Annotated in this window: 58 protein-coding genes (2 of these 58 running past the window's edge); 24 read left to right on the top strand and 34 right to left on the bottom strand. The window is 64.8% G+C overall.

The features are described from left to right. The 4 genes from trpB to AC2TZ7_RS13525 form a co-directional block, all read left to right on the top strand. A protein-coding gene (gene trpB, locus AC2TZ7_RS13540) for a tryptophan synthase subunit beta (RefSeq protein WP_489864628.1) crosses the window boundary here: on the top strand, positions 1–1,159 show its 3' portion. The gene continues 74 nt to the left of window position 1, outside the view; only the last 1,159 of its 1,233 coding nucleotides appear in the window; the start codon falls outside the window, past its left edge; the stop codon is at positions 1,157–1,159. A 140-nt stretch (positions 1,160–1,299) separates the two neighbouring features. Next, complete coding sequence (locus AC2TZ7_RS13535; protein WP_489864627.1) at positions 1,300–1,836, top strand: hypothetical protein; 537 nt, start codon at positions 1,300–1,302, stop codon at positions 1,834–1,836. 82 nt (positions 1,837–1,918) lie between these two features. Further along, positions 1,919–2,452 carry a PepSY domain-containing protein gene (locus tag AC2TZ7_RS13530; RefSeq protein WP_489864626.1) on the top strand — a complete coding sequence of 178 codons (534 nt, stop codon included), beginning with the start codon at positions 1,919–1,921 and terminating at the stop codon, positions 2,450–2,452. Between the two features lie 30 nt (positions 2,453–2,482). Continuing rightward, positions 2,483–3,040: a helix-turn-helix transcriptional regulator gene (locus tag AC2TZ7_RS13525; RefSeq protein WP_489864625.1), complete on the top strand. Its 558-nt coding sequence runs from the start codon at positions 2,483–2,485 to the stop codon at positions 3,038–3,040. A gap of 4 nt (positions 3,041–3,044) precedes the next feature. Here AC2TZ7_RS13525 and AC2TZ7_RS13520 read toward each other — a convergent pair whose 3' ends face one another. Beyond that, positions 3,045–3,938, bottom strand: coding sequence for a LysR family transcriptional regulator (locus AC2TZ7_RS13520; protein WP_489864624.1), 894 nt, complete (start codon positions 3,936–3,938; stop codon positions 3,045–3,047). Positions 3,939–4,065: 127 nt separating this feature from the next. Here AC2TZ7_RS13520 and AC2TZ7_RS13515 point away from each other — a divergent pair, with 127 nt between their 5' ends. Continuing rightward, the gene (locus AC2TZ7_RS13515; protein WP_489864623.1) at positions 4,066–4,470 is read left to right on the top strand and encodes a DoxX family protein; all 405 of its coding nucleotides are present in this window, start codon (positions 4,066–4,068) and stop codon (positions 4,468–4,470) included. Between the two features lie 12 nt (positions 4,471–4,482). Further along, positions 4,483–5,286, top strand: coding sequence for a VOC family protein (locus AC2TZ7_RS13510; protein ID WP_489864622.1), 804 nt, complete (start codon positions 4,483–4,485; stop codon positions 5,284–5,286). Between the two features lie 243 nt (positions 5,287–5,529). Here AC2TZ7_RS13510 and AC2TZ7_RS13505 read toward each other — a convergent pair whose 3' ends face one another. From AC2TZ7_RS13505 to AC2TZ7_RS13495, 3 genes are all read right to left on the bottom strand, one after another. Beyond that, complete coding sequence (locus tag AC2TZ7_RS13505; RefSeq protein ID WP_489864621.1) at positions 5,530–6,594, bottom strand: 5-(carboxyamino)imidazole ribonucleotide synthase; 1,065 nt, start codon at positions 6,592–6,594, stop codon at positions 5,530–5,532. Further along, complete coding sequence (gene purE, locus AC2TZ7_RS13500) at positions 6,587–7,072, bottom strand: 5-(carboxyamino)imidazole ribonucleotide mutase (protein WP_078520818.1); 486 nt, start codon at positions 7,070–7,072, stop codon at positions 6,587–6,589. The genes AC2TZ7_RS13505 and purE overlap by 8 nt, the downstream gene beginning before the upstream one ends. Before the next feature lie 101 nt (positions 7,073–7,173). Then, positions 7,174–7,392 carry a YdcH family protein gene (locus tag AC2TZ7_RS13495; RefSeq protein WP_078520817.1) on the bottom strand — a complete coding sequence of 73 codons (219 nt, stop codon included), beginning with the start codon at positions 7,390–7,392 and terminating at the stop codon, positions 7,174–7,176. A gap of 232 nt (positions 7,393–7,624) precedes the next feature. Here AC2TZ7_RS13495 and AC2TZ7_RS13490 point away from each other — a divergent pair, with 232 nt between their 5' ends. Beyond that, complete coding sequence (locus tag AC2TZ7_RS13490) at positions 7,625–8,035, top strand: Hsp20 family protein (protein WP_078540722.1); 411 nt, start codon at positions 7,625–7,627, stop codon at positions 8,033–8,035. Positions 8,036–8,058: 23 nt separating this feature from the next. Beyond that, complete coding sequence (locus AC2TZ7_RS13485; protein ID WP_078520815.1) at positions 8,059–8,286, top strand: DUF1150 family protein; 228 nt, start codon at positions 8,059–8,061, stop codon at positions 8,284–8,286. Between the two features lie 33 nt (positions 8,287–8,319). Here AC2TZ7_RS13485 and AC2TZ7_RS13480 read toward each other — a convergent pair whose 3' ends face one another. The 6 genes from AC2TZ7_RS13480 to AC2TZ7_RS13455 form a co-directional block, all read right to left on the bottom strand. Then, a complete protein-coding gene (locus tag AC2TZ7_RS13480) occupies positions 8,320–8,757 on the bottom strand; it encodes a paraquat-inducible protein A (protein ID WP_098411097.1) in 438 nt (145 codons plus the stop codon). Positions 8,758–8,819: 62 nt separating this feature from the next. Continuing rightward, positions 8,820–9,566, bottom strand: a complete 747-nt coding sequence (locus AC2TZ7_RS13475) for an ABC transporter ATP-binding protein (protein ID WP_489864620.1) — start codon at positions 9,564–9,566, stop codon at positions 8,820–8,822. Next, on the bottom strand, positions 9,563–10,354 hold the full coding sequence (locus AC2TZ7_RS13470; RefSeq protein WP_078520812.1) for an MlaE family ABC transporter permease: 792 nt from the start codon (positions 10,352–10,354) through the stop codon (positions 9,563–9,565). Before AC2TZ7_RS13470 ends, AC2TZ7_RS13475 begins: the two co-directional genes overlap by 4 nt. Next, positions 10,351–11,400, bottom strand: a complete 1,050-nt coding sequence (alr, locus tag AC2TZ7_RS13465) for an alanine racemase (protein ID WP_489864619.1) — start codon at positions 11,398–11,400, stop codon at positions 10,351–10,353. The genes AC2TZ7_RS13470 and alr overlap by 4 nt, the downstream gene beginning before the upstream one ends. A gap of 69 nt (positions 11,401–11,469) precedes the next feature. Then, positions 11,470–12,198 carry a hypothetical protein gene (locus AC2TZ7_RS13460; RefSeq protein WP_489864618.1) on the bottom strand — a complete coding sequence of 243 codons (729 nt, stop codon included), beginning with the start codon at positions 12,196–12,198 and terminating at the stop codon, positions 11,470–11,472. Positions 12,199–12,218: 20 nt separating this feature from the next. Further along, complete coding sequence (locus tag AC2TZ7_RS13455) at positions 12,219–12,974, bottom strand: RNA methyltransferase (RefSeq protein ID WP_489864617.1); 756 nt, start codon at positions 12,972–12,974, stop codon at positions 12,219–12,221. A gap of 100 nt (positions 12,975–13,074) precedes the next feature. Here AC2TZ7_RS13455 and AC2TZ7_RS13450 point away from each other — a divergent pair, with 100 nt between their 5' ends. Further along, positions 13,075–13,692, top strand: a complete 618-nt coding sequence (locus tag AC2TZ7_RS13450; RefSeq protein WP_134332659.1) for a thiamine phosphate synthase — start codon at positions 13,075–13,077, stop codon at positions 13,690–13,692. Continuing rightward, positions 13,692–14,366, top strand: coding sequence for a nucleoside/nucleotide kinase family protein (locus AC2TZ7_RS13445; protein ID WP_489864616.1), 675 nt, complete (start codon positions 13,692–13,694; stop codon positions 14,364–14,366). Before AC2TZ7_RS13450 ends, AC2TZ7_RS13445 begins: the two co-directional genes overlap by 1 nt. A 10-nt stretch (positions 14,367–14,376) precedes the next feature. Here the strand turns inward: AC2TZ7_RS13445 and AC2TZ7_RS13440 are convergent, their stop codons facing one another. From AC2TZ7_RS13440 to AC2TZ7_RS13385, 12 genes are all read right to left on the bottom strand, one after another. After that, positions 14,377–15,750, bottom strand: a complete 1,374-nt coding sequence (locus tag AC2TZ7_RS13440) for a cytochrome P450 (RefSeq protein WP_489864615.1) — start codon at positions 15,748–15,750, stop codon at positions 14,377–14,379. After that, positions 15,747–17,024, bottom strand: coding sequence for a hypothetical protein (locus AC2TZ7_RS13435; RefSeq protein WP_489864614.1), 1,278 nt, complete (start codon positions 17,022–17,024; stop codon positions 15,747–15,749). Before AC2TZ7_RS13435 ends, AC2TZ7_RS13440 begins: the two co-directional genes overlap by 4 nt. Before the next feature lie 56 nt (positions 17,025–17,080). After that, positions 17,081–17,773: a M48 family metallopeptidase gene (locus tag AC2TZ7_RS13430; protein ID WP_489866818.1), complete on the bottom strand. Its 693-nt coding sequence runs from the start codon at positions 17,771–17,773 to the stop codon at positions 17,081–17,083. Positions 17,774–17,807: 34 nt separating this feature from the next. Continuing rightward, positions 17,808–18,428: a DedA family protein gene (locus AC2TZ7_RS13425; RefSeq protein ID WP_489864613.1), complete on the bottom strand. Its 621-nt coding sequence runs from the start codon at positions 18,426–18,428 to the stop codon at positions 17,808–17,810. Next, positions 18,425–18,799, bottom strand: coding sequence for a hypothetical protein (locus AC2TZ7_RS13420; protein WP_489864612.1), 375 nt, complete (start codon positions 18,797–18,799; stop codon positions 18,425–18,427). The genes AC2TZ7_RS13425 and AC2TZ7_RS13420 overlap by 4 nt, the downstream gene beginning before the upstream one ends. After that, positions 18,796–19,977 (bottom strand): vWA domain-containing protein, encoded by a 1,182-nt coding sequence (locus AC2TZ7_RS13415; protein ID WP_489864611.1) that lies wholly within the window; start codon positions 19,975–19,977, stop codon positions 18,796–18,798. Before AC2TZ7_RS13415 ends, AC2TZ7_RS13420 begins: the two co-directional genes overlap by 4 nt. Positions 19,978–20,004: 27 nt before the next feature. Beyond that, on the bottom strand, positions 20,005–20,172 hold the full coding sequence (locus AC2TZ7_RS13410; RefSeq protein ID WP_489864610.1) for a hypothetical protein: 168 nt from the start codon (positions 20,170–20,172) through the stop codon (positions 20,005–20,007). 52 nt (positions 20,173–20,224) lie between these two features. Further along, entirely contained in the window at positions 20,225–21,715 is a 1,491-nt protein-coding gene (locus tag AC2TZ7_RS13405; RefSeq protein ID WP_489864609.1) for a DUF2927 domain-containing protein, read from the bottom strand. A gap of 374 nt (positions 21,716–22,089) precedes the next feature. Further along, positions 22,090–23,076: a methyltetrahydrofolate cobalamin methyltransferase gene (locus tag AC2TZ7_RS13400; RefSeq protein ID WP_098411086.1), complete on the bottom strand. Its 987-nt coding sequence runs from the start codon at positions 23,074–23,076 to the stop codon at positions 22,090–22,092. Continuing rightward, entirely contained in the window at positions 23,073–23,966 is an 894-nt protein-coding gene (locus AC2TZ7_RS13395) for a methylenetetrahydrofolate reductase (RefSeq protein WP_489864608.1), read from the bottom strand. The genes AC2TZ7_RS13400 and AC2TZ7_RS13395 overlap by 4 nt, the downstream gene beginning before the upstream one ends. A gap of 14 nt (positions 23,967–23,980) precedes the next feature. Beyond that, entirely contained in the window at positions 23,981–24,292 is a 312-nt protein-coding gene (locus AC2TZ7_RS13390) for a virulence factor (protein WP_489864607.1), read from the bottom strand. A gap of 234 nt (positions 24,293–24,526) precedes the next feature. After that, entirely contained in the window at positions 24,527–25,441 is a 915-nt protein-coding gene (locus AC2TZ7_RS13385) for a LysR family transcriptional regulator (protein WP_489864606.1), read from the bottom strand. Positions 25,442–25,814: 373 nt separating this feature from the next. On the opposite strand from AC2TZ7_RS13385, the gene AC2TZ7_RS13380 reads away from it, so the two are divergent. From AC2TZ7_RS13380 to AC2TZ7_RS13360, 5 genes are all read left to right on the top strand, one after another. Beyond that, on the top strand, positions 25,815–27,032 hold the full coding sequence (locus AC2TZ7_RS13380; RefSeq protein WP_098411083.1) for an ABC transporter substrate-binding protein: 1,218 nt from the start codon (positions 25,815–25,817) through the stop codon (positions 27,030–27,032). A gap of 72 nt (positions 27,033–27,104) precedes the next feature. Continuing rightward, complete coding sequence (locus AC2TZ7_RS13375; RefSeq protein ID WP_098411082.1) at positions 27,105–27,878, top strand: ABC transporter ATP-binding protein; 774 nt, start codon at positions 27,105–27,107, stop codon at positions 27,876–27,878. An 11-nt stretch (positions 27,879–27,889) separates the two neighbouring features. Next, complete coding sequence (locus AC2TZ7_RS13370; protein ID WP_218000515.1) at positions 27,890–28,597, top strand: ABC transporter ATP-binding protein; 708 nt, start codon at positions 27,890–27,892, stop codon at positions 28,595–28,597. A 63-nt stretch (positions 28,598–28,660) separates the two neighbouring features. After that, the gene (locus AC2TZ7_RS13365) at positions 28,661–29,557 is read left to right on the top strand and encodes a branched-chain amino acid ABC transporter permease (protein WP_232621600.1); all 897 of its coding nucleotides are present in this window, start codon (positions 28,661–28,663) and stop codon (positions 29,555–29,557) included. 10 nt (positions 29,558–29,567) lie between these two features. After that, positions 29,568–30,563, top strand: a complete 996-nt coding sequence (locus tag AC2TZ7_RS13360) for a branched-chain amino acid ABC transporter permease (RefSeq protein WP_489864605.1) — start codon at positions 29,568–29,570, stop codon at positions 30,561–30,563. A gap of 142 nt (positions 30,564–30,705) precedes the next feature. Here the strand turns inward: AC2TZ7_RS13360 and AC2TZ7_RS13355 are convergent, their stop codons facing one another. Together AC2TZ7_RS13355 and hpt are read right to left on the bottom strand one after the other, a co-directional pair. Then, on the bottom strand, positions 30,706–30,888 hold the full coding sequence (locus AC2TZ7_RS13355; RefSeq protein ID WP_078540785.1) for a hypothetical protein: 183 nt from the start codon (positions 30,886–30,888) through the stop codon (positions 30,706–30,708). Continuing rightward, positions 30,885–31,433, bottom strand: a complete 549-nt coding sequence (gene hpt / locus AC2TZ7_RS13350; RefSeq protein WP_489864604.1) for a hypoxanthine phosphoribosyltransferase — start codon at positions 31,431–31,433, stop codon at positions 30,885–30,887. The genes AC2TZ7_RS13355 and hpt overlap by 4 nt, the downstream gene beginning before the upstream one ends. A gap of 84 nt (positions 31,434–31,517) precedes the next feature. Here hpt and AC2TZ7_RS13345 point away from each other — a divergent pair, with 84 nt between their 5' ends. Beyond that, positions 31,518–31,976: a type II toxin-antitoxin system RatA family toxin gene (locus AC2TZ7_RS13345; RefSeq protein ID WP_078520790.1), complete on the top strand. Its 459-nt coding sequence runs from the start codon at positions 31,518–31,520 to the stop codon at positions 31,974–31,976. Between the two features lie 77 nt (positions 31,977–32,053). Here AC2TZ7_RS13345 and AC2TZ7_RS13340 read toward each other — a convergent pair whose 3' ends face one another. From AC2TZ7_RS13340 to AC2TZ7_RS13325, 4 genes are all read right to left on the bottom strand, one after another. Beyond that, entirely contained in the window at positions 32,054–33,232 is a 1,179-nt protein-coding gene (locus AC2TZ7_RS13340) for an ammonium transporter (RefSeq protein WP_489866817.1), read from the bottom strand. Between the two features lie 179 nt (positions 33,233–33,411). Further along, on the bottom strand, positions 33,412–33,885 hold the full coding sequence (locus tag AC2TZ7_RS13335; protein ID WP_489864603.1) for a CinA family protein: 474 nt from the start codon (positions 33,883–33,885) through the stop codon (positions 33,412–33,414). Next, positions 33,882–34,391: a phosphatidylglycerophosphatase A family protein gene (locus AC2TZ7_RS13330; protein WP_489864602.1), complete on the bottom strand. Its 510-nt coding sequence runs from the start codon at positions 34,389–34,391 to the stop codon at positions 33,882–33,884. The genes AC2TZ7_RS13335 and AC2TZ7_RS13330 overlap by 4 nt, the downstream gene beginning before the upstream one ends. Positions 34,392–34,395: 4 nt before the next feature. After that, the gene (locus AC2TZ7_RS13325) at positions 34,396–35,523 is read right to left on the bottom strand and encodes a bifunctional 2-C-methyl-D-erythritol 4-phosphate cytidylyltransferase/2-C-methyl-D-erythritol 2,4-cyclodiphosphate synthase (protein ID WP_489864601.1); all 1,128 of its coding nucleotides are present in this window, start codon (positions 35,521–35,523) and stop codon (positions 34,396–34,398) included. A gap of 276 nt (positions 35,524–35,799) precedes the next feature. Here AC2TZ7_RS13325 and dusB point away from each other — a divergent pair, with 276 nt between their 5' ends. The 5 genes from dusB to ntrX all read left to right on the top strand — a co-directional run bounded on the left by dusB (position 35,800) and on the right by ntrX (position 42,910). Beyond that, positions 35,800–36,720, top strand: a complete 921-nt coding sequence (dusB, locus tag AC2TZ7_RS13320) for a tRNA dihydrouridine synthase DusB (protein ID WP_489866816.1) — start codon at positions 35,800–35,802, stop codon at positions 36,718–36,720. Next, complete coding sequence (locus AC2TZ7_RS13315) at positions 36,717–37,784, top strand: two-component system sensor histidine kinase NtrB (protein WP_098411076.1); 1,068 nt, start codon at positions 36,717–36,719, stop codon at positions 37,782–37,784. Before dusB ends, AC2TZ7_RS13315 begins: the two co-directional genes overlap by 4 nt. Before the next feature lie 3 nt (positions 37,785–37,787). Further along, positions 37,788–39,158: a response regulator gene (locus tag AC2TZ7_RS13310; protein WP_078550200.1), complete on the top strand. Its 1,371-nt coding sequence runs from the start codon at positions 37,788–37,790 to the stop codon at positions 39,156–39,158. 72 nt (positions 39,159–39,230) lie between these two features. Next, positions 39,231–41,513: a sensor histidine kinase NtrY-like gene (locus AC2TZ7_RS13305; protein ID WP_489864600.1), complete on the top strand. Its 2,283-nt coding sequence runs from the start codon at positions 39,231–39,233 to the stop codon at positions 41,511–41,513. Beyond that, positions 41,510–42,910: a nitrogen assimilation response regulator NtrX gene (gene ntrX / locus AC2TZ7_RS13300; protein WP_489864599.1), complete on the top strand. Its 1,401-nt coding sequence runs from the start codon at positions 41,510–41,512 to the stop codon at positions 42,908–42,910. Before AC2TZ7_RS13305 ends, ntrX begins: the two co-directional genes overlap by 4 nt. 102 nt (positions 42,911–43,012) lie before the next feature. On the opposite strand, the gene AC2TZ7_RS13295 is transcribed toward ntrX, so the two are convergent. The 6 genes from AC2TZ7_RS13295 to AC2TZ7_RS13270 form a co-directional block, all read right to left on the bottom strand. After that, positions 43,013–44,341 (bottom strand): branched-chain amino acid ABC transporter permease, encoded by a 1,329-nt coding sequence (locus tag AC2TZ7_RS13295; protein WP_489864598.1) that lies wholly within the window; start codon positions 44,339–44,341, stop codon positions 43,013–43,015. Further along, positions 44,338–45,345, bottom strand: coding sequence for a branched-chain amino acid ABC transporter permease (locus tag AC2TZ7_RS13290; RefSeq protein WP_489864597.1), 1,008 nt, complete (start codon positions 45,343–45,345; stop codon positions 44,338–44,340). Before AC2TZ7_RS13290 ends, AC2TZ7_RS13295 begins: the two co-directional genes overlap by 4 nt. 3 nt (positions 45,346–45,348) lie before the next feature. Further along, positions 45,349–46,053, bottom strand: a complete 705-nt coding sequence (locus AC2TZ7_RS13285; RefSeq protein ID WP_078540796.1) for an ABC transporter ATP-binding protein — start codon at positions 46,051–46,053, stop codon at positions 45,349–45,351. Next, complete coding sequence (locus tag AC2TZ7_RS13280) at positions 46,050–46,910, bottom strand: ABC transporter ATP-binding protein (protein ID WP_078540797.1); 861 nt, start codon at positions 46,908–46,910, stop codon at positions 46,050–46,052. The genes AC2TZ7_RS13285 and AC2TZ7_RS13280 overlap by 4 nt, the downstream gene beginning before the upstream one ends. 104 nt (positions 46,911–47,014) lie before the next feature. Then, entirely contained in the window at positions 47,015–48,199 is a 1,185-nt protein-coding gene (locus AC2TZ7_RS13275) for an ABC transporter substrate-binding protein (RefSeq protein WP_098411072.1), read from the bottom strand. A gap of 191 nt (positions 48,200–48,390) precedes the next feature. Continuing rightward, entirely contained in the window at positions 48,391–49,419 is a 1,029-nt protein-coding gene (locus AC2TZ7_RS13270; RefSeq protein WP_489866815.1) for a GlxA family transcriptional regulator, read from the bottom strand. Positions 49,420–49,641: 222 nt separating this feature from the next. Here AC2TZ7_RS13270 and AC2TZ7_RS13265 point away from each other — a divergent pair, with 222 nt between their 5' ends. The 3 genes from AC2TZ7_RS13265 to AC2TZ7_RS13255 form a co-directional block, all read left to right on the top strand. Beyond that, positions 49,642–51,012, top strand: coding sequence for a class II 3-deoxy-7-phosphoheptulonate synthase (locus tag AC2TZ7_RS13265; protein WP_489864596.1), 1,371 nt, complete (start codon positions 49,642–49,644; stop codon positions 51,010–51,012). 428 nt (positions 51,013–51,440) lie between these two features. After that, positions 51,441–53,483 (top strand): acyltransferase family protein, encoded by a 2,043-nt coding sequence (locus AC2TZ7_RS13260; protein WP_489864595.1) that lies wholly within the window; start codon positions 51,441–51,443, stop codon positions 53,481–53,483. Positions 53,484–53,513: 30 nt separating this feature from the next. Continuing rightward, positions 53,514–53,572 carry the beginning of a GMC oxidoreductase gene (locus AC2TZ7_RS13255; RefSeq protein ID WP_489864594.1) on the top strand. Its footprint extends 1,600 nt past the window's final position, so only the first 59 of its 1,659 coding nucleotides appear in the window; the start codon lies at positions 53,514–53,516; its stop codon lies beyond the right edge, outside the window.

Below are 53,572 nucleotides of genomic sequence, written 5' to 3'. Positions count from 1 at the left end.
CTTCGTGTCCGAGACGCTGATGCCGCTGATCCTCGCGCTCGAAGAGGAATACGAGAAGGCCAAGACCGATCCCGATTTCTGGGCGGAGATGGACGATCTGTGGAAGCACTATGTCGGCCGTCCGTCGCCTCTGTATTTCGCGCCCCGCATCACCGAAGAGCTGGGCGGCGCGAAAATCTATCTCAAGCGCGACGAGCTGAACCACACCGGCGCGCATAAGATCAACAACGTGCTGGGGCAGATCCTGCTGGCGCGGCGCATGGGCAAGACCCGGATCATCGCCGAGACCGGCGCGGGCCAGCATGGCGTGGCCACCGCGACCGTCTGTGCGAAATTCGGCCTCAAATGCGTGGTCTATATGGGCGCCACGGATGTCGAGCGTCAGGCGCCGAACGTCTTCCGGATGCGCCTTCTGGGCGCCGAGGTCGTGCCGGTTAAATCGGGTCGTGGCACGTTGAAAGATGCGATGAACGATGCGCTGCGCGACTGGGTGACCAATGTGCGCGACACGTTCTACTGCATCGGCACGGTCGCCGGTCCGCATCCCTATCCGGCGATGGTCCGCGACTTCCAGTCGGTGATCGGCAAGGAAGTGCGCTGGCAGCTTGAGGAACAGGAAGGCGAGGGCCGTCTGCCCGACACCGTGATCGCGGCGATCGGCGGGGGCTCGAACGCGATGGGCCTGTTCTATCCGTTCCTCGACGACAAATCGGTGCGCATCATCGGCGTCGAAGCCGGCGGTCATGGCGTCGACGAGAAGATGGAGCATTGCGCCTCGCTCACCGGCGGGCGTCCGGGCGTGCTGCATGGCAACCGCACCTATCTGCTGCAGGACGAGGACGGGCAGATCCTCGAAGGGCATTCGATCTCGGCCGGGCTCGACTATCCGGGCATCGGTCCCGAGCATAGCTGGCTGCACGACACCGGCCGCGCGGAATATGTGAACATCACCGACAAGGAGGCGCTGGAGGCGTTTCAGTTCTCCTGCCGTCTCGAAGGGATCATCCCCGCGCTGGAGCCCAGCCACGCGCTGGCTCATGTGATGAAGATCGCACCCGACCTGCCGAAAGATCATATCATCGTGATGAACATGTGCGGGCGCGGTGATAAAGACATTTTTGCTGTGGCGAAGCATCTCGGCTTCGACATGGACGCATAAACTCAGGTTTACGACATACAACCTGAGGTTTATTGGGCCTCCATAACCCAATTGGCAATGGACCGGCGGGCGCTGTCCGCCGACCCTTTGCTCCGACGTCGCAGCCCGCGGCGGACAATTGTTCCGGAGGAGATAAATAGATGAAAATGAAACCCACCCTCGCCGTGTTCGCGGCTCTCGCGGTCTCGGCCCATATGGCCCAGGCGGAAGTGTCGACCCAAGGCATCGCGGACAATCTTCAGGCCAACGGCTTCACCAATATCGAGATCAAGGTCGGCCCGACCCAGGTGAAGGCCGAGGGTTACAATCCCGACGGCACCAAGATCGAAGTCATCTACGATCGCACCACCGGCAAGATCCAGAAGCAGGAAACCTCCCGGACGCGCGCGGGCGAAGACATGACGCAGGGCGTGAGCGTCCGCGAGCAGTCGGAAGATTTCATGAGCGCTGGCGAAGACGACCATATGGACGATCAAGGCGACGACCATTCGGGCAGCGACGATCACAGCATGGATGACAGCAGCGACGACGATCACACCACGTCTGATTCCGATCACAGCTCGGACGACAGCGGCTCGGACGACAGTGGCTCGCATGACAGCGGTTCCGACGATGGCGGCTCGCATGATAGCGGTTCGCATGATAGCGGCGGCTCGGACGGCGGCGACGACGACTGATCCGAACGGACTTGCCCGGTGCCTTGTGCGCCGGGCATAATCCTCTGAAAAGCCGCGTTCGCGCGCGGGGGGAGTTTTGCCGATGAGACTGCGCAGAGATCTGGCGATAGCCGCGCTGATCGGCGCGCTGAGCGTGCCCGTTGCGCCCGGGCTTGCCCGTGCCGAGACCGCGAGCGAAGCGGTCACCCGGCAACTCAAATCCTACGGCTATCAGAACATCGATGTGCACCGCACCCTGCTGGGCCGCGTGCGCATCACCGGCACCCGCAAGGGCGTCGAGCGCGAAATCGTCATCGATCCGCGCAGCGGCGAGATCCTGCGCGACCTGTCGCGCTCCAGCCGCAGGCCGATCCTGAGCGACACCCCGCTGAGCGGCAGCGCCTCGGGGACCTCTACCGAGACGTCCACCTCCGACCGCACCACGACGACATCCGATGACGACTCCTCCGACCACGACTCCTCCGACGACGCCTCGGACGATAGCAGCAGCGCGTCGAGCGGCGATGACGGCGGAAGCGATGACAGCAGCGACAGCGGCAGCAGCGACAGCAGTGATAGCAGCGACAGCGGCGATAGCGGTGGCAGCGACGATGGCGGGGACAGCGGCGATGATTGACGCCTTGCGCTGGCGGCCGGGAGGGGCGCAATGAACTCGCGTCTGCGCCGGGCGGTGTTTGTGGGGGCAATCTTGCTTTTCCAGGCGGTCTGCGCGCTTTTCTTCATCTCCGATATCCTGCTGTCTGTCTTCGGCCTCTATCCCGCGCCGATCAGCTGGCAGAACCGTGAAATCCTCGAACTCGGGGCGGCGCTCGGCCTCGTTCTGGGGCTCGCGCTCGGGGCCTTGGCCCTGGCAAGCGCGCTGCGCGAGGGCGCATGGGCGAAGGCGCGTTTGCGCCGGGCGACCTCGGCCTTCGAGGATCTGCTGGAAGAGCGTTTCTCCGACTGGGGCCTCACCGGGGCTGAGCGCGAGGTCGCGCTTTTTGCGATCAAGGGGCTGAGCACGGCGGAGATCGCGGCGCTCCGCGAGACCTCCGAGGGCACCGCCAAGGCACAAAGCGCCGCGATCTACCGCAAGGCGGGGGTGAACGGGCGCGGCGCGCTTTTGAGCCTTTTCGTCGAGGACATGATGGACCAGCGCGCTGAGGTGGCGCAGCGCGAAGACACGGCGACGAAGCGCGGCGTGACGGCGGTGGCCAAGGGCTGAGCGCTCAGGCCCGGAGCGAGCGCGTATCCTCATAGGCGAAATCGATCAGCGCGCGCAGCTTGCGCGGCAGGCGCGGCCCGTCGAGATAGACCGCATGAAGCGGGATGCGCAGCAGCGTCTCGGGCGGGAAAAGCGAAACCAGCCGCCCCGCCGCGATCTCCGGCTCCAGCACGAATTCCGGCCCATAGGTGATGCCATGCCCCGCCAGCGCCAATTCGCAGGCGGCGCGTCCGCTATTGACGCGGATCTGCGCCGGAACGGGCAGGGCGGCGATCTCTCCGCCCTCGCGATAGCGCCAATGCTGGATCGCGCTGTGATTGGTGTCGTGGATGCAGCGGTGGTCGGTCAGATCGGCGATCTGGGCCGGGCGGCCCGCGCGTTCGAGATAGGCGGGCGCGGCGACGACGCGCATCCCGATCTCGCCCAGCTTGCGCGCCCGCAGCGCCTGATCGCGCAGCTGTCCGATCCGGAAGGCGAGGTCGATCCCCTCGGCAGCCAGATCGGTCGCCGCATCCGAGAGCGTCAGGTCGATCACCAGATCGGGGTGGGGGGCGGCGAAGCGCGCGAGCATCTCCGCCAGATAGACCTCGCCGAAAGTGACCGGCGCGGAAATCCGCAACACGCCCGAAAACCCGCGCGATTGCTCTGACACCGCGCCCAGAAGATCGTCGAGCCCGTCGAGTACGCTTGGCGCCTCGGCCAGCAGACGCTCGCCCGCGGGCGTCAGCCCGATCCGCCGCGTCGTGCGTTGCAGAAGGCGCGTGCCAAGGCGGTCCTCCAGCTCGGCCACGTATTTCGAAGCGAGCCGATTGGAGATGCCCAGCTGCTCTGCGCCCGCGGTGAAAGAGCCCGCGCGGGCGGTGGCGACGAAGGCGCGGAGTTGTTCGGTGATATCCATCGCTATTCAGAACAAAACGGTAAAAGTCATTCCTGATAATATCCATTTTATTCGCGAACGGAATGGCTAATTTCCTCGCTGTAACGCGAACACACCGCACAGAGCTTGCGGTTACAGGAGACAGACCATGATCGACACCAAACTCGCCCCTTACGGCATCTTCGTTTTGCGCCTTCTGACCGGCGCTCTGTTCCTCGTCCACGGGCTGACGAAGCTGTTCGTCTTTACCCCGGCCGGCACGATGGGCTTCTTTGAATCGCTGGGCCTGCCCGGCTGGCTCGGCATCGTGACGATGGCGGCGGAAATCCTCGGCGGTATCGCCTTGATTACCGGCATCTATGCGCGGATCGTATCCTTCGGGCTCGGGTTCATCCTGCTCGGCGCGGCCTTCACGGCGCATTGGGGCAACGGCTTCAGCTTCTCGAACCAGGGCGGCGGCTGGGAATATCCGGTGATGTGGGCCGTCGTGCAATTCGCGCTCGCGGCTCTGGGTGACGGCCTCTATGCGCTCCGCCCGACCAAGCTGAAATGACAGGAGGAGACGATGGCGACCAGTGATGCAAATGTCGAAATCGGCCATGTGACCCTCGTGGTTCATGACCTCCCGGCGGTGGGCGCGTTCTACGAGAGCGTGCTCGGGCTGGAGCGGATCGCGGGCGACGCAACCGAGGCGCGCTACGGCGTCGATGGCAAGGTGCTCGTGATCCTCAAGGCCGACGCATCGGCGCGCAAATCGAGCCGGTCGGAGGCGGGGCTCTTTCACACCGCCTTCCTGCTGCCCGAGCGGGCCGATCTGGGCGCGTGGCTGACCCACGCCGCGGAGACCGGCATCCGGCTCGACGGGGCGTCCGATCACCTCGTGAGCGAGGCGGTCTACCTGCACGACCCCGAGGGCAACGGCATCGAGATCTACCGTGACCGTGCCCGCGAAGACTGGCCGCGCAAGGACGGGATGATCGCGATGGTGACCGATCCGATCGATCTGCGCGACGTGATGGCAGAGGCCCGTGGCCCGTGGCGCGGTGCGCCGAAAGGCACGGTGATCGGCCACGTTCACCTGCAGGTCGGCGCGCTCGATCCGGCGGAGCCGTTCTATGCCGAGACGCTCGGTGCGGATGTGATGGCCCGCTATCCGGGGGCGAATTTCCACGGCTGGGGCGGTTATCACCACCACCTCGCGACCAATATCTGGAACAGCCGCGGCGCCAAGGAACGTCACCAGCCCGCGACCGGTCTGGTCGAGGTGGGGCTGAAGGCGGACGCCGAACCTATCGCCGCTTTCCGTGAGGCGTATGGCGACAGCGTGGCCGACCCGTGGGGCACGCGCTTCACATGGTCCGCGAAGTGATCGAGAGCTGACGAGGTGCCGGGTGGGCTGAAGTGAATTTCGCCCGGTACGCGGCGAAGCCGCAGGGCGTGCGCCTGCCCGTTCCGGCGGGCTGGCGCATCGTCACCCGCGCGTAACGCTCCCGCTTCGGAGGGGTTTGGCTGGCATTAAGCGCTGCCGCTCGAAGCGTCCGAGCGCCACCCCACGGGCAGGCGTGCGACGACGGCAAAAGAAAAAGGCGCCCGCGATGGGCGCCTTTTTCACTTACAGGATGTGGTTCACATGGCCCATCTTGCGGCCCGGCTTCACCTCGGCCTTGCCGTAGAGATGCACCTGATACCGCGCGAGCTTCGCCAGCCCCGGCACCCGGTCCATATCGTCGCCGATCAGGTTCTCCATCTCGACATCGCAATGGCGCGAGCCGTCGCCCAGCGGCCAGCCGGTCACGGCGCGGATATGCTGCTCGAACTGATCGACCGCGCTGCCCGCCTGGGTCCAGTGGCCCGAATTATGCACGCGCGGGGCGATCTCGTTCACGATCAGCGCGTCGCGGGTGACGAAGAGCTCCACCCCCATCACGCCGACATAATCGAGCTTGTTCAGGATCTTGGCCGCCAGAAGAACCGCATCGGTGCGCTGGTTGTCGGTGATCGCAGCGGGCACCAGCGTGGTGCGCAGGATGCCGCCCTCATGCTTGTTCTGGCCCGGATCGTAGCAGGAGATCGCGCCATCCTCGGCGCGCGCGCCGATCACGGAAATCTCCTTGAAGAACTCCACGAAGCCTTCGAGGATCGCGGGCGCACCCTTCATATCCTCCAGCGCGGCGGCGGCCTCTTCGGGCGCGTTGATCACCACCTGACCCTTGCCGTCATAGCCGAAACGACGGGTTTTCAGGATCGCGGGGCAGCCGATCTCGGCGATTGCCTCCTGCAGATCCTCGATATCGTCCACGGCGGCGAAAGGCGCGGTGGCAAGGCCCAGATCGTTGAGGAAGGCTTTCTCGACGAGACGGTCCTGACTGACCGCGAGCGCCTTGCGGTTCGGGCGGATCGGCTTGAGGCTTTCCAAGAGATCGAGCGCCGAGGTCGGCACGTTCTCGAACTCATAGGTGATGACGTCCACGGCCTCGGCGAAGGCGCGCAGCGCGGCCTCGTCCTCATAGGGCGCGGTGGTCACCGCATGGGCCACGTCGCCCGCGGGTGGGTTCGCGCCCGGCTCGAAGATATGGGTCTTGTAGCCCAGACGCGAGGCCGCGACCGAGAGCATCCGGCCCAGCTGACCGCCGCCGAGGATGCCGATCACCGATCCATAGGGCAGGGGCTCACTCATCTTCCGGCTCCTCCTTGATCGAGGCCGAGAGCTTCTCGCGCCAGTCGTCGAGCCGCTTCGCCAGATCCGCATCCGACACGGCCAAGATACCCGCCGCCATCAGACCGGCATTGGCGGCCCCAGCCGCGCCGATCGCCATGGTCGCGACCGGGAAGCCTTTCGGCATCTGCACGATGGAATAAAGGCTGTCGACGCCCGAGAGCGCCCGGGTCTGCACCGGCACGCCGATCACCGGCACGCGGGTTTTTGACGCCATCATGCCCGGCAGGTGCGCTGCACCGCCAGCGCCTGCGATGATGACGTGCAGCCCACGCTCCACAGCCGTCTTGCCATAGGACCAGAGCCTGTCGGGAGTGCGATGGGCCGAGACGATCTTCGCCTCGTATTCCACACCGAGTTCGTCGAGAATTTCCGCCGCCTCTTTCATCGTGGACCAGTCGGACTGGCTGCCCATGATGATTCCCACTTTCACGCTCATGACGCCCCCTTTTCAGATGGAGCGCGCACTATAGGAATCTGTGCCGTCGCGGCAAGCCCCGGAGGCGCGCAGGCGCCAATCCGATTGGTCGGAGGTCGGGTTCAGGCGATGATGTCGGGGGTAAGCTGGTCTTCGATCCGCGCGATCTCGTCTTTCAGGGCCAGCTTTTGCTTTTTCAGCCGCACAAGGCGCAGCTGATCGGAATGCACCGCCTGCGTGAGCGCCAGGATCGCCTCGTCAAGATCGCGGTGTTCGCGGCGCAGCACTTCCAGTTTCACCCGCAGCACTTCTTCATGATCCATCTCGAGATGGGCGTTCATATCCGTATCGTCCGGTTCTGGTTGCGCGAAATATCTTCTACCCGACTCGGCTAGGGCCGTCAGGTGGGAGGGTCAATATAACAGGTTTCGAACGGGTTAGGAGAAAATTTGCCGTCAGCGTAAATGGTCGGCGGGGTCTTGCAGGGGGCTTCCACGCCGCCCATATTTGAGTAGTGGGCTGCCGAAGATCGGGGCCCGAACTTGCAACGTCGCTTCATCAAGGGCTTGCCGAATGACGAAACTGAGTTTTGGCGCACATCCCTACCTGCTGGGCTTCGACCAGCTGGAACGGTTGGTGGAACGCACCGCCAAGGGATCGGATGCCTATCCGCCGTATAACATCGAACAACGTGGCGAGGATGCGTTCCGCATCACGCTCGCAGTGGCAGGCTTCCGCGAGGAAGACCTCGCGATCACGCTCGAAGACCGGGCACTCGTGATCCGCGGCCGTCAGAGCGAAGAGGACAGCGAACGCCTGTTCCTACATCGCGGGATCGCCGCACGGGCCTTTCAGCGCAGCTTCGTGCTCGCAGAAGGGGTCGAGGTCGCAGCCGCCACGATCGAGAACGGTCTTCTGCATGTCGATCTGAACCGGGCCCCGCCCGAGACGATCGTGCAGACCATCCCGATCGAGCGGAAATGAACAGGCAGGAAAGGAAACGCGCAATGAATACGGAATATGATTTCGGCGACAATGCCGAGCATCCCATCGTCTATGTCCGCGAAGTCGCGGTCGTTGATCTGCCCGAGGAAATCCGGGCCGAGCTGGACGATGTCGATCACCTCTATGCGGTGCATGACAGCGATGGCGAGAGGCTCGCGCTGGTGAAGGACCGCAAGCTGGCCTTCTCGCTCGCCCGGCAGAACGATCTGGACCCGGTCTCGGTCCATTGATCGGCTGAAAGGACGCGAAAGGCGCCCGGGGGATCACCCTCGCGGCGCCTTTTTCATTTCCAGATGGGAGATCGCGAAAGAGGCCGCGACGCATCCGGTGAACAGGTAAAGCCCCCAGGCGGTTTCGAGGCGCCCGACGCCCACGCCTTTCGCCACCACGATATAGATCGCGATCAAGAAAATATCGGCCATCGCGAGTTTGCCGAGGATATTGAGCGCGGGTGTCAGTTTCGGCGAAGCGAGATCGAACTGAATCAGCGCGATCCCGATTACCTTCAGATAGGGGGCAAACAGGGCAAGGAAGCTGACGAGCAGGGCGAGGAACACATCCGTCCGCCACAGCGTCTGCAATCCGCTGAGCACCGAGATTTCTTCTAGCCCGAAGAAGGGCAGAAGCCCCGCGCGCAAAAGCGGCGCGGCCCAGGCGAGGGGGAAGAGCAGCAAGAGCGCCAGATTGGCGAATTTCAGCATGGGGCCTCGCGCGACGGATATCCCTCCGGTCTAGCCGAAAGCCCCTGCAAAGTCGCCAATTTTCAGCGCAGCGTTTCGATCGGCCCTTCGGCGCGTCCGTGGATGAACTGTTGGACGTAAGGGTCGGAAGTTGCGTCCATTTCCGCGATCGGGCCTTCCCAGCGAATTTTGCCCGCGTGAAGCATCGCGACCCGGTCGGCAATCGCCCGGACCGAGGTCATGTCATGGGTGATCGTCATCGCGGTCGCGCCCATCTCGGTGACGATTTCGCGGATCAGCTCGTTGATGACACCCGCCATGATCGGGTCGAGCCCGGTCGTGGGTTCGTCGAAGAAGATGATCTCGGGTTCTGCGGCGATGGCGCGGGCAAGCCCCACGCGCTTCTGCATCCCGCCCGACAGTTCCGCCGGGAACAGGTCCGCCACATCGGGCGATAGCCCCACGCGGCGCAGCTTCTCCACCGCGATCTCGCGCGCCTCCGCCTTGGGCCGCTTCAGCGCGCCGCGCAGCAGCCGGAAGGCCACGTTCTCCCAGACAGAGAAACTGTCGAACAGCGCGCCGCCCTGAAACAGCATCCCGAAGCGGGCGAGAAACGCATCGCGCTCTCCCTCATGCACATCGACCCCGTCGAGTGTGATCTTGCCGCCATCGGGCTCGATCAGCCCGAGGATGCATTTCAGAAGCACCGATTTACCGGTGCCCGAGCCGCCGATGATGACGGTGGATTGGCCCGTCGGCACCACCAGATCGACGCCGCGCAGGACGTGTTTCGATCCGAAACTGCGGGTTATGGCGTCGAGGGTGATCATGCCGAGAAGAAGGCCTCCGTCAGCACGTAATTTGCCGCGAGGATCGCGACCGAGGCGGCGACCACTGCCGATTTCGTGGCCCGGCCCACGCCCTGCGCGCCGCGGCCCGAATTCATCCCGTGATAGCAGCCCATCGTGGCCACGATGAAGCCGAAGGCCGCGCCTTTCACGAGGCCCGATCCCACGTCCCAGAATTCAAGGAAGTCCCATGTGTTCTTGAGGTAGGTGGCCGAGTTGAAGCCGAGGCGGTTCACGCCGACCATCCAGCCGCCCATGATCCCGATCACGTCGCCCACGCCGACGAGCATCGGCACGCAAAGCGTCGCGGCAAGCACGCGCGGCACGGTGAGATATTTCATCGGATTGGTCGAGAGCGTGGTGAGCGCGTCGATCTGCTCGGTCACTTTCATCGTGCCGATCTCGGCGGCGATACTCGACGCGACGCGCGCCGCCACCATCAAGCCGCCCAGGACCGGGCCCAGCTCGCGCACCATGCCGATCGCGGTGATCGAGGGCACGACCTGTTCGGCCGAGAAGCGCGCGCCGCCCGCGTAGATCTGCAGCGCCAGCGCGGCGCCGGTGAACAGCGCGGTCATTCCCACGACCGGCAGCGACAGCCAGCCGATATTGAGGCATGCAAGCCAGAATTCCCGCAGGTAGAAGGGCGGGCGGAGCAGGTGGCTCAGCGTCTCGCCCACAAAGAGCGACAGACGCCCCGTCGCCGCCATCAGCGCGAGCGTGGCCCGCCCCAGCGCGGCCAGCGGTCGGCTGAGCGCCGCTGCATTCATGCGGTGGGCTCCGCGTAATTCCGGGCATAGCGGGGACCGAGCGAGGTCAGGATTTCATAGCCGATCGTGCCCGCCAGATCGGCCAGCGTATCGACGCCCTGATGCGGCCCGAGCAGATCGAGCGTGTCGGGCACCGTATCGAGATCGGTCACATCGACCGTCAGCAGGTCCATCGAGACGCGGCCCCGCAGCGGACATGGCGTGTCGCCTGCGTAAAGATGGGTGATGTTCGACAGCACGCGGTGGATCCCGTCGGCATAGCCCGCCGAGAGCGTCGCGATCTTGGTCTCGCGCTCTGCGGTCCAGGTGTTGCCGTAACCCACGGTTTCGCCGCGCTGGACCATGCGGGTCTGGATCACCGGCAGCGACAGGGTCGCCACGTGGCGCGCGTCGTCAAAGGGGCGTCCGCCATAGAGGCCAATGCCGGGCCGCGTCACGTCGAAATGATAGTCCGGGCCCAACAGGATGCCGCCCGTCGCCGCGAGCGAGCGGCTCAGCCCCATGCCGTCGGTCATCCGTTTGAACTCGGCCAGCTGCTTGGCGTTCATCGGGTGATCGGGCTCGTCGGAGCAGGCGAGGTGGCTCATCACCAGCTCGATCCCGCGCTCCATCAGTTGCGGGGCGGTGGCCTGCCACTCGGCTGCCTCCATCCCGAGGCGGTTCATCCCGGTGTCGAGCTGCACGCCCACGGGGCTTTCGGGGATCGCCTGCAGATGCCGCTGCGCCTGTTCGGCGGAGTTGAGCATCGGGATCAGCCGCGCGTCGCGCAGGAAACCCGCATCGCCCGCCATATGACCGCCGAGGATGAAGATCCGCGCGTCCTCGCCCAGATGCGGGCGCAGCCTTGCGCCTTCCTCCGCCAGCGCGACGAAGAAGTCCCGCGCACCCGCCTGATACAAAGCCGGAGCCACGCGCCCTGCGCCCAAGCCGTAGCTGTCGGCTTTCACCACCGCCGCCGTGCGCGTCGCCGCGCCCGATTGCGCATCGAGAGCGCGCCAATTGCTGACCACTGCGTCGAGGTCGATATGAAGATTTGCCTGTGCCATGGCCCCTTTTTCTGCGCACACGGCCTCAGGTCAAGGGCAATCCGCGCAAGCCGCGCGCATGGCTGCGTTTCAGGGAAAGCTGCGCCCGTCTTCCAGCCGCGCGAGGATGGCCTCCGGCCCGCCCTGATGCGCCTCCCAGATCAGCACGGCGCAGGCGGCCTCGGCATAAAGCCCGTTGTCGCGCCCGGCCTGCGGCGCCCAGTCGAAAGGCGATGTGGGCAGATCGGCGCGTGGCAGCGCCTGACAGCGCTCGATGCCCGAGCCCGGCCCCAGATAGCGCGGATCCTTCGAGACCAGCACCGAGAGCCCCTCGTCGAACCACGCGGGCATGCGACCGCGCACCTGACCCAACACCCCCAGCCGGGCATGGGTCTCGGTATGGGTCAGCTCATGGGCGAGGATCGTCTCGGTCAGCCCGCGCGGGGCCACGCGCACCACCGCCCAAGCCCCGAGCGAATAGGTCACCGCCGCCGCACCCCGTCCGCCAAGGCGGCGGTCGCAGCCGTCGCTCGTGCAGGCGAGAATGCGGGTATGGGCTTCGCGCGTGGGATAGAATTGGGCGACCGTATCGCGCGCCGCATCGACCGTCTCGACCAGATCGCGCCGCTCTGCGCGGCTCATCTCATGTTCGACGAAAATGCCCGGCGCGGCCCGGTCCATCCCGAAACAGCGCGGGCACAGCCCCGCCGCCAGCACCGGGTAGAACCACAACAGCGCGAGCAGACCCAAGAGCCCACCCGCCAGAACTGCCAATGCTGAGACCCGGATGACGCGCCACATGCTCTCAAGATGGCGCAAGCGGCGTCTTTGACCAAGCGTCAGTCGCGCGGGCGGAGAATTTGTCGCAGAGCGCCGTGCAGCGTCTGCACCTCCGAGCGCGTCATCGCGAAACGCGTCCACATGTTGCGCAGGTTGCGCTTCATTATCGGCGCCTTCGCGGGCGGGTGGAAGAAGCCCGCCTCCTCGAGCCGCTGCTCGAAGTGATCGCCCAGCTTCTCGACCTCGACCGCGCTCGCCGGATCATGGCCCGCAAGACCGGGATCGACCGGAACCGAGTCGAGCGTGTGGCGCGAATATTCATAGGCCGACAGCAGCACCGCCTGCGCGAGGTTGAGCGAGAAGAATTCCGGGTTCACCGGCACGGTGATGATCGCGTTGGCGCGCAGGATGTCGTCATTCTCCAGCCCCGTCCGCTCGGGCCCGAACAGAACGCCGACCTTCTGGCCCGCGACGATGCGTTTGCGCGCCTCCTCCATCGCCGCCTCGGGCGTGTAGATCGGTTTGGGCAATTCACGGCCCCGCGCGGTGGTGGCGAAGACGTAATCACAATCGGCCACCGCCTCCGCCACGCTGTCATAGACGCCCGCGAAGTCGAGCACCTGACCGGCCGCGCCCGAGGCCATCGCCACCGCTTTGGGGTTGGGCCAGCCGTCGCGCGGCTCCACCAGCCGCATCTTGCGCAGCGAGAAGTTCAGCATCGCGCGCGCCGCCGCTCCGATATTCTCGCCCATCTGCGGACGCACGAGGATGAAGGCGGGCTGGGCGGGATCGGGAATTTCGGGCGTATTGGGCATGGGCGGTCCTTTCGCGCCTCTCCTAGTCGCGCAAGCTGGCACTGGCAAGGCCGCGCCGCTTGCGTTAATAGGCGGCCAAGACCCGCAAAGGAGCCTGCCCATGGCCGAAGACCGCCCGCAGATTTACCTGATCACGCCGCCCGCTTTCGACGCCGAGGAATTCGCGCCGAAACTGGCCTCGGTGCTCGATGCGCACGACATCGCCTGCATCCGCCTGTCGCTGGCCAGTCGCGACGAATACGAGATCGGCCGGATCGCCGATGCGATGCGCGAAGTGGCCCATGCCCGCGACGTGGCGCTGGTCATCGAATCCCATGTCGCTCTGGTGGAACGCCACGGGCTCGACGGGGTGCATTTCATCGATGGCGCGAAACAGATCCGCTACGGTCGCAAGGAGCTGGGTGACGATGCGATCGTCGGCAGCTTCTGCGGCAATTCCCGCCATGAGGGGATGAACGCGGGCGAGGCGGGGGCCGACTATGTCTGCTTCGGCCCGATCGGCGAGACCAATCTGGGAACGGCCGAACCCGCCGAGCACGAGCTGTTCGCCTGGTGGTCGGAAGTGATCGAAGTGCCGGTGGTGGCCGAGGGTGCGCTGACCGAAGAATTGGTCACGAAATTCGCCCCCGTCACCGACTGGTTCGCCTTCGGCGACGAGGTCTGGCGCGAGGACGACCCGGCCGCAGCTCTGGGACGGTTCATCAAGGCGATGTCGTGATGCCGGATTGGCTCGGCGATAGCGACGGCCCGATGGGCGATCACGGGGCCTTCATGGAGAGCGAGCTGCAGGTGCCGCGCGCCGATCTGGCCTCGCATATCCGCCAGCTTCCGGGCGAGCGGCTGCTGATCGGGTTGGTCGGCGGCCCCGGTGCGGGCAAGTCGCATCTTGCGCATGAGCTGGCTGAGGCGCTCGGCGAGCAATCGGCCATCGTCGCGATGGACGGCTTTCACCGCGATAATGACTGGCTCGACGCGCGCGGCTTGCGCAACGTGAAGGGCGCGCCTGAAACCTTTGACACAGAAGGGTTTTCGCAGCTTCTTTCTCGCCTGAAATCGAGCCGGCAGGACGAGCCGGTGCCGACCTTCGACCGCGATCTGGACGCCACCGTTCCGGGCGGCGCAAGCGTGCCGGGCTCGGCGAAATATTTGATCGTCGAAGGCAATTATCTGCTGCTGACGCGGCCCGGTTGGAGCGATCTCTACCCGCTCTTCGATCTCACGATCCGCATCGATTTGCCCGAAGAAGTGCTGCGCGAGCGGCTGACTCAACGCTGGCGCGATCAGGGCTGCGATCTGGCCGAGACGCGCCGCCGCGTCGAGGAAAACGACCTGCCCAATGGCCGGACCATCACGCGCGAGAGCCGCGCCGCCGATCTGGTCGTGCGTGACTGAGTTTCGTGCCTCAACGCTTTGAAATACTGAGGTAAATCCCATCCTTGCCGCGCACTGTCAGATGCGCGACAGGGACCGGTTCGCGGCCCTCGACAGCCTCGAACCGAAACGCCCGCAGCAGCATTGCAAGCACAAGCGGCCCCTCCGCCATGGCGAACCCCGCGCCGGGACAGACCCGCGCGCCGGAGGAGAACGGGATATAGGCGCGGCGCTGGCAGGCCTTGCCGTTCTCGGTCTCCCAGCGGCTCGGGTCGAACCCGTCGGGATTGTCCCAGAGCCGCTCGTGGCGATGCAGGTGCCAAGGTGAGATCACCACCTGACTGCCCGGTTTGACCGCGCGCTTGCGGAAACGCTCCGGGCAGGTCGTCTCGCGCACGAACATCGGCACGGGCGGGTAAAGTCGCATCGCCTCGCGGAAGGTCGCGCGGTTCAACTTCAGCTTGGAAAGCACGGAAAAGTCGGAGCTTTCCGCCAGCGCGGTCTCGGCCTCTTTGGCCAGCCGATCCTGCCATTCGGGATGCGTCGCCAGCAGATAGAGCGACCATGCCAGCGCCGAGGCGGAGGTCTCGTGGCCCGCGAGAAAGAAGATCGCGACCTGATCGACCATCTCGGCGGTATCGAAGGTCTCGCCGGTTTCGGGATCGGCGGTGGTCATGATCTTGGTCGCCAGATCGTCGGGCGCGGTGCCGGCGGCGATCCGGGCGGCGCGCTCTGTTGTCAGCCGTTCGATCAGCGCGCGGATATGGGCCGCGGTGCGCTTCGTCTCGCGGGAATGAAAGCGCGGAAACCAGCGCGGCAGCGGCAGCAGCGCACCGAGATTGACCACCGGAGAGGCGCGTTGATGACGCTTGAAGGCGGCGAACACGGCGCTGGCGGTCTCATCCTCGATCGGGATCGAGAACAGGGTTCGGAAGATGATGTCGGCGGCGACGTGAGAGGTTTCCGCTTCAATATCAATCGGTTCGGCGTCGATCTTCACCTTCATACGCTCGACGCAAGCCTCGCCCGCCGCCCACATTGCCGGGAAGGTCTCGCGCAGCTTTCCGCCCTCGAAGGCGGGGTCGATGATCCGGCGCTGGCGCTGCCACTGCGCGCCATTGGTGATGAAGACGCTCTCGCGCAGAAGCGGTTTCAGCCCCTCGCGCACGCGGTCGGATTTCGGGAAGTCCATCGGGCGTTTGTTGAGCACCAGATCGACCAGATCGGGGTCGTTGCACATATAGGAGCGGAAGAACGGCGTGCGGAACTCCGCCATCCATGCGCGGTAGAGACGCGCGGGCTGAGCCGAGAGGATGTCGGATTTGAACAGCCGGAAATAGCGCCAGAGCGAGACGCGATCCGGGCGCGGGGTCGGTTTCGGGGGCAGGCGGGACGGCTGGCTCATGTGACGCTCGTGAACCGGTTCGCGGGAGTCGTGATCCGGCTTTTCGACGGGGCGCGACCGTGGAAGCGCTCGGCCAGTGTCAGCGGCCCGGCGGTGACGCGGAAATAGTCGTAATCTCCGGGCCGGTCGAAGGCGCAGAGATATTGGAAATGCAGCCGGAAGAAGCGCCAGCGGAGGGTGCGCCAGCGCTCGGGGCTGAGCGTCTGGGTGAAAGCGGCGGAGATCACCAGCGGGTGGATCTGGCCCTCCGGTGCCACGCCCGAGACCGCGACCGGATCGCAGAGCGCGAAGGCGCAGCCGTCACCCGGCGCGGTGACGTCGAGCCAGAACAGCTCGGGCCGGGTGGAGAGGTAGGCGAGATCGGCGCGCAGCCGTGTGGCGCGGGGCAGGTAGCTGACCATCGGGACGACCTGACCGAGGGAGAGAAAGGAGAGCGCTGGGGGCTGTCTGCCCCCCGGCCTGACGGCCTCCCCCCGAGGATATTTTTGCCAAGAGGAAGGGGGGAGGCAGTTCTCGCGGATCAGGTCGGCGAGGATCGAGACGGCGAGATGGGCGCCCGAGGAATGGCCGACGATCAGCACCTCGTCCCAGTCCTCGCGCATCGCCTCTTCGATGCGGGCGGCGAATTCGGCCATGCGAGCCTCCAGCTCGGGCGGGTTCGCGCCGCCCCAGCGCGCGGTAAACGCGTAGTCATGCATCAGGTAATAGGCGAAGAGCTTGCCGTCCTTGGCCCGGAACCAGCGTAGGGTCAGGGTGAGGATCGCGGCGCCGAGGGTGAGGCCTGCGAGCCAATCGAGCGGGAAGCCGGGCAGGAGCGCCAATGCGAGTGCCGCCGCAGCCCAGCCAAGGCCGATCCCGAACAGCGCCTGCACGATCAGCGCCACGATCGGGTAGAGTGCTGCGATCACCGGGCCTTTGCGCAGCCGCATCAGTCGGAACAGCGCGCCGGAGGCGATATAGGCCCAGGCCGTGCGGACCAGTTGCGCATAGGTCGCGGGGATCGATTTGCCCATCGACGAGCGCACGATATCGGACCAGACCAGCACCTCGACATCGGCCTCGACGTCGGCGCCGTCCTGGGTGGAGGTGACATGCCAGCCATAGGGGCCGCCTGCGCGTTTCGGGGCCAGCGCGATCTCGTAACCCGAGATACGGGCCTGGTCTGCGCCTTCCTTGCGGTATAGCTCGCGGTAGCGGCGGGGATGAATCGGGTCGTAGCCGGGGATGTAGAACACCCGGCGCCTATGCACCCGCGCTGTCGACCCGCTTGTCATTCACTGCCCTTCCTCGCGGGCAGATTAGCGGCCCTGCGCGGCGAAAGTAAGGAAAATCAGTGCTCTGCACGCGACCAGCGCAGCTGGTTCGCCTCGATCGCGGCGATGCGCTTTTCGGTCTTGGGGTGGGTCAGCAACCAGGCGGGCGTGGTCTGGCCCGCGTTCTTGGTCAGCGCGTCGAGCTTGTGGAACAGCGTGACCTGCGGCTCGGTGCCGAAGCCCGCCTTGATCATCAGCGCGGAGGCGAATTCATCGGCCTCGAACTCGTCGCGCTGGCTGAGGCGGGCGGCGAGGGCTGCGGTGATCAGGTTGGCGATCCACGGGCCGATGAAGGGGATGAAGCGGCCAAGCACCGTCATCAGCACGGCGCGCAGGGCGTTTTGGCCCGAGAAGTCGATCATCCGGCGGCGCGAATGGCCCAAGGCGACATGGCCCAGCTCATGCGCGATCACCGAGGCCAGTTCCTCCGAGGACACTTCGCCCGCGCGATATTTGCGCATGAAGCCTTCGGTGATGAAGACGCGGCCATCGGGGGCGGCAAGGCCGTTCACCGGCTCGATCTGGTAGACATGGACGGGGATTTCCGAGACTTCCAGCGCGGCGGCGAGCCGGTCGAGATAGGGCTCCAGCTTGCTGTCGCGCAACCGGCGGGAATTCCCGTTCAGCTGGCGTTTGAGTTGCCAGGTCGAGAAATGCCACATGGCGAAGCCGTAGAGGACCAGCAGCAGGATCGGGAGAAGGCGGAACAACATGGGATGGATATGGCGGCTCGCAGGCCCGTGATCAAGCGTCGGATTGGGGGGCTTTCGGGGCGCGCTTGGCCGCGTGCCACAGCCACCAGCCGAAGGCGAAGGCGGCAGCACCCGCGCCCAGCAGCCCCAGCGCGTTGCCCGCAAGCTCGGCCGCGGCGTCCAGATTGGCTCCGAAGGTGATGCCGAGGCCCACATAGGTGGTGACCCAGACCGCTTCGCCCGCGAGATCCGCGAGGGTGAAGCGCCGATGCGCGAAGCCGGACGCGCCGGCTGCGAGGTTCACCCAAGGCCCGAGCGCGGAGAACATCCAGCGGGTGAAGAAGACGGTGACCGCGCCGCGTTTGCGCAGGGCGGCCATCGCTTTCGCGACCAGCGCGCCGCGTTTGGTGTCGGGATGGGGCAGGAAGCGCTCGGCCCGGCGGCCCAGCTGGAAGCCCACCTGATCGCCGATCACCGCGCCGGCGAAGGCCGCGCCGCCGACCGTCGCGAGGTCCAGATCGCCCGAGGCCACGAAGGCGCCGCTTGCGATCATCATCAGCGAGGAGGGGGCCGGGATCGCGAGGCAGCTCAGGAAGGTCGTGAGGCCCAAGAGCCACGGCCCGTAGAGCGGCACCTGCGCGAGCAGCCAATCTGAGAGGTCGGAGAAGCTCATTGCTGTGGCTGCGCCTCTTTGTCGGCGACGGTCTTGGGCAGGCCCAGCGAGAGTTTGCGGATCAGGTCCTGCAGCGGCTCGCCCTTGGCCTTGGCGATGCGTTCCAGCGTTGGGCGTCCGTTGCCGACCAAAGCGTGCCCGTCCTCGATGCCGAGGATCGCGTCGACCTCCTCGATCTCGAGATGCCAGCTGCGCGCGATATAGCCCGGCGTCATCCATTCCTCGGGGCTTTGATGCAAATGGGCGGGGTCGGACCAGTAGATCGCGCGCGAGACGAACCTTGCGCCGAAGAACAGCGACAGCGCGACCGCGAGGACGAAGCCCAGCGAGGCGATCTTGTGATGCCCCCAGAGGTAGCGCAGCCGGTTCATCCGAGTTCCTTCATTGCCGCTGTGATCCCTTCGAGGGTCAGCGGATGCATCCGGTTCTCGAATATCTCGCGGATGATCTGGATCGACTGCGTGTAGCCCCAGCCGCGCTCCGGGATCGGGTTGAGCCAGGTGTGATCGGGCCATTGCTCGCGCGCGCGGGTGAGCCAGACATGGCCCGCCTCGTCGTTCCAATGCTCGTTCGCGCCGCCGCGATGGGTGATTTCATAGGGGGACATCGACGCGTCGCCCACGAAAATGCATTTGTAATCGGGGCCATAGCGGTGGAGCACGTCCCAGGTCGGCGTCGCCTCGTTCCAGCGGCGCTTGTTCGATTTCCAGACGCCCTCATAGAGGCAATTGTGGAAATACCAGTGCTCGAGATGCTTGAACTCGGATTTTGCGGCGGAGAACAGCTCTTCCACCAGCTGCACATGGGCGTCCATCGAGCCGCCCACATCTAGGAAGAGAACCACCTTCACCGCATTGTGCCGCTCGGGCCGGGTTTTGACGTCGATATAGCCCGCCTCGGCCGAGGCGCGGATCGTGCCGGGCAGGTCCAGTTCCTCGTTTGCGCCGTGCCGCGCCCATTGGCGCAGGCGTTTCAGCGCCACCTTGATGTTGCGGGTGCCCAGTTCCACCGTGTCGTCGAAATCGCGAAACTCGCGCTTGTCCCAGACTTTCACGGCGCGCTGGTGGCGGCTTTCCTTCTGGCCGATCCGAACGCCTTCGGGATTGTAGCCGTAAGCGCCGAAGGGCGAGGTGCCACCCGTTCCGATCCATTTATTGCCGCCCTGATGGCGGCCTTTCTGTTCCTCGAGCCGCTTTTTCAGCGTCTCCATCAGGTTGTCGAACCCGCCAAGCGCCTCGATCTGCGCTTTTTCCTCGTCGGTGAGGTGTTTCTCCAGCTGTTTACGCAGCCACTCCTCGGGCAGATCGACGGCGTTGAGCACATCGTCCGGCGTGATTGCCTCCAACCCCGAGAAGGCCTCGGAAAACGCCCGGTCGAACCGGTCGAGGAAACGTTCGTCCTTCACCATCGCGGCGCGGGCGAAGTAGTAGAAACCGTCGATATCGTAGGTGCAAAGCCCCGCAGCCAGCCCTTCGAGGAAGCTCAGATATTCGCGCAGAGAGACGGGGACACCGCCGCGCCGCAGAGCATCGAAGAATGGCAGGAACATCGCCGCCCCCTAATCACGCCCAGACAGTCATGCCCAGATGCGGTTGATGATCACGGTGACGAAGAAGCCCACCAGCGCCAGCCCGATCGCATGGACGGCGGCATATTGCGCCCGGTCGAGCTTGTTGCCGCCGCGTTTGCGGGCCTTCCAGTCGCCCCAGATCAGCCCGATCACGACACCTGCCAGAACATACATGCTGCGCCCCCTTACGGTCTTGGTCCGGGCGCGCCCGGTCCGCCTTTTGCGGTCAGTTCACGCGAGCGCCCGCATTGGCGAGGGCCGCCACCTCATCCGCGCGGCGTTTCACCGCCGCGTCAGAGCCAAAGCCATAGCGCGCCCATTGCTGCATGTCGAGACGGGCCTGATGTTCCTGCGCAGCGTCACCCAGTTGGCCATAGGCCTCGGCGCGGATCATGTAAAGCGTGGCCATCAGCGAGGCGTTCTCGGTCGAGACATCGGAAGCCAGCGCGCGGTTCACCAGCGTCACCGCCTCCTGCGCGCGGCCTGTGCCAAGCGCGTAGGCTGCCAGCTGCATATCGATATGGGCGGCCTGAATTTCCGCGCCCGGCGTCGCGCGATAGATCCGGCCCGCTTTCTTGTAGGCCGCGACCGCTTTCTCGGGGTCGGTCTTCATCGTCAGCCGCCCGACCGCGAACCATGCGAAGGCGGCGCGGCTGTCATGCCAGCCCCGGCTCGTCGCGATCTTCGTCGCGCGTTCGGCGGCGGCACGGCGGCGCTTGTCGCTCGCCCCGTGGCCGAGCGCGGTGGTGATCGCTTTCACATAGGCGCGCGGCGTCGGATCGGCGGGCAGGGCGTGCATCGAACCGCCCGACGGGTGGATCTTCGACAGGATCGCGGGCAGGGCCGCGCGCACTTCGGCGGGGCTCATGCCGGTGTGCAACGCCGGGTCGTAATAGGCGCGCAGGATCGTCATGTCGAACTTGGTCAGCACGGTGTGGAAATTGTCGTCGTTCCAGACCGTGTCGGGCAGGCGGTAGAGATCGTTCACCGGCCCGAGCGCCTGGCTCACCTCCTCATGCAGGCAGTCGCGGATTTCCTGCGGGGTGGAGTCGGCGGGGATGAACACGGTGGCGGAATGGCGCTGCGTCAGCTTGGCCCAGTCGCTGGCCTCGTCGGCATGCGAGTTGCGGTAATCCGTCCAGCTTTCGACATTCGGCACCACGAAACAGGCGACATTGGGAACCTCGCGGCGCATCTGCCGTTTGGGTACGAATTGCACCGAGATCGTGTTGGCATTGCCCGGCTCGGTCGAGACGTTCAGCCCCGCCTCGCGCTGCAGCCGGTGGACCAGATGACCAAGCTCGGTCTGCGCCACGGGCGGCGCGTTGCCCGCCAGCGTGATCGAGACCGGGCCTTCGAACCGGGTGAAACGCGGCAGGGCGCGCCCGGATTCGAGGAAGAAGCTGAGCTCCATGAAGTCGGCGCCCAGATGGCTGTTATCGGGGAGCCGCTCAGACGGGGGGGCGTTTTTCAGCCCCGGCGCCAAATCGGGCGCGGAGAGGTCGAGAAGCTGGGCCGTGCCGCGGGTCGTCGTCACTTCGGGGCCGTTGGTCGAACAGGCGGCAAGTGCGCCCGCGATCGTCAGCGCGGCAAGCGTGCCCGCCCGTGCCGCAACACGTCCGGCGGACGCGCCCTTCAGCAGGCCTGAGCGCGGTGCCGTCCCGAGGCGCGTTGGCGCCGGAGCGGCCGCGCTGAGCGGTTTGAATGCTAAGCGCATGGCAGCGTGTGATCCCTGTTCGTTGCCGCAAAGGTACACATACGGGTTTAAGCCCGACCAGTAAATCTTTGCCTTATAATCGGAATTTTGAGCCTGCGCGCCCTGAAGCGGCGACATCCCGCCGGTTTGCTGCACAGCTGAGGCTGCAAAGCGCTGAACGAGACGGTTTCTGTGCGTGGGTGCTCGGATTGATCACGGATCCGCGAATCGCGCCGTGATCATCGCCATTGTTGCGGATCCAAGGATGTTTTGTTCCCGTTTTCGCATCAATCGCCACTGTAAGGGTCACAAATCCGGGCTGGAAGAAACGCGATGCGCAAAATGCGAAACGCCCGGAGCAAGCCCCGGGCGTTCGACTGTCTTCGTGGGTCGGGTCAGGCGCGGCGACGGCGCCCGCCACGACGCCCACCGGCGGAGGAGGTGGCCGCTGCGGCAGAGGCTTCGGCGAAGCTGATGCCGGACTCTTTCATCGCGTCGAGCGTCTTCGACAGGCGGATCCACTCCATCCCGTTCGGGTCGTGGTTCATCAGCAGGTTGGCGGCGCGGATCGCCTCCATCTCCTGATTGCGCACCGGGTTCATGATCGCCGAGGTCATGCCCGCGCCGATCGCCATCGGCAGATAGGCCCCGTTGATCCCGTGGCGGTTCGGCAGGCCGAAGGAGATGTTCGACGCGCCGCAGGTGGTGTTCACGCCCAGCTCGTCGCGCAGGCGGTTGACCAGCGTGAAGACCTGACGGCCCGCAGAGGCCATCGCGCCCACCGGCATCACCAGCGGATCGACGACGATGTCATGCGCGGGGATGCCGAAATCGGCGGCGCGCTCGACGATCTTCTTGGCCACGGCGAAACGCACGTCCGGGTCTTCGGAAATCCCCGTGTCGTCGTTCGAGATCGCGACGACCGGCACGTTGTATTTCTTCACGAGCGGCAGAACGAGTTCCAGACGCTCTTCCTCGCCGGTGACCGAGTTCAGCAGCGGGCGGCCTTCGGCGGCTTCCAGACCCGCCTCGAGCGCCGCCGGGACCGAGCTGTCGATGCACAGCGGCACGTCGATCACGCCCTGCACGCAGTTGATCAGGTCGCGCATCAGCGAGGGCTCGACGAAGTTGTTATCCGCATAGCGCGGGTCTTCGGCCATCTTGTTCGAGAACACCGCGCCCGAGTTGATGTCCAGAACCGTGGCGCCGCAGGCGACCTGCTCGAGCGCGTCTTTCTCGACGGTCGAGAAATCGCCTTGCTCGAGTTCGGCGGCCAGCTTCTTGCGGCCCGTGGGGTTGATCCGCTCCCCGATGACGCAGAAGGGCTCGTCAAAGCCGATCACGACGGTTTTGGTTTTGGACTCAAGGACGGTGCGGGTCATTCATGGCCTCTCTGTTCGGCGATCCAATTGGCTGTGGCGGTGATACCGCCCAGCGGGAAGAAATGCACGGCTTCGATATTCGACGGGCAATCGGCGGCCAGATCGGCCAGCAATTCGGTCGGCTCGAAGGGCATGAGCAGCTTGGTCACGTCGCGGGCGCGCTTTTGCAGCACTTTCAGCGAGGGGCCGACGCCGCAGGCGATGGCGAATTTCAGGAGCGTCTGCAGTTTCGCGGGACCTGCGATGCCCAGATGAACCGGCATCTCGATGCCGTTGGCTTCCAGACGCTTGGCCCAGTCGCGGATCGGACCGGCCTCGAAGGCGAATTGCGTGGCGATCGCCATATCCGCATCGGTGCGGTTCGCGAAATCCTGCTTGAGCTTCAGCGCGGCCATCACCTCGGCCTCGCCGCCATTGGGGTCGATGTCGCGGTTGCCCTCGGGGTGGCCGGCGACATGCAGACGGGCAAAGCCGTCGAACGCGCCGGTTTCGATCATCTGCATCGCGCAGTGGAAGTCGCCCTTCGGCTCGGCCACGCCGCCACCCAGCAGCAGCGCCTGCTCGACGCCTGCTTCGCCACGGTAGCGCGCGACCCAATCATTGAGCTGCGCCTCGTCGCGGATGATGCGCGCGGGGAAGTGCGGCATCGGCTCGAAACCCTCTTCGCGCAGACGCTTGGCGGTGGCGAGCATCTCCTCGATCGGGGTGCCGTCGATATGAGCGATATAGACGCGGGAGCCCTTCGCGAACAAAGGCGCGAAGCTTTCCACCTTGGCGGCGGTGCGGGGCATCACCTCGACCGAGGCGCCCTCCAGCAGAGCCGTCATCTTGCCGTTGACCGGCGGACGGGCCGTGGTCTTGGCCTCGCGGCGGAAATTCACAAGAGCCATGCGCCTATTCTCCCTTACGCGTCGGGCTGGGTGTTCCAGCCGTCATTGGCAATCAACGCACGCAACCGCGCGTCGTCATAGTCAGAGAGAATACGCGCCAGCACGGCCTCGGCCGCCTCGGCATCGTCGCCGGGCTCCTCACCCGTCGCCACCTTGCGCCACTCGGCCAGATAGGCGTCGCTGTCGCGGGCGCCGATCTTCATGGCCGCGCGGTCGATCGCCTGCTCGAACCGTTCGGGCAGCGGTTTCTTGACGCCACGCCGTCCCTTGCCCGCAATGATCTGGGCCGGGATGTCGCGCCAATAGACCAAGGTGATCTGTGCCATGCGAATCTCTCCTCGTGGTGACAGAATTGCCCGAATGCGACGCCGGGCGCGGTGGATTTTCGACATTCCGTCGCGGCTGAGCGACGTGCCGGTGACTGTGGGGCAGGTGATAGCAGCCGGGCAGGGGGCTGGGCCACCTCTGCGCATCGGAATAATCCGCGCCAAGATCATGAGCGCCGCTCAATAGGTGCGGCTCAGTCAGTGGCGTCAATCCGCGGCGCCAATCGGCCCCGTTCAATCGGAGGGCGCGGTGACCTGGGGCAGGAACTCTGCGCGGTTCTTCGCGACCTCCTCGGCGATGAAGCGCATCGCGGCGCGGACGCGGGCGATCTCGTGCAGGTCTTCATGGGTCACCAGCCAGAAGGTGCGGCGGATCTCGATCTCGTCGGGCAGGATCGGCACCAGCTTGGTCGAGTGGCGGGCGAGGAAATCGGGCAGCACTGCGATCCCGCGCCCGGCCTCGGCGACATGCTTATGCGCGAAGAGGTTGGTCGAGGACAGGCGCGGCGTGTGATCGCCCAGCGTGACCGAGAGGTAATCCAGCTCCGGCGTGTAGATCAGCTCGGGGATATAGCCGACCAGCGGGTGCTTCAGCAGATCCTCCTTGCGGTTGATCGCTGAGTTGCGCGCGAGATAATCCGGGGAGGCGTAGAAATGCAGCGTGTATTCGGTGAGCTTGCGGGACACGAGCCGCCCCTTTTCGGGCCGCGACAGGGTGATCGCGATATCGGCCTCGCGCTTGGATAGCGAGAACAGCCGCGGCGTGGCGACCAGCTGCGCCTCCAGTTCAGGATTGGCCTTGATGAATTCCGCCAGACGCGGCGCGAGGAAGAACGCCCCGAACGCATCGGGCGCGCCGATCCGCACTGTGCCGGACAGCGCGTAGAGCGTGCCCGACAATTCGTCCTGCACGCGGGCCGCGACATTCTCGATCTGCTCGGCCTTCGCCAGAAGCCGCTCGCCATGTTCCGAGAGCGCATAGCCGCGCGGGCTGCGCTCGAACAATTGCGCGCCAAGCTGGGTCTCCAGAGATTTGACCCGGCGTGATACCGTGGCATGATCGGTGCCCATCGCGCGGGCGGCGACAGTCAGGCGACCGGCCCGGGCCACCGAGAGAAAGAATCGAAGATCGTCCCAATCGAAGCTCATTGACGGTCCTTTTTGCGCTCTCGCGTCGGAAAAACGGGAGATATGGGCATTTTCGCACATGCGTTTGGCAATACGTGGCATGGTCGCGTGCATTTTCCCACCTAGCCTTTTGCACATGGCCGGTTTCTGCCTAAGGTGCGTGCACTGACGGGAAGTTTATCCAGCCAACGGGAACCGCGGCGGCGCAAGCACTTGAATGTCCGTCCGTTTCCACGCTGAATTCACTGGCGGCCGCGTTGAGGAGCAGGGACGGCCGCACGAGGAGAAACACAAGATCTTATTCCGGCAGGGACCGAAAAGGCGTCCCGTCGGTGTGCTCTCATGGCGCCGCGCGCCGGGGAGCCAAATCTATCAACCAATGGGAGGAATGTTGATGAAATCAGCTATTTACGCAGGTGTGAGCGCCGCAGCGCTGAGCTTGGCCGCAGGCGGCGCGATGGCGCAGGACGCGATCTCGAACGGCTCCGTGAAAATCGGTGTGCTGGGCGATATGTCCGGCGTCTATTCGACCGGTTTCTCGGGCAAGGGCGCGGTCGACGCGGTCAAGATGGCCGTGCGCGACTTCGGCGGCGAAGTTCTCGGCAAGCCGATCGAAGTGATCTCGGCTGACCACCAGAACAAGGCAGATGTCGGCTCGGCCACCGCCCGCGAGTGGATCGACCAGGAACATGTCGACATGATCGCCGACCTGACCAACTCGGCCGTGGCGCTTGCCGTGCAGCAGCTCGCCTCCGAGAAGAAGACCATCACCTTCGCCACCGGCGCTGCCACCGCGGCCCTGACCGGCGAGAACTGCTCGAAATACGGTATCCACTACGGCTACGACACCCACGCGCTGCCGGTCGGCACCGCAACGGCCGTCGTGAAGAATGGCGGCGACAGCTGGTACTTCATCACCGCCGACTACGCTTTCGGTCACGCGCTGCAGGACAACACGTCCTCGGTCGTGGAAGATCTGGGCGGCTCGGTCGTGGGCAGCTCGGACGTGCCGCTGGCAACCACCGACTTCTCCTCCTACCTGCTGCAGGCGCAAAGCTCGGGCGCGAAGGTGATCGGTCTCGCGAATGCGGGTCAGGACACCGTCAACGCCATCAAGCAGGCGCATGAATTCGGCATCGTCGCAGGCGGCCAGCAGCTCGCTGGTATGCTCGTGCTGATCTCGGACGTGAAGTCGCTCGGCACCGACGTCGCCAAGGGGCTCCAGTTCACCAGCGGTTGGTACTGGAACATGGATGACGAGAGCCGGAAGTGGAAAGCGGAGTACGAAAAGTTCTCGGGCGGCGAAGCGCCGACCTTCGTGCACGCGGCCGACTACTCGCTGACCATGGCCTATCTCGAGGCGATCAAGGCGGCTGGCACCGACGACGCAGACAAGGTGCGTGAGCAGCTTGGCAAGATGAAGATCGACGATTTCTTCGCCAAGGGCGGCACCATCCGTCCCGACGGCCTGCTCGAGCATGACATGTATCTGCTCAAGGTGAAGGACGGCGGCGAAGATCCGTGGGACGTGGCTGATGTTGCGCGCACCATTCCGGGCAAAGAGGCCTATGCCTCGCTCGAAGCGGGCGGCTGCAAGCTGGTCAACAAGTGATCTGAACAAACCCTTGGCGCAGGGCGGCATTGCGACCGCCCTGCGCCTGCGTATCAGTCCGAAAGCGAGACCATGAGCGACGATATCATTCTCGAGGCCAAGAACCTGACCAAGAGTTTCGGCGGCTTCGTGGCCGTCAATGACGTGAACCTGCGCATCAAGCGCGGCGCGATCCACGCGATCATCGGCCCGAACGGCGCGGGTAAGACGACGATGTTCAACCTGCTGACGAAATTCATCACGCCCACTTCGGGCAAGATCCTCTTCAACGACCGCGATATCACCAATCGCAAACCCGCCGAGATCGCCAATATGGGCATCGTGCGGTCGTTCCAGATTTCCGCCGTGTTCCCGCACCTGACCGCGCTGGAGAACGTGCGCCTCGCGCTACAGCGCTCGCTCGGCGTGAGCTACCAGTTCTGGCGCTCCAAATCGGTGCTGCACGATCTCGACGCGAAAGCCATCGCGGCGCTCGATCAGGTGGGCCTGAAGGAGTTCGCCCATCTCAAGGCGGTGGAGCTGCCCTACGGGCGCAAGCGCGCGCTGGAGATCGCGACGACGCTGGGTCTGGAGCCGGAACTCATGCTGCTCGACGAGCCGACCCAAGGCATGGGCACCGAGGACGTGGGCGCCGTGACCGAGCTGATCGGTCGTGTCCGCGAGGGGCGCACCATCGTCATGGTGGAGCATAACCTCGGCGTCGTGGCCGAACTGGCCGACACGATCACCGTGCTGGCGCGCGGCGAAGTGCTGGCCGAAGGGCCCTATTCCGAAGTGTCGAAGAACCCGGCTGTCATGGAGGCCTATATGGGTGTCTCCGCCGACGAGCAGGAGGAGGTCGCATGAGCACCGAAACGATGACCAAACCGATGCTCAAGATCGAGAACCTGCATGCATGGTATGGCGAGAGCCACGTGCTGCACGGCATCAATCTCGAACTGGGCGAGGGGCAGCTGATCACCCTTCTGGGCCGCAACGGCGCGGGCCGGTCGACCACGCTGCGCTCGATCATGGGCATGGTCGATCGCCGCGAAGGCTCGATCAAGATCAATGGCGAGGAATATCTCAACAAACCCACGCACAAGATCTCGCCCGATGCGCGGATCGGCTATTGCCCCGAGGAGCGCGGCATCTTCGCCTCGCTCAACGTGGAAGAGAACCTGATGCTTCCGCCGAATGTGGGCGAGGGCGGCATGTCGGTGGAGGAACTCTTCGAGATGTTCCCGAACCTCGCCAATGTCCGCAAGCGGATGGGTACGCGGCTTTCGGGCGGCGAACAGCAGATGCTGGCCATCGCGCGCATCCTGCGCACCGGCTCGCGGCTGCTGCTGCTCGACGAGATCACCGAGGGTCTTGCGCCCGTGATCGTGAAAACGCTGGGCCGCGTGATCCGCGACCTGAAATCGCGCGGCTATACGATCGTTCTGGTGGAGCAGAACTTCCGCTTCGCCGCCCCGCTCGCCGACCGTCATTACGTCATCGAACATGGCGAGGTGATCGACGTGATCGAAGCCGATCAGGTCGAAGCCTCGATGGACCGGCTGAACCATTACCTGAGCGTGTAACGAGAAACCGGGCCGGGCTCAGGCGCCCGAGACCCGACAGGGAGGACAACCCCGATGGATCCGATGATCCGACTTATTCTTGCCCAGGGGATGCTGGGCCTAAACAACGGCGTGTTCTACGCGATGCTGAGCCTCGGGCTCGCGGTTATCTTCGGCCTCTTGAACGTGGTCAATTTCGCGCATGGCGCGCTCTATATGCTCGGCGCGTTCCTCGCGCTGATCCTGTATTCCTATGTCGGTCAGTGGATCGGCATGGCGGACCTGCATATCGGCTTCTGGCCGGCGCTGATCCTCGCGCCGATCCTGGTGGCCTGTTTCGGGATGTTGATCGAGCGCTTCCTGCTGCGCAGGCTCTACAAGCTCGACCCGATCTACTCGCTGCTGCTGACCTTCGGGATCACGCTGGTGCTGCAGGGCCTGTTCATCAACTTCTTCAACGCGTCGGGCACGCCCTATCCGGGGATGCCGGAGAGCATGAAGGGCGTGACCAATCTCGGCTTCATGATGTTCCCGAAATACCGACTCTTCGTGATCGTCTTCTCGATCGTGGTGTGTTTCGTGACCTGGTTCGTGATCGAGCGGACCCGGATCGGCGCACGGCTGCGCGCGGGCACCGAGAACCCCGAGCTGGTGAAAGCCTTCGGGATCAACGTGCCGCTGATGGTGATGCTGACCTTCGGCTTCGGCACCGGTCTTGCGGGTCTCGCAGGCGTGCTGGCGGCGCCGATCTACTCGGTCAGCCCGCTGATGGGCGCGAACCTGATCATCGTGATCTTCGCGGTCGTCGTGATCGGCGGCATGGGCTCGATTGCGGGGGCGGTGATTACCGGCTTCTCTCTGGGGCTGATCGAGGGCGTGACCAAGGTCTTCTATGCGCCCGCCGCGAATACGGTGATCTTCCTGCTGATGGTGATCGTGCTTCTTGTGCGCCCGTCGGGCCTCTTCGGACGTCAAGGGTGAGGGTGAAGATATGAGCAATACGACAAGCGACATCGGCGAATTCGAACAGGAAGACGTCAGCCCCGAGACCCATAAGCGCGGCCGCATGGTGCAGGCGGTGTTCTGGGTGCTGCTGCTGGGCTTCCTCGCAGTCGCCCCGTTCTTCCTCTACCCGGTCTTCGTGATGCAGCTGCTGTGCTTTGCGCTGTTCGCGGCGGCCTTCAACCTGCTGATCGGCTTCACCGGCCTTCTCAGCTTCGGCCATGCCGCCTTCTTCGGCGGTGCGGCCTATGTGGCGGGCCATGTGCTGAAGGTCTGGGGCTTTCCGCCGATCCTCGGCATCATCGCGGGCACGCTCGCGGCCGCTGCGATGGGCTGGGTCGTGGGCTCGCTCGCGATCCGCCGGCAGGGTATCTACTTCGCGATGATCACGCTGGCGCTCGCGCAGATCGTGTATTTCTTCGCGCTGCAAATGCCCTTCACGGGCGGCGAGGACGGCCTGCAAGGCATCCCGCGCGGCAACCTGCTGGGCATCTTCAACCTCAGCGATCCGATCACGATGTATTACTTCGTGGCGGCCGTCTTCATCGTCGGCTTCCTCGCGATCTACCGCATCGTGCATTCGCCCTTCGGCCAGGTGCTGCAGGCGATCCGCGAGAACGAGCCGCGCGCGCTGTCGCTGGGCTATAACGTCGACCGGTTCAAGTTGCTGGCCTTCGTGCTCTCGGCGGGTCTGGCAGGGCTTGCGGGTTCGACCAAGGCGCTGGTGTTCCAGTTCGCCTCGCTGACGGATGCGCATTGGCAGATGTCGGGCGAGGTGATCCTGATGACGCTTCTGGGCGGCATGGGCACGATCTTCGGCCCGGTCGTGGGCGCGTTCATCGTGGTCACGCTGCAGCACTTCCTGTCGGGCATCGGCTCGTGGGTGCAGGTCGTGATCGGCGGCACCTTCATCGCCTGCGTGCTGCTGTTCCGCCGCGGCATCGTCGGCGAGATCGCGCGTCTGCTGCGCATTTCGTCGCTGTAAAAACTGGCGTGGCGGGGGCTCTGCCCCCGCGCGTCACGGCCCGCCGCTTGCGCGTCGGGCGTTCGGCGGGGCGTCCTTCCACTGGAAGGCCGCCTTTCCCGCCTCACCCCCCGGGATACTTACGCCAAGAGGAAGAGGGGGCTCAGGGTCTGGGCGCGCGCAAGGCGCGCGGGTTCACCGTCGCCCAGTCCGGCCAGTATCCCAGCTTTTCAATGATAACGATCGCAATCACGGCAAGCGCCACGACGGCGACGATCTTCACCTGCGTCATCGACGGCGGGCGGCGTGCCCACCGCGCCATGCGCAGCAGCCACGTGTAATTCACGAAGCATCCTCGGTGAAGCGCACCTTGCCGATGAAGGGCAGGTTGCGATTGCGCTGCGCGAAGTCGATGCCGTAGCCCACGACGAATTCATCGGGGATTTCGAAACCGGTCCAGGTCGCGCGCACATCGACCTCGCGCCGCGAGGGCTTGTCGAGCAGGGCGCAGCATTCGACACGGCCCGGTTTGCGGGCGCGCAGCATCCCCATGACGTGGTGCAGCGTGAAGCCGGTATCGACGATATCCTCGACCACGAGCACGTCGCGGCCCTCGATGCCTGCGCGCAGGTCCTTGAGGATGCGCACCTCGCGCGAGCTGGTCATCGCGTCGCCGTAGCTCGAAGCCTCAAGAAAATCGACCTCCACCGGCAGGTCGATCTCGCGCACCAGATCGGCGATGAACACGAAGGAGCCGCGCAAGAGCCCCACCACGACCAGCTTGTCGGTGCCCTTGAATGTCCGGGTGATCTCGGCGGCCAATTCCTCGACCCGGGCCGCGATCTGCTTGGCCGAAATCATCTGGTCGATCACATAGGGGCGCTGCGTCATGATGTCGGGCCTCGAAACGGGTTGTAGGGCTTGAACTCGGGCTTAGCTTTAGCGCATCAAGAGGCGCAAGAAAACGGGAGAGACATGCCTAAGCATCACGAGAACCGGGTCATGCCCTATAGCGCGCAACAGATCTACGATCTGGTGGCCGATGTGGGGAGTTATCCGAAATTCCTGCCGTGGAATTCGGCAGCCCGCGTGCGCTCGCGCGAGGAACGCCCGGACGGCTCGATCCTGATGCTGGCCGATCTGGTGATCTCGTTCAAAGTGTTCCGCGAGAAGTTCGGCTCGCGCGTGGTGCTGCATCCCGACGAACACCATATCGAGACCGAATATCTCGACGGGCCGTTCAAATACATGCACAGCCATTGGCGGATGAGCGATCGCGACGACGGCTCCTGCGAGGTCGATTTCCATGTCGATTTCGAGTTCAAGAACGCGATCCTGCAGGGCGTGATCGGGGTCGTCTTCAACGAGGCGATGCAGCGGATCGTGCGCGCCTTCGAGAAACGCGCCGAGGAATTGTACGGGCCGAAGGGCTGAGGGCATCTCGCCTCAGGTGTCACGAAAAAGGCCGCCCACAGGGGCGGCCTTTTCCATTTCGGGTCAATCCCTTGCGCTCAGGAGTTCATGTCATAGGCGCGCTCGCCATGGGTGGACAGGTCCAGCCCGTTGGTCTCGTGCTCGTCGCTCACGCGCAGCGGGAAGACCAGACGCACCAGCATCGCCAGCACCCAGCTGCCCGCGACGGTGAAGATACCGACCAGGGCCAGCGCGCCGAGCTGCGCGACGAAGCTGCCATGGCCGAAGACCGCGATCATGATCGTGCCGAAGATGCCGCCCACGCCGTGGACTGCGAAGACGTCGAGGCTGTCGTCGACATGCAGCTTCTCGCGGATCAGCACGACGAATTCCTGACAGATGATCCCGGCGGCGAAGCCGATCACCAGCGCTTCGATCGGACCCACGAAGCCCGAGGCCGGGGTGATCGAGGCCAGACCCGCGATCGTGCCGGTCACGAGGCCCACCATCGAGGCGCGGCCGAATTTGATACGCTCCCACAGCGCCCAGCTGAGCGAGGCGGCGGCGGCGGAGATATGGGTGACGGTGATCGCCATGCCGGCCACGCCATCGGCTGCCAGTTCAGAGCCGCCGTTGAAGCCGAACCAGCCGACCCACAGAAGGCCAGCGCCCATCGCGACCATGCCGGGGTTATGCGGCGGCGTGGTGCGCTTCGCGCGCGGGCCGATCATCAGCGCCAGCACGAGGGCCGCGAGGCCTGCGGTTTCGTGCACCACGATGCCGCCCGCGAAATCCTTGGTGCCGACCGCACCCCAGATACCGCCATCGGACATGATGCCACCGCCCCAGATCCAATGCGCGACGGGCGCGTAGATCAGCAGCATCCAGAGCCCGGTGAAAACCATCACGAAGCCGTAGTTGATCCGCTCCACGAAAGCGCCGACGATCAGCGCGGGGGTGATGATCGCGAAGGTCATCTGGAAGCCGAAGAAGACGATCTCGGGGATCGAGCCCGACAGCGTATCGGGCGTGATGCCCAGCAGCGCGAATTTACCCAAGCCGCCCCAGTAGCCATTGGCGTCCCCGAAGGCGATCGAATAGCCGAACAGCAGCCACAGCACGCTCATCAGCGCCGCGATCGAGAAACACTGCATGAAGATCGACAGCACGTTGCGCGCCCGCACGAGCCCGCCGTAAAACAGCGCCAGCCCCGGCAGCGTCATCAGCAAAACCAGCGCCGTCGCCACCATGATCCACGCGGTATCGGCCGCGTTCATCCCCGCTTCCATCTGGACAAATCCTCCTCGAAATTCCCTCTCGAGGGCAGGGGCCATAAGCGCGGCGCGCAATAAAGAGACATTTGGTGCAAAACCCGCCTATTCGCGCGTCACTTTTGCAACTGCGCGAAAAATAAGCGATGCGGGGCGGGTGTGCCTGATCTGTGGGCGGAATAGAGTCAGGTTTGCGCCGCGGACAACAGCAGGGCGAGCGCGTGATCGCGGGCCGCTTCGCGCACCTTGTCGCGGCCGAGCGCACCGAATTCGACCGTCTCGACCCGGCTTTCGGTGCCCTCGCGGGCTACGCCGAAACAGACGCGGCCCTCGGGTTTGAACTCCGACCCGCCCGGTCCCGCGATGCCGGTGATCGCGACGGCGATCTGGGCGTGGGAGTGGCTCAGCGCGCCCTCGGCCATTTCGCGCGCGACCGGCTCGGAGACCGCGCCGTAGGTGTCGAGGCTTTCCGCGCTGACGCCCAGCATCTCGCGTTTGGCGTCATTGGTGTAGGTGACGAAGCCGCGCTCCACGACCGCCGACGAGCCCGGAATATCGGTGAGGGCTGCGGCGACCATCCCGCCGGTGCAGCTCTCGGCGGTCGCGACCATCAGGCCGCGCGCCTTGCAGGCGTCGAGAACGTCCGACGCGCGGCTCATCCCATCATGCCCAGAAAGACGATGTGGTAGAGGCCTGCGAGGATGATCGACACGATCCCGGCGAAGACCCCGGCCCAGATATCGTCCAGCATTACGCCCGTCGCGTCATGGCGGCGATCGGCGCGGCCCACGAGCCACGGCTTCCAGATGTCGAACAGCCTAAACAGCAGGAACGCCGCGACCGGGCCGGGCCAGACCATGTGCAGATCGACGCCCATGGAGAGGCCGCGCTGCCAGAAGCCGAAAGCGGGGAACAGGAGCGCCACCCATTGGCCCGCCACCTCGTCGATGACGATCTCGGAGGGGTCGTCGGTGCTGTCGCCCAGCTGCGCGCGCACCGACCAGAAGCCAAGCGCGGTGACCGCGATGGTGGCGATCACCAGCGGGATGAAGCCCAGGTAATGCTCGATCGCCCAGCCGACCAGAACGGCGACCAGCGAGCCCCAGGTGCCCGGCGCGGGTTTCAGCAAGCCGACAAATCCGACCGTGTTGATGGCGCGCAGCATGGGATTACTCCTTGATCAATGTGGCAGTGGCGATGGCGGCGATGCCTTCCTCGCGCCCGGTGAAGCCCAGACGCTCGGAGGTGGTGGCCTTGACCGAGATCCGGCCCGGCTCGATCCCGATGATGCGGGCGAGAGCCTGCGCCATTTCAGCGGCATGCGGGCCGATCTTGGGGCGCTCGCAGATCAGCGTGACATCGGCATTGCCCAGACGAAAGCCCCGCGTCTCGGCCAGTTTCACCGCGTGATCGAGGAAAATCTCCGACGCGGCGCCTTTCCATTGCGGGTCAGATGGCGGGAAATGCCGCCCGATATCGCCCTCGGCAAGCGCGCCATAGATCGCATCGGTCAGCGCGTGCATGCCCACATCGGCATCGGAATGGCCCTTGAGCTTCTTGTCATGCGGCACCGCGACCCCGCAGAGCGTCACATGATCGCCCGGCTCGAACGCGTGCACGTCGTAGCCATGGCCCAAACGGATATCCATCTTGTCTCCCAACAGTCTCTCGGCCCGGGCGAAATCCTCCGGGTAGGTGATCTTCAGATTGTCTTCCGAGCCGCGCGTGATCGCAACCGAAAGACCGGCCGCGCGGGCCACTTCCACGTCATCGGCAGCCCCGCCCGGATGGGCCCGATGGGCGCTGAGGATCGCGTCGAAATCGAAGCCCTGCGGGGTCTGCGCGCGGTAGAGCCCGTGGCGATCCTGCGTGCCGGTGACCTGACCGTTTTCGCCGGTCCAGAGCGCGTCCGACACGGGCAGGGCGGGCGCTGCCGCCTGTGCGCTATCCAGCGCCTCGAGCACCCCGTCGATCACTGCGCGGCTCACCAGCGGGCGCGCGCCGTCATGGATCAGCACCTTCTCGACGCCCGAGCCTTCCAGCATCTCCAGCGCATTGCGCACCGAGACATCGCGGCTCGCACCGCCCGCACAAAGCGCGACCTCGCCCTGAAACTGCGCGATGCCGCGCGTCATGTCCTCGGGATGCAGAACGACCACGATCCGCCCGATGCCTTTGAAAGCGGCAACGGTATGGGCCAGCACCGGCTGCCCCGCGAGGCTCTGCCATTGCTTCGGGGTTTCTCCGCCAGCGCGGGTGCCACGCCCGGCGGCGACGATGATGATGGCGTTGCTCATGGCGGCTCCCTGATCGCCCAAGGGCTTAGGCGAAGACGCGGCTCTGCGCAATCGGTGCCGCCGGACGCGATACGCTGCGGGATGTGACAACTGGCCACAGTTAAGTGATTAAAAATTAGGCGAGTGCTGATTTTCCCACCTAAAAAGGGGTGGACGCAATTGTGATTCTTTGGTCAAACGCCTAATTCGAAGGAAGACGAGTGACAGGACACCTCCGTGCCGCAGATTTTGGTTCTCGACGACATCACATTGACCCCACCGGTCTTTCTCGCGCCCATGGCCGGGATCACCGACCTTCCGTTCCGGCGGATGGTGGCGCGTTTCGGCGCGGGTCTTGTCGTGTCCGAGATGGTGGCCTCGGGAGAGATGCTGACCGCGAAACCCTCGGTGCGCGCGAAAGCGCGGGTCGAAATGGGGCTGGAGCTGCCGACCTCGGTGCAGCTCGCCGGGCGCGAGCCCGAACCGATGGCGGAGGCCGCGAAGATGGTCGCCGACATGGGCGCGCGGATCATCGACATCAATATGGGCTGCCCGGCCAAGAAGGTGACGGGCGGGGCGTCGGGCTCGGCGCTGATGCGCGATCCCGATCATGCGCTGCGGCTGATCGAGGCGACGGTGGGCGCGGTCGACCTGCCGGTGACGCTGAAGATGCGGCTGGGTTGGTGTGACGATACGCATAACGCGGCCGAGATCGCGCGCCGGGCCGAGGCCGCGGGCGTGAAGATGATCGTCGTGCATGGGCGCACGCGGATGCAGTTCTACAAAGACAGCGCCGATTGGGAAGCGATCGCCGAGACGGTCGACGCGGTCTCGATCCCGGTGATCGCCAATGGCGACGTGGTCGATGCGAATTCCGCACGCGCGGCGCTTGCACAATCGGGCGCGGCGGGTGTGATGGTCGGTCGCGGGGCACAGGGTGCGCCGTGGCGGCTGGCTGAAATCGGGCACGAAATCTTTGGATCGCCGAAGCCGCAGGTTCCTTATGGGAATGCGCTTTGCGATTATATTTCAGAGCATTACGAGGCGATCTTGAGTTTCTACGGACGTGATCTCGGGCTGCGTCTCGCGCGCAAGCATCTGGGCTGGTATTGCGAGGCGGCGAATGCGCCGCTGCGCGCCGAGATGATGGTCAGTCAGACGCCGGAGGCGACCTTGTCGCTGATCGAGCGCGCTTTCGGGGAAAGGTGCGCCGCATGAACCTTCCGGCCCCCGGCATTATCTGGACCTCGCTTCCGACCCCGGCTTTGCTGATCGACGGCGACGATTTCGTCGACGAAGTGAACCCGGCCGCCGAACTGTTCCTTAACCTCTCCGCCAAGGCGCTGCGGGGGAAGGCGATCGGCGAAAGGCTCGCGATTTCCGCTCCTTTGGAGGAAATCTTCTACCGGGTCCGGAAGAACCGCGCCTCGCTCTTCGTTAACGATGTCGAGCTGACGACGGGCGAGAAAGCCCCGGTGCAATGCAATCTGCAAGCCGCCCCCGTCGGCGAAGACCCCGACCGGGTGCTGCTGCTGATCGAGCCGCGCGAGCTGGCTGATCGGTTGGGGCGCGCGAGCCTCGTGAAATCGGCGGCGCGCTCGGCCATCGGGATGGCGGAGATGCTGGCCCATGAGATCAAGAACCCGCTCGCCGGGATCGCCGGGGCGGCCCAGCTCCTGAGCATGAACTTGTCCGGCGAAGACCTTGAATTAACAGACCTAATCGTCGACGAGACGCGCCGAATCGTGAAGCTGCTCGAACAGGTCGAACAGTTCGGCAACGTCCGCGCGCCCGAGAAGAAGCCGGTCAATATCCATGACGTGCTCGACCGCGCGCGCAAATCCGCAGGCGTCGGCTTCGGTGCGCATATGACGATCAAGGAGGATTACGATCCCTCGCTGCCGCCGACGCTGGGCGATGCGGATCAATTGACTCAAGTCTTCCTGAACCTGTTGAAGAATGCCGCAGAAGCCTCTGAAGGGAATGGTAATATCAAGATCCGCACCTTCTACGAGCATAGCCTGCGTCTGCGTCGCGCCGATGGATCGGGGCAGCCTCTGCCGCTGCAGATCGAGATCATCGACGACGGCCCCGGCATCCCGCCGGAAATCTCCAACGAGATCTTCGAGCCCTTCGTTTCGGGCCGCGAGAACGGCACGGGGCTTGGCCTCGCGCTCGTCTCGAAGATCATCAATGATCACGACGGCTGGGTCACGCTCGACTCGGTCCCGGGCAAGACCCGGTTTCGCATTTCACTTCCCGTTGCGCCAAAGGAGGCCTGATCCATGGACGGCACCGTACTTGTCGCGGATGACGATCGCACAATCCGCACCGTTCTGACCCAGGCCCTGACCCGTGCGGGCTGCAAGGTTCATGCCACTGCCTCGCTCGTGACGCTGATGCGCTGGGTCGAAGAGGGCAAAGGCGATCTGGTGATCTCGGATGTGATCATGCCCGACGGAAACGGGCTCGAGGCGCTGCCGAAGATCTCCGAGGAACGCCCCGGCCTGCCGGTCATCGTGATCTCGGCGCAGAACACGATCATGACCGCGATCCAGGCGGCCGAGGCCGAGGCGTACGACTATCTGCCCAAGCCGTTCGATCTGCCGGACCTGATGAAGCGCGCGCAAAAGGCGCTGGAACAGAAGCGTCGCAGCCCGACCGCCCCGCGCGAGATCGAAGGCGGCGGCGATGCGGGCGATCTGCCTCTGGTCGGGCGGACGCCGGCGATGCAGGAGCTTTATCGGCTTGTCGCACGGGTGATGAATGCCGATCTCGCGGTGCTGATCGCGGGTGAGAGCGGCACTGGCAAGTCCCTGATCGCGAAGGCTATTCACGACTTCTCCGACCGCCGGACGTTGCCCTTCGTAGTGGCGCAGGCGGGCGATCTGCAGGGCGCGGACGGCCCGGCGGCGCTGGTGGCGAAAGCGAAGGGCGGCTCGCTCGTCTTTGACGAGGTTGGCGATTACGACGATGACACGCAGGCGCGGATCGTGCGGATGCTCGACGCGCTGCCCGATCCCGCGCCGCGGATTATGGCGACGACGCAGATCGACCTCGCGGGGCTGATGGAGGCGGGCAAGTTCCGTCAGGACCTGTTCTACCGGCTGGGCGGCGTGACGCTGAACGTGCCGTCCTTGCGCGAGCGGGTCGAGGATATCCCGCTTCTGGCCGAGCATTTCCTCGCCCGGGCCGAACGCGACGGGCTGGGTCTGCGCCGCTTCACGCCCGAGGCGCTGCAACTCGTGCGCGCCTATTCCTGGCCCGGCAACGTGCGCCAGCTGGAGAACACGATCCGCCGTCTCGCGGTGACTTCGCCCGAGGAAGAGATCACCCGCGCCGAGGCGGAATTCGTGCTGGGCAACCAGCCCGCGATCGAGCCGCTGCGCCAAGGCGGCGAGGGCGAGAAGCTCTCCGCCTCCATCGCGCGCCACCTGCGGCGCTATTTCGACCTTCACGGCGGGACGCTGCCGCCTCCGGGCCTTTACGACCGGATTTTGAAGGAAATGGAGGCGCCGCTGATCGAAATCGCGCTCGATGCGACCGGTGGCAATCAGGCCAGATGTGCCGATCTGCTCGGCATCAACCGCAATACGTTGCGTAAAAAGATCACCGATCTGGATATTCAGGTGACACGCCGTCGCAAACTGATGTAAACCCGCAACAGGGGCCTGTGGCTTTCCGTTCACACGGATTCGCGAGCCACGGTCTGGAATGAGGGGGCATTTGTGCAGGGCAGCACGGCATATCGCTCAGGCTGGGACCGTTTGGCGCGCTTTCGCCGCCAGAAGCGGGTGCGCAACCTGTTCACCTTCGGTTTGGTCGTGCTGGGCCCGGCGCTCGCGATTGCGACCTTTATAGTCCTCGGGCCCTTGGGACAGGGGGCGGACAGCACCGCGCTGCGCCTGATCCTGCTCGCCGATTTCGTCTATTTCCTGCTGCTCGCCGGCCTGATCCTGATGCGGCTGGTGCAGATCATCGCCGCGCGCCGCGCGCATTCCGCCGGGTCGCGACTGACCCTGCGCCTGACGGGCGTTTTCGCGGGCATCGCGCTGGTGCCGACGATCCTCGTTGCGGTCTTCGCGTTCCTCACGGTGAATATCGGTCTCGAGGGCTGGTTCTCGGATCGCGTGCGCTCGGTCGTGGGCACGTCGCTTCAGGCCGCCGAGGCCTATCAGTCCGAGCATAAGCGCGATCTGGTGCAGGACAGCCGGGCGCTCGCGAATTTCCTCAATCTGCGGCGGCAGGCCTCGACTTTCATGTCCGATGGCGAACTGCGCGAATTGCTGATCACCGGGCAGGCGGGCATCCAGCGCGGCGTGAAAGAGGCCTATGTGATCGACGGCACGGGCCGGATCGTCGCGCGGGGTGATCGCTCCTATCTCTTTGATTACGAAGAACCTTCTCCGCGCGATATCGTCGAGGCGCAGAAGGGCGAGACGGTGCTGATCGAGGATTGGCCGAACTCGGAACTGCGCGCGCTGATCCGGCTCGATGCCTTCGTGGACCGCTATCTCTATATCTCGCGCAAGGTGGATGGGCAGATCCTCGCGCTGCTCGACAAGACGCGCGAGACGGTGACGCTCTATCAGCAACTGGAAAGCGCGCGCGGCCGGGTGATCTTCGAATTCGGGCTCGTCTATTTCGGCTTCGCGCTGATCCTGATCCTCGCCGCGGTGTGGATGGGGCTGTGGTTCGCAGAGCGCCTGTCGCGTCCCATCGGGCGGCTTGCCGCCGCGGCGGAGCGCGTCGGGTCGGGCGATCTGGATGCGCGGGTGATCGAGGCCGAGGGCGACGACGAGATCGCGACCTTGGGCGAGGCGTTCAACCGGATGACCGGGCAGTTGAAGGGCCAGCGCATGGCTCTGATCGAGAACCACCGCGAGACCGAGGAACGCCGGCGAATGTTCGATTCCGTGCTGTCCTCGGTGACCTCGGGGGTGATCGGGCTGGATGCGGACGGGCGGATTGACTTCGTGAACCGGGCCGCGATGACCTTGCTGGCGCTCGATAGCGCGCGCGACAATGCCCGCGACCTCTCGACCGCCGTTCCGGAATTCGTCGGGCTTTACAATCGCTTGCAGGACGGTCTTAACGAGGTCGCGCAAGAGGAAATCCGGGTCTCGCGGGGCGGGCGGCTGGAAAGCCTGCTGGTGCGCATGGCGGTGCGGCGCAATGATCTGGGCACGCCCGAGGGCTATGTGGTGGCCTTCGAGGATGTGACCGATCTGGTCTCGGCGCAGCGAATGGCGGCATGGGGCGATGTGGCGCGGCGCATCGCGCATGAGATCAAGAACCCGTTGACGCCAATCCAGCTTTCGGCCGAGCGGATCAAGCGCAAATTCGGCAAGATGACCGAGGGCGAAGATCTCGAGACGCTCAATCAGCTCACCGGCGTGATTGTACGGCAAACCAATGACTTGCGGCGCATTGTTGATGAATTCTCGCGCTTCGCCCGGATGCCGGAACCCGACCGCGCCGATCACGATCTGGCGCAGCTCGTGCGCGACGCCGCGACTCTGCAGCAAGACAGCCTGCATGGCGCGAAGCTGGTGACGGATGTCCCGACCGAGCCGGTAATCGTCGAACTGGACGCCACCATGATTTCGCAAGCGGTGACGAACCTTGTGAAGAATGCAGGCGAAGCAATTGAATCCTATACGGAAAAAGGTGACGTAGAAGAGGGTTTCGTGCCCGAGGTTCGCCTCGATTTGCAGGTCGCGCCCGAGCATGTGACGATCCACATCGCGGATAACGGGATCGGCCTGCCGCCGGACCGCTCGCGGCTGTTCGAGCCTTACGTTACGACGCGCGAGAAAGGCACTGGGCTGGGCCTTCCCATCGTCAAGAAGATCATTGAGGAACATGGTGGAACGCTGACCCTGAGCGACGCGCCCGCCTTTGCAGAGGGCGCCCATCGCGGGGCGCTCGCCGAAATCAGGCTCCCACGCGCCCGAGCAGCGCTCAGAGCCATCAAGGAGAGGGGCGAAGCCCCCGGGGAAGTGACATGAGCGACATTCTGATCGTCGACGACGAGAAAGACATCCGCGAGCTGATCGCCGACATCCTGCGCGACGAAGGCTACAAGACACGGCTCGCGGCGAATTCCAACGAGTGCATGGACGAGATCAACGCGCAGGAACCGGCGCTGATGATCCTCGATATCTGGCTGAAGGACAGCAAGATGGACGGGATCGACATCCTCAAGACGGTCAAGCGCGACAATCCTGACGTGCCGGTCATCATCATCTCGGGCCACGGCAATATCGAGATCGCGGTGGCTGCGATCAAGCAGGGTGCTTACGACTTTATCGAGAAGCCCTTCAACATCGACCAGCTGATGGTGGTGATCTCCCGCGCGATGGAGACGGCGCGGCTGCGACGCGAGAACTCGACGCTGAAGCGCCGCGACATGTCCTCGGGCGAGATGATCGGCGACTCGGCGGCGTACCGGCGGCTGAAGGATCAGCTCGACAAGGTGACCAAGTCCAATGGCCGGGTGATGCTGACGGGCGAGCCGGGTTCGGGCAAGGAGATGGCCGCGCGCTATATCCACCAGTTCTCGACCCGCGCGGCGGGGCCGTTCATCACCGTGAATTCCGCCTCGATCGAACCCGACCGGATGGAAGAGGTCCTCTTCGGGCGCGAAACCCCCGAGCGCGGCGTCGAGAAGGGCCTCTTGGAGCAGGCCCATGGCGGCGTGATCTATTTCGACGAGGTGGCCGAGATGCCGCTCGGCACGCAGTCGAAGATCCTGCGGGTTCTGACCGAGCAGCAATTCCTGCGCGTGGGCGGGGCCGACAAGGTCCGCGTCGATCTGCGGGTGATCTCGTCGACGACCCGCGATCTGATGACGCAGATCCGCGAGGGGCATTTCCGGCAGGAGCTCTACGACCGGCTGAACGTCGTGCCGATCGAGGTGCCGCCGCTCTCGGAGCGGCGCGAGGACGTGCCGCTTCTGGCCGATCATTTCCTGCGCGGCTTCAACGAGACCCAGGGCCTGCCGCTGCGTGAAATCTCTGAAGAGGCCGCGGCGCTGATGCAGACGATGGACTGGCCGGGCAATGTCCGCCAGCTGCGCAACGTGATCGAGCGGGTGCTGATCCTCGGCGAAGGCTCGGGCGCGATCGAGGCGCGCGAGCTGCCCGGTCAGGAAGGCCCGGCGGATGAGGGGCGCATCGTTCTGGGCGGCGCGCTCGCCACGCTGCCTTTGCGCGAGGCGCGCGAGCTGTTCGAGCGCGAATACCTGCTCACCCAGATCAACCGTTTCGGGGGCAACATCTCGCGCACCGCGAATTTCGTCGGCATGGAGCGCTCGGCACTGCATCGCAAACTCAAATCGCTCGGCGTCGTGACCACGAACAAGGCCGGCGCCCGCGTCGCCCAATTCGACGGCGGCGAGGAATAACGAAAAACGCGCGCCTCCGTTCGGGGCGCGCGTCTTGTCTTCGTTTTGGAAGAAATATCCCGGGGTGAGCCCGGAACGGGCGAGGGGCAGAGCCCCTTGTTTTTATTTCTCCGGCAAGAGCCCGCGCGGGCTGAAGCGCAGCACCATCAGCAGGATGATCCCCATCACCAGCATCCGCATATGCGGGGCCGACTGGATTAGGTGATCCTTGAAGCCGCCATCGGGGAAGGGTGCGGCCAGCGCGCCCATGATATCCGGGCCCCAGTCGCCTGCCTTGACCCAGACATACCAGATCAGCACGCCACCCAGGATCGAGCCCCAGTTGTGGCCCGAGCCGCCCACGATCACCATCACGAGGATCAGGAAGGTGTAGCGCAGCGGGTTGTAGGAGGTCGGCGTCATCTGCCCGTCGAGCGAGATCATCATCGCGCCCGCAAGCCCGATCACCGCCGAGCCCAGCACGAAGATCTGCAGGTGGCGGCGGGTGACGTTCTTGCCCATTGCGGCCGCCGAGATCTCGTTGTCGCGGATCGCGCGCATCATCCGGCCCCAGGGCGATTTCAGCGACATCTCGGTCAGCCAGATCAGCGCGAGGATGACGATCACGAACAGGACGAGGAAGGCCAGCTTCACCGCGATGGTGGAGCCCAGCTGCGGATCGAGGCCCCAGCTTTGCATCTGCGCGACGAAATCGGGCGAGTTCTGCAGGTCGATCTCGTAGGGCACCGGCCACGGGCGCGGGATGCCGTTGACGTTCAGCACGCCCCGGTCGAGCCATTGCTCGTTTTTCAGGATCGCGACGATGATCTCCGCGATGCCGAGCGTCGCGATCGCGAGGTAATCCGAGCGCAGGCCGAGGGCGGTCTTGCCGACCAGCCAGGCCGCGCCTGCGGCCAGAACCGCGCCCACGGGCCAGGAGATCAGCGTCGGCAGGCCCAGCCCGCCGAGGTTGCCCTGCGCCGAGGGGTTGATCGCCTCGATCACCTCGACCGCCGGATCGAACAGCCAGCGATAGGTGAAGAAGCCGACGACCAGCACGGCGGTCACGGCGAGGCCGCGCGTCTTGCCGCGCAGATTGCGCCAGATCCAGACCGCCGCGAGCACCGCGACGATGGCCACGAAGAAGGCCGCCATGATGCCCGGACCGCCGCCCGAGAAGGCGCCGGGGGTGGGCGGCATGGAGATCAGCACCGGGGCGAGGCCGCCAAGCGCGAGGAAGCCCATCGCGCCCGCGTTGAACAGGCCCGCATAGCCCCATTGAATGTTCACGCCGAGCGCCATGATCGCCGACAGAAGCCCCATGTTGAGAATGCCGAGCGCCGAGTTCCAGCCCGAGGTGAAGCCCTCGAGCAGGATGAGCGCTGCCATGATGGCGAAGAAGAGGGGCGCACGGATGCGGCTGGTCTCGCCAGCCTGACGATTGCTGCTCATACGATTTTCCCCTTGAAGAGGCCGGTCGGCTTGAAGATCAGGACGAGGATCAGGATCGTGAAGCTGACTGCGTATTTGTAATCGGTGGAGAGAAGCTGAACGAGCCCGTCCGGCTCCCAGCTCGGGACCAGATAGGTCGCGACCTTCTTCCATGCGTAGGTGAGGCCCACTTCCGAGAAGGAGATCACGAAGCCGCCCGCGATCGCGCCCACCGGGTTGCCGATGCCGCCGACGATGGCCGAGGCGAAGATCGGTAGCAGAAGCTGGAAATAGGTGAAGGGTTTGAACGACTTGTCGAGCCCGTAGAGCGTGCCTGCGATGGTCGCGAGCGCGCCGGTGATGATCCAGGTGACCGCCACGACCTTGTTCGGGTCGATGCCCGACAGCAGCGCCAGATCCTCGTTATCGGAAAACGCGCGCATGGATTTACCGGTGCGCGTCTTGCCGAGGAACCAGAACAGGGCGGCCACGGTGATGATCGCGGTGACGACGGTGATCACCTGCGTCGAGCGCAGCGTCAGCGGCTCGTGCAGCCCCGTCATCTCGCGCCATTGCCGGGCGTTGATGACGAAGCGGGTGCCGTCGTCGAAATTGATCTGATCGACGCCGATCAGGAAGCGCGTGAGCGCGTTCATCACGAACATCACGCCGACCGAGACCATGACCATGACCACGGGCGCAGCCCTGACTTTTCGGTAATATTGGTAAACGACCTTGTCCGTGCCGAGCATCAGCGCCGCGGTGACCGCGATGCCGAAGGGCAGGGCGAGAAGGGCGGTCGGCAGCGGGCCGAAGCTGATCCCCATCGCCTGAAAGCCCCAGGTGATCAGGATCACGACCCCGGTGCCGAAGGCCATCGTGTCGCCATGGGCGAAGTTGGAAAACCGCAGGATCGAGTAGATCAGCGTGACCCCGAGCGCGCCGAGCGCAAGCTGCGCACCATAGGCGGTGGCAGGGATGATGACGTAATTGGTGACCGCGACAAGCGCGTTGATGAGTTCCATTGCTCAGCCCCCCAGGAAGGTGCGGCGGACTTCCGGGTCGGCCAGAAGGGCCTCTCCAGTGTCGGTGTATTTATTCGCGCCTTGCACGAGGACATAGCCTTTATCCGCGATCTCAAGGGCTTGGCGGGCGTTCTGCTCGACCATCAGGATCGAGATGCCGCTGCGGGCGACCTCGATGATGCGATCGAAAAGCTCGTCCATCACGATGGGCGAGACGCCCGCGGTGGGCTCGTCGAGCATCAGGAGCTTCGGCTGGGTCATCAGCGCGCGGCCCACGGCCACCTGCTGACGCTGCCCGCCCGACAGCTCGCCCGCGTTCTGGCGACGCTTTTCCTTCAGGATCGGGAACAGGTCGAAGACCTGATCCATCGTGCCCCGGAAATCGTCGTCGCGGATGAAGGCGCCCATCTCGAGGTTTTCCTCGACCGTCATGGTCGGGAAGACGTTGTTCACCTGCGGAACGAAGCCCATACCTTTCTTAACGCGGTCCTGCGGCGAGAGGCCGGTAATGTCCTGCCCGTCGAGCGTGACCTTGCCTTCGCGCAGACCGAGCATGCCGAACACGGCCTTCATCGCGGTGGATTTGCCCGCGCCGTTGGGGCCGACGATCACGGCGATCTCGCCCTTTTCGACGGTCAGCGTGCAGTCGTGCAGGATGTCGGCCTTGCCGTAGCCGCCGGTCATGTTGGAGGCGTTGAGATAGCTCATTGGGCACCCCCTTTGCCGGCTTCATCGCCCAGACCGGGCTGCGCGCCGTGATCTTCATGGGCGGCGGTCTCGGCGGTTTCCTCGGCCTTGACCTTGTTCTTCAGCCCGGTGCCCAGATAGGCCTCGATAACGGCCTCGTTTTCCATGATGTGATCGGCAGACCCCTGAGCCAGCACCTTGCCCTCGGCCATCACGATGACCGGGTCGCAGAGGCGGCCGATGAAATCCATGTCGTGTTCGATCACGCAGAAGGTGTAGCCGCGCTCTTTGTTGAGGCGCACGATGGCGTCGCCGATCGTGTTCAGAAGCGTCCGGTTCACGCCCGCGCCGACCTCGTCGAGGAAGACGATCTTGGCTTCGACCATCATCGTGCGGCCCAGCTCCAGAAGCTTCTTCTGACCGCCCGAGAGGTTGCCTGCTTTCTCGTCCTTGAGATGCGAAATCGTCAGGAAATCAAGGACTTCATCGGCCTTCTTCAGAAGTGCCGCTTCCTCGTCGCGGATGTGTTTTCGCCCGAACCATGTGTTCCAGAGCGTCTCGCCCGCCTGTCCGGTGGGCACCATCATCAGGTTCTCGCGCACCGTGAGCGAGGGAAACTCATGCGCGATCTGGAAGGTGCGCAGCAGTCCCTTGTGGAACAGCTCATGGGGCGCAAGCCCGGTGATGTCCTCGCCATCCATCGTGACACGGCCCGCGGTGGGTTCGTGCACGCCTGCGATGACGTTGAAGAGCGTGGATTTGCCGGCGCCGTTCGGGCCGATCAGCCCGGTGATCGAGCCGGTCGCGATTTCGAGGCTCGCGCCATCGACCGCGCGGAATCCGCCGAAGGATTTGACTAGGTTTTCAACCCGGATCATAGGGTCCCCTGAGTTGTAGGCGTGTTAGCTTCACGCCACATCTTGTTGTTTTATAATTTAAAACAGCCCGGATCGCTCCGGGCTGCCTCAGCTCTGATGACCGATTAGCGGTATTTCACCGTCTCGATCTTGTCATCCTTGATCGTGATTTCGCGGAAGGTGCCCGCGGCTTCGCCATTGCCGATCAGGTTGACGGCGGTCGCGCCTTCATAGTCGACCGGCTTGCCTTCCTTGATCAGGTCGAGCGCCTTGCCCAGCTCGCCGGGATAGATCTTCTCGCCGGGGCCGTTCGCGACTTCCATGACCTTGTCCTTGTAGACTTTCGGGTCGGTGGAATCCGCCGCCTGCATCGCCAGCAGCATCAGAGCCGCCGCGTCATAGGCGCCGCCCGAATAGGCCGACGAGCCGTCGAAGCCGGCTTTCTCGGCCATGCCGAGATAGGTCTTCATGCCGTCGCCCGCCGAGTCGGGAAGCTGGCCGAAGGAGCCGTTGATTTCCGAGCCGAAATTGTCCTCGAGCGTCTGGCTGACCATGCCGTCGGGGAAGACGAACTTCTCGAAGGCGCCGGTGTCGAGCGCGCCGCGCAGGATGCCCGAGCCGCCCTGGTCGATATAGCCGACGATGACGAGCGCGTCGCCACCTGCGGAAGCGAGCGATGCGACTTCAGCGGAGTAGTCGCCCTTGCCGTCTTCGTGCGCGGCCGAGATGGTCACGGTGCCGCCCTTGGCCTTGTAGGCTTTCTCGAAGCTGTCAGCGAGACCCTTGCCGTAGTCGTTGTTGGTGTAGGTCACGGCGACGTTCTTGATGCCCTTCTCGAGGATCTCGTCGGCCATGACTTCGCCCTGACGCGCATCCGACGGAGCGGTGCGGAAGAACAGGCCATCATCCTCGAGCGTCGAAAGTGCCGGCGAGGTCGCCGAGGGCGAGATCATCACGACGCCGTTCGGCATGGCGACGTTCTGCAGGACAGCGGTGGTCGCGCCCGAGCACATTGCGCCCATGATGCCAGCGACCTTGTCGGTGGTGACCAGCGTTTCGCCTGCCGCGGTCGCGGCTGCTGCGTCGACGCAGGTCGAGTCGCCGCGGACTGCGGTCACGGTGTCGCCACCCAGCAGCTTGCCGGAATCGGAGACTTCCTTGATCGCCATCTCGGCACCCTGCGCCATCGGCGGGGCGAGCGATTCAAGCGGACCGGTAAAGCCCAGCAGGACGCCCATCTTCACGTCATCGGCATATGCGCCAGTCGCGCCAAGCGCGATCGCAGCCGAAGCCAGAAGCAGTTTTTTCATGTGTTCACTCCCGTGTTGGAACTCGCGTTCTTGCGCGAGGTTAGTGCGCGGTTCGTCAAATGTGAAGAACCGCGAGTGGCGCGATGACGCGAAAAACCAACCGGAAGGTCAAGGCTCGCGCAACGCGACGTAACGGCAATTTGGGGTTATGTGCAAATTCGTGAAAGGCGAAGGCGGTGATTGCGCAATTTTCAGTCGAGCGCGCCTTCAGGCCCTAAATCGACGGTAGAGCCGGGGGCTTCCTTTTCGCCCGCAGCGCTCGCGCCGCGTTCACGGTAAGGTGTGGTCTGGTAATGCGCGCGGTAGCATTTCGAGAAATGCGACGGGCTCGCAAAGCCGCAGGCCATGGCCACGTTGATCACGCTCATTTCCGTTTGCATCAACAGGTTACGCGCCTTTTGCAGCCGCAATTCCATGTAGTAGCGCTTCGGCGAGCGGTTGAGATAGCGACGGAACAGACGCTCCAGCTGGCGCGCGGACATGCCCACTTCGGTCGCGAGCGTCGCGGGGCTGATCGGGTCTTCGATATTGCGCTCCATCCGGCCGATCACCTGCGCGAGCTTGGGGTGGCGCACGCCGATCCGGGTGGGAATCGACAGCCGCTGCGTGTCGCGATCCGAACGGATCGAGGAATGGATCAGCTGATCTGCGACGGTATTGGCCAGTTCTTCGCCGTGATCGCGGGCGATCAGCCGCAGCATCAGGTCGATCGAGGCGGTGCCGCCCGCCGTCGTCACCCGGTTGCCGTCGATCACGAAGACGCCCTTGGTCAGTTCGATATCGGGGAAATCCTCGGCGAAGGCGTCGACATTCTCCCAGTGGATCGTTGCGCGTTTGCCGTCGAGCAGCCCTGCACGGGCCAGCGCATAGGAGCCGGTGCACAGGCCCCCGATAGTCGCGCCACGCCGTGCCTCGCGCCGGAGCCAGTTCAAAAGCGGTTTGGTGACCGCCTCGGCCACGTCGATGCCGCCGCAGACCAGCACCATCGTATCGCGGCCCAGTTCCTCCAGCCCGATATCGGTGCGGAAGGTCGTGCCGTTCGAACAGGTGACGTCTGCGCCCGATTCCGAGGCCAGTTTCCAGGTGTAGAGCGTGCGTCCCGAAACCTGATTGGCGAGGCGCAGCGGCTCGATCGCGCTGGCGAAGGCCATCATCGTGAACCGGTCGAGAAGCATGAAAACGACCGAACGCTGGCGCGCGTCCGGGGCGATCCGGATCATCCCCTGCGAAGGGGCTGGGCGACGGGTGGGGCGGGGATCAGGCATGTCGTCAATCCGTCATCTGTGGTGAAACACCGAAACAGCAAATTGGTGCCCGCCGCAAGAGGGGGAACTTACGGAGGGCCCCGCAGGCGTGCGGAAATGCAATTTCGGGTTTGTTTCCCTGACCCGCGCCGTCTATAAGCGGCGCCGAATGAAACGACCACGCTTTTGGAGGATCAGATGGGCAAGGGTTGGAGCAAATCGGACTGGCGCGCGAAACCGCGGGTTCAGATGCCCGACTATCCCGATCAGGGGGCGCTGAACGCTGTCGAGGCACAGCTGTCGCGGATGCCGCCGCTGGTCTTCGCGGGCGAGGTGCGCACGCTGAAGGCGGAGCTGGCGAAAGCCGCGCGCGGCGAGGCGTTCCTGCTGCAGGGCGGCGATTGCGCCGAAGCCTTCGGGGAATTCTCGGCAGATAACATTCGCGACACCTTCAAGGTGATGCTGCAGATGGCGGTCGTGCTGACCTGGGGCGCGAAGGTTCCGGTCATCAAGGTCGGGCGTATGGCGGGTCAGTTCGCCAAGCCGCGTTCGGCGCCGACCGAGACCATCGAGGGCACCGAGCTGCCGAGCTACCGCGGCGACATCATCAACGGTTTCGAGTTCACCTCGGAGGCGCGTCTGCCCGATCCGAACCGGATGCTGCAGGCCTACACGCAGGCGGCGGCCTCGCTGAACCTGCTGCGCGCCTTCTCGACGGGTGGTTTCGCCGATATCCACCGCGTTCAAAGCTGGATCGCGGGCTTCACCGATGCTGACGAGGCCGAGAAATACCGTCAGGTCGCCGATCAGATTTCGGAGGCGATGGACTTCATGCGGGCCGCGGGCGTGACCTCGGAAACCGCGCATGAGCTGGGCTCGGTCGATTTCTACACCTCGCATGAGGCGCTGCTGCTGGAATATGAAGAGGCGCTCTGCCGCATCGATTCCACCACCGGCCTGCCGGTTGCGGGCACCGGCCACATGATCTGGATCGGCGACCGCACCCGTCAGCCCGACGGCGCGCATGTCGAATTCTGCCGCGGCGTGCAGAACCCGATCGGCCTGAAATGCGGCCCCACCACCACCGAGGACGACCTCAAGGTGCTGATGGAGAAGCTGAACCCGGAAAACGAGGCGGGCCGTCTGACCCTGATCGCGCGCTTCGGCGCGGGCAATGTCGGCGATCACCTGCCGCGCCTGATCCGCACGGTCGAGGCCGAGGGCGCGAATGTCGTCTGGTCCTGCGATCCGATGCACGGCAACACGATCAAATCGGCCTCGGGCTTCAAGACCCGGCCCTTCGATTCCGTGCTGCGCGAGGTGAAGGAATTCTTCGCGATCCACAAAGCCGAGGGCACGATCCCCGGCGGCGTGCATTTCGAGATGACCGGCAAGGACGTGACCGAATGCACCGGCGGCGTGCGCGCCGTGACCGATGGCGATCTGTCCTCGCGCTACCACACCGCCTGCGACCCGCGTCTGAATGCGAGCCAGTCGCTGGAACTGGCCTTCCTCGTCGCCGAGGAACTGCAGGACCGCCGCAAGCTCGCGAAAGCCGCGTCGCAATAAGCGCGCGCCGCGCTGCGGCACGTTTCAACGGATTGATTGGCCCGGACCCTTGTGTCCGGGCCTTTTTCATCTGCGTTTCGGGCGCGCCGCGATGCAGAAACCACCCATTTTGCGGGCTGAGCATTTGCCTGTTGCATGAATTTTAAACGCCCCCTCGGGAAAAGGACCCGCATGGCAAGTCCGGTTTGAAAAACCGTGGACAGGCCTGATCGACGGGTCGTTACTTGACGATGTGGGGCGCGTCCGACCCGGGCGCGGCAGCGGGGTGCAGCCTTTCGTGGGTAACGGGCTGACCCTCGCCAATAGGGCGCAAGCGGCAGCAAGACCGGCGCGAATTTGAAGGGAATTAGCAGGCGTGCGCGGGGACTGCGCGACGGGTCGCTCGACGGGGCGGCAAGTCTCTCCGTGATGCGTTGTCAGGGGGTGTTATGAAATACCGTTCAGAAATCGACGGGCTGCGCGCCGTCGCCGTGATCTCGGCGATCCTGTTTCACGCCGGCGTGCCGGGGGCGCAGGCGGGCTTTATCGGGGTCGATATCTTCTTCGTGATCTCGGGCTTCCTGATCACCACGATCCTCGTGCAGGATCTTCAGAGCGACCGCTATTCCATCCTGACCTTCTACGAGCGCCGGGCGCGCCGCATTCTGCCTGCGCTTCTCGTGGTGATCCTCGCCTGTCTGCCATTTGCATGGGCCTGGATGTTCGCCGATCAGCTGCGCGATTTCGGTCAGAGCATCGTGGGGGCGGCGCTGTTCGTCTCCAACATCCTGTTCTGGAAGGAGAGCGGGTATTTCTCGCTCGGCTCCGAGATGAAGCCCTTGATGCACACTTGGTCGCTGGCGATCGAGGAGCAATATTACATCCTCTTCCCGCCGCTTCTGGCGCTTGGCTGGCATTTCGGGCGCAAGATGATCTTCGGGATCGTCCTCGCGATCGGAGTGCTGTCGCTCGCGATTGCGCAATACTGGTCCTTCACGTCGCCCGATGCCGGGTTCTTCCTGCTGCCGAGCCGCGCATGGGAGCTGATGGTCGGCGGTCTCGGGGCCTTCTGGATGCTGTGGCGCGCGCCGCGTGCGAATGGCTGGCTGGGGGGCGCGGGAGCTTTGATGCTCTTCGCATCCTACTTTCTCTTCGACGCGGAAACCCCGCACCCATCCTTCATGACGCTGCTGCCCGTGGTGGGCACGCTGATGATCCTCGTCTTCGCGCGGCAGGGCACGGCGGTGGCACGGGTGCTGAGCCTGCGCCCGGTCGTGGGGATCGGCCTGATGAGCTATTCCGCCTATCTCTGGCACCAGCCGGTCTTCGCCTTCGCGCGGATGCGCTCGCTCGCCGATCCGAGCCTGTCGCTGATGCTGGCTCTGTCGGTGCTGAGCCTCGGGCTCGCCTATCTCAGCTGGCGCTACGTCGAGCAGCCGTTCCGCAGCCATCGCAAAGGCGTTGTGCCGCTGCTGCCGCGCCGTTCGGTGCTGCTTTCGGCCTCGGCAGCGGCGCTTGTCGCGCTGATCGGGGTGGGAGCGACGCTGCATCTGATCCGGGGCGCGCCGTGGCGCGTGCCGCCGCAGGTGGCGACGCTGCTGGCCGCGAAGGACGACATCAACCCGCTGCGCGATCAATGCCTGCCCTGGGCCGAGACGCCCGCCGAATATAACCTGCCGCCCGACCCGGTCTGCGTGAGCGACGTGAACCCCGGCGGGCCGCTCGCGGTGCTGGTGGGCGACAGCCATGCCGATGCACTGGCCGAGCCGCTGCGCGCGGCGCTCGAGGGGCGGGGCTGGCGCTTTGCGCAGGTCACGACGGCCTATTGCGGCACCGCGCCGGGCGTCCATCGCGGCGCGCAGGACTGCAACGACGTCTTCAACAAGAACATGGCCTATCTGCGCGAGGTCCGCCCCGATCTGATCATCGCCTCGGGGCGGCTGCAGAACCTGTTCAGCGACGATTTCTTCGACAATGGCGAGGGCGGGCACGAATATCCGTGGCGGCGTCCGAAACAGGTGCTGGTGGCCTCCGAGATCGGGGTCGATCCGTCGATCACCGGGCCCGCGCTGGCCGAGGCCGCGCTGCATAAGGGCGTCGAAGCGTTCCTCTCGACCGGGGCCTATGTCCTCTATGTCCATCCGGTGCCCGAGGCGGGCTGGAACGTGCCCGAGATCGCCGCGAAGCAAAGCTTCCTCGCTGGCGGCGGCTGGCCCACGGTGACGGTGAGCCGCGCGTCCTACGAGGCGCGTGCGGGCCGGGCGCAGGCGGTGCTCGACGCGATCGACGACCCGCATCTCTTCCATGTGCGCCCGCAGGACATCTTCTGCGACGCGACGCGCTGCACCAATGCGACCGGCGGCAAGGTCTATTACCACGACGACGATCATCTCAGCCTGACCGGCGCGCGGTTGGTGGTGGCCGCGGTCATGGCGCAATTCCCGACAATCACGGCTCAGATGACGAAACGCGTCGATCTCGTCCTGCCCTGAGCCGAGCCGCATATCCCGGAGGTCCCCCGCATGGCAGTCCAACTCGCCCAGACCGACCTCGCGCAGAGCGAGGACCCGACGCGCTATGA

The sequence above is a fragment of the Thioclava sp. ISO4 genome (assembly GCF_058105145.1).
The sequence above is the reverse complement of the archived record's forward strand: the minus strand, read 5'-3'. Positions and strand labels throughout refer to the sequence as shown.

What these genes read in the sequence shown, in the direction of transcription:
- AC2TZ7_RS13535 (WP_489864627.1), top strand. Translation starts at nt 1,300, where the DNA reads ATGAAAATGAAACCCACCCTCGCCGTGTTCGCGGCTCTCGCGGTCTCG.
- AC2TZ7_RS13530 (WP_489864626.1), top strand. Translation starts at nt 1,919, where the DNA reads ATGAGACTGCGCAGAGATCTGGCGATAGCCGCGCTGATCGGCGCGCTG.
- AC2TZ7_RS13525 (WP_489864625.1), top strand. Translation starts at nt 2,483, where the DNA reads ATGAACTCGCGTCTGCGCCGGGCGGTGTTTGTGGGGGCAATCTTGCTT.
- AC2TZ7_RS13520 (WP_489864624.1), bottom strand. Translation starts at nt 3,938, where the DNA reads ATGGATATCACCGAACAACTCCGCGCCTTCGTCGCCACCGCCCGCGCG.
- AC2TZ7_RS13515 (WP_489864623.1), top strand. Translation starts at nt 4,066, where the DNA reads ATGATCGACACCAAACTCGCCCCTTACGGCATCTTCGTTTTGCGCCTT.
- AC2TZ7_RS13510 (WP_489864622.1), top strand. Translation starts at nt 4,483, where the DNA reads ATGGCGACCAGTGATGCAAATGTCGAAATCGGCCATGTGACCCTCGTG.
- AC2TZ7_RS13505 (WP_489864621.1), bottom strand. Translation starts at nt 6,594, where the DNA reads ATGAGTGAGCCCCTGCCCTATGGATCGGTGATCGGCATCCTCGGCGGC.
- purE (WP_078520818.1), bottom strand. Translation starts at nt 7,072, where the DNA reads ATGAGCGTGAAAGTGGGAATCATCATGGGCAGCCAGTCCGACTGGTCC.
- AC2TZ7_RS13495 (WP_078520817.1), bottom strand. Translation starts at nt 7,392, where the DNA reads ATGAACGCCCATCTCGAGATGGATCATGAAGAAGTGCTGCGGGTGAAA.
- AC2TZ7_RS13490 (WP_078540722.1), top strand. Translation starts at nt 7,625, where the DNA reads ATGACGAAACTGAGTTTTGGCGCACATCCCTACCTGCTGGGCTTCGAC.
- AC2TZ7_RS13485 (WP_078520815.1), top strand. Translation starts at nt 8,059, where the DNA reads ATGAATACGGAATATGATTTCGGCGACAATGCCGAGCATCCCATCGTC.
- AC2TZ7_RS13480 (WP_098411097.1), bottom strand. Translation starts at nt 8,757, where the DNA reads ATGCTGAAATTCGCCAATCTGGCGCTCTTGCTGCTCTTCCCCCTCGCC.
- AC2TZ7_RS13475 (WP_489864620.1), bottom strand. Translation starts at nt 9,566, where the DNA reads ATGATCACCCTCGACGCCATAACCCGCAGTTTCGGATCGAAACACGTC.
- AC2TZ7_RS13470 (WP_078520812.1), bottom strand. Translation starts at nt 10,354, where the DNA reads ATGAATGCAGCGGCGCTCAGCCGACCGCTGGCCGCGCTGGGGCGGGCC.
- alr (WP_489864619.1), bottom strand. Translation starts at nt 11,400, where the DNA reads ATGGCACAGGCAAATCTTCATATCGACCTCGACGCAGTGGTCAGCAAT.
- AC2TZ7_RS13455 (WP_489864617.1), bottom strand. Translation starts at nt 12,974, where the DNA reads ATGCCCAATACGCCCGAAATTCCCGATCCCGCCCAGCCCGCCTTCATC.
- AC2TZ7_RS13450 (WP_134332659.1), top strand. Translation starts at nt 13,075, where the DNA reads ATGGCCGAAGACCGCCCGCAGATTTACCTGATCACGCCGCCCGCTTTC.
- AC2TZ7_RS13445 (WP_489864616.1), top strand. Translation starts at nt 13,692, where the DNA reads ATGCCGGATTGGCTCGGCGATAGCGACGGCCCGATGGGCGATCACGGG.
- AC2TZ7_RS13440 (WP_489864615.1), bottom strand. Translation starts at nt 15,750, where the DNA reads ATGAGCCAGCCGTCCCGCCTGCCCCCGAAACCGACCCCGCGCCCGGAT.
- AC2TZ7_RS13435 (WP_489864614.1), bottom strand. Translation starts at nt 17,024, where the DNA reads ATGACAAGCGGGTCGACAGCGCGGGTGCATAGGCGCCGGGTGTTCTAC.
- AC2TZ7_RS13425 (WP_489864613.1), bottom strand. Translation starts at nt 18,428, where the DNA reads ATGAGCTTCTCCGACCTCTCAGATTGGCTGCTCGCGCAGGTGCCGCTC.
- AC2TZ7_RS13420 (WP_489864612.1), bottom strand. Translation starts at nt 18,799, where the DNA reads ATGAACCGGCTGCGCTACCTCTGGGGGCATCACAAGATCGCCTCGCTG.
- AC2TZ7_RS13415 (WP_489864611.1), bottom strand. Translation starts at nt 19,977, where the DNA reads ATGTTCCTGCCATTCTTCGATGCTCTGCGGCGCGGCGGTGTCCCCGTC.
- AC2TZ7_RS13410 (WP_489864610.1), bottom strand. Translation starts at nt 20,172, where the DNA reads ATGTATGTTCTGGCAGGTGTCGTGATCGGGCTGATCTGGGGCGACTGG.
- AC2TZ7_RS13405 (WP_489864609.1), bottom strand. Translation starts at nt 21,715, where the DNA reads ATGCGCTTAGCATTCAAACCGCTCAGCGCGGCCGCTCCGGCGCCAACG.
- AC2TZ7_RS13400 (WP_098411086.1), bottom strand. Translation starts at nt 23,076, where the DNA reads ATGACCCGCACCGTCCTTGAGTCCAAAACCAAAACCGTCGTGATCGGC.
- AC2TZ7_RS13395 (WP_489864608.1), bottom strand. Translation starts at nt 23,966, where the DNA reads ATGGCTCTTGTGAATTTCCGCCGCGAGGCCAAGACCACGGCCCGTCCG.
- AC2TZ7_RS13390 (WP_489864607.1), bottom strand. Translation starts at nt 24,292, where the DNA reads ATGGCACAGATCACCTTGGTCTATTGGCGCGACATCCCGGCCCAGATC.
- AC2TZ7_RS13385 (WP_489864606.1), bottom strand. Translation starts at nt 25,441, where the DNA reads ATGAGCTTCGATTGGGACGATCTTCGATTCTTTCTCTCGGTGGCCCGG.
- AC2TZ7_RS13380 (WP_098411083.1), top strand. Translation starts at nt 25,815, where the DNA reads ATGAAATCAGCTATTTACGCAGGTGTGAGCGCCGCAGCGCTGAGCTTG.
- AC2TZ7_RS13375 (WP_098411082.1), top strand. Translation starts at nt 27,105, where the DNA reads ATGAGCGACGATATCATTCTCGAGGCCAAGAACCTGACCAAGAGTTTC.
- AC2TZ7_RS13370 (WP_218000515.1), top strand. Translation starts at nt 27,890, where the DNA reads ATGACCAAACCGATGCTCAAGATCGAGAACCTGCATGCATGGTATGGC.
- AC2TZ7_RS13365 (WP_232621600.1), top strand. Translation starts at nt 28,661, where the DNA reads ATGATCCGACTTATTCTTGCCCAGGGGATGCTGGGCCTAAACAACGGC.
- AC2TZ7_RS13360 (WP_489864605.1), top strand. Translation starts at nt 29,568, where the DNA reads ATGAGCAATACGACAAGCGACATCGGCGAATTCGAACAGGAAGACGTC.
- hpt (WP_489864604.1), bottom strand. Translation starts at nt 31,433, where the DNA reads ATGACGCAGCGCCCCTATGTGATCGACCAGATGATTTCGGCCAAGCAG.
- AC2TZ7_RS13345 (WP_078520790.1), top strand. Translation starts at nt 31,518, where the DNA reads ATGCCTAAGCATCACGAGAACCGGGTCATGCCCTATAGCGCGCAACAG.
- AC2TZ7_RS13340 (WP_489866817.1), bottom strand. Translation starts at nt 33,232, where the DNA reads ATGAACGCGGCCGATACCGCGTGGATCATGGTGGCGACGGCGCTGGTT.
- AC2TZ7_RS13335 (WP_489864603.1), bottom strand. Translation starts at nt 33,885, where the DNA reads ATGAGCCGCGCGTCGGACGTTCTCGACGCCTGCAAGGCGCGCGGCCTG.
- AC2TZ7_RS13330 (WP_489864602.1), bottom strand. Translation starts at nt 34,391, where the DNA reads ATGCTGCGCGCCATCAACACGGTCGGATTTGTCGGCTTGCTGAAACCC.
- AC2TZ7_RS13325 (WP_489864601.1), bottom strand. Translation starts at nt 35,523, where the DNA reads ATGAGCAACGCCATCATCATCGTCGCCGCCGGGCGTGGCACCCGCGCT.
- dusB (WP_489866816.1), top strand. Translation starts at nt 35,800, where the DNA reads ATGGCCGGGATCACCGACCTTCCGTTCCGGCGGATGGTGGCGCGTTTC.
- AC2TZ7_RS13315 (WP_098411076.1), top strand. Translation starts at nt 36,717, where the DNA reads ATGAACCTTCCGGCCCCCGGCATTATCTGGACCTCGCTTCCGACCCCG.
- AC2TZ7_RS13310 (WP_078550200.1), top strand. Translation starts at nt 37,788, where the DNA reads ATGGACGGCACCGTACTTGTCGCGGATGACGATCGCACAATCCGCACC.
- ntrX (WP_489864599.1), top strand. Translation starts at nt 41,510, where the DNA reads ATGAGCGACATTCTGATCGTCGACGACGAGAAAGACATCCGCGAGCTG.
- AC2TZ7_RS13295 (WP_489864598.1), bottom strand. Translation starts at nt 44,341, where the DNA reads ATGAGCAGCAATCGTCAGGCTGGCGAGACCAGCCGCATCCGTGCGCCC.
- AC2TZ7_RS13290 (WP_489864597.1), bottom strand. Translation starts at nt 45,345, where the DNA reads ATGGAACTCATCAACGCGCTTGTCGCGGTCACCAATTACGTCATCATC.
- AC2TZ7_RS13285 (WP_078540796.1), bottom strand. Translation starts at nt 46,053, where the DNA reads ATGAGCTATCTCAACGCCTCCAACATGACCGGCGGCTACGGCAAGGCC.
- AC2TZ7_RS13280 (WP_078540797.1), bottom strand. Translation starts at nt 46,910, where the DNA reads ATGATCCGGGTTGAAAACCTAGTCAAATCCTTCGGCGGATTCCGCGCG.
- AC2TZ7_RS13275 (WP_098411072.1), bottom strand. Translation starts at nt 48,199, where the DNA reads ATGAAAAAACTGCTTCTGGCTTCGGCTGCGATCGCGCTTGGCGCGACT.
- AC2TZ7_RS13270 (WP_489866815.1), bottom strand. Translation starts at nt 49,419, where the DNA reads ATGATCCGGATCGCCCCGGACGCGCGCCAGCGTTCGGTCGTTTTCATG.
- AC2TZ7_RS13265 (WP_489864596.1), top strand. Translation starts at nt 49,642, where the DNA reads ATGGGCAAGGGTTGGAGCAAATCGGACTGGCGCGCGAAACCGCGGGTT.
- AC2TZ7_RS13260 (WP_489864595.1), top strand. Translation starts at nt 51,441, where the DNA reads ATGAAATACCGTTCAGAAATCGACGGGCTGCGCGCCGTCGCCGTGATC.